This window comes from Treponema primitia ZAS-1 (assembly GCF_000297095.1).
Classification (GTDB): domain Bacteria; phylum Spirochaetota; class Spirochaetia; order Treponematales; family Breznakiellaceae; genus Termitinema; species Termitinema primitia_A.
Window position 1 is genome coordinate 1 of the sequence record NZ_AEEA01000036.1, and the last position, 57,671, is coordinate 57,671.

The following is a 57,671-nucleotide window of genomic DNA, read 5'->3' on the forward strand; positions in this document are numbered from 1 at the left end:
CCTTTTCTGTTTAGCGCATACTACCACGATAGAAGACCCGGACCTGCTTATACAGTCCTTCGCCTTCACTCTTGGTTTCCACATCAGCGATGTCGTTCAGGGTAGTGTGGATGAGCCGGCGGTCAAAGGGGTTCATGGGTTCCAGCAAAACCGAACCGCGGTTTTCCCGGACCCGATCCGCCACGGTATAGGCCAGGCGAACCAGCGATTCTTCCCGGCGGATCCGGTAGTTTTCGCTGTCCAGGATGACCCGCATATCCTCCCGGCCCTGGCGCCCGGCGTAGATGTTCACCAAAAGCTGGAGGGCGTCCAGGTTTTTTCCCTTTTTTCCAATAAGGATAGAGGAATACTCGGAATCGATCTTAAGACCAATCTTCCGCTCTTCCCTGAACAGTACCGTTACTTTTCCGCCATACCCCATACGTTCGATAAGCCCTTCTAAAAAATCAACCAGTTTTTGTTCAAACTCATTTTGAGATTCCGGGTCACCAAAAACTGCAGCTTCTCTGAATTGACTATTTTCGGGACTGGGTTTGGAAGGATTTAAGGTAACCGGCTTGTCGGTATGAACCTGGATTTTTACAAATCCCTTCTTAAATAAACCCGAACGCTGGGTTTCAAGGATTTCGACATCGAAACCATCCTTTTCAAGCCCCAGCTCTTCCGCCGCCCGATCGATTGCTTCTTTTTCGGTACGGCCTTCAAATTCATATACCATAACGCGCTCCTCGCGATAGAGATTACTTAAACGATTATCTTTTCTTCCTTTTTTTTGGCGGCACCAGGACCGGCGCAGGGGCCGGCGCTTCCGCCAATATCCCCTTTTTCTTGGCCAGATATTTGTTAATAGTAAGCTGTTGAACCAGGGTCAACACATTGGACATGATCCAGTACACCAACAAGCCCGAAGGAACATCGTAGAGGATGAAGAAAAACATAACGGGCATGAGATAGAGCATCATCTTCATCTGGGAATTGCCCTTCTGATCCGGGGTTTGGGTTACCTTTCCGTAGAGCAGCTGGGAGCCCACATAGATGAAGGGTAAAGCCCGTAGATTGCTCCACCCAAGAAGGGGCAATTGGAAAGGTGCGAAACTCCATATTGATTCGGGCAAGGATAGATCCGGTATCCATCCGGGAATGAACATAGCTCCGCGAAGATCAAAATGGGTATTGAAGAGATTGTACATGGCAAAGAAAATTGGAAATTGGACGAGCATGGGCAAACATCCCGAAAGAGGATTGTACCCTTCTTTTTTGTAGAGCGCCCCCATTTCGGCATTCATCTTCTGGGGATTGTCCTTGTATTTTTCCTGGAGTTCCTTGATCTTCGGCGAGAGGGTCTGCATACGCAGGGTTGACTCGGTACCTTTTTTGGTCAGGGGGAACATGACCACCTTAACCAAAAGGGTAAGGAGAATAATCGCCACCCCGTAATTGGGAATTATTTTATAGAATATTACGAGCAGCCATTTTAATAAGGTTTCCAGGGGTCCCAGAAAACCGCTGGTATTGGCAACCTTGATGAGCTGCAAATCCCGAAGCTTAAAGCTGTTGGCCGCCGTATCGTATACCCCCAGGGCGTTCTGGCTTTTGGGCCCCATGTAGAAACGGTATACATCGGCGGTGTGGGAACCGTTCACCGCAGGCCGGACCATGTACAACCGGGAACTGTCTGATATCCCCGGTTCGGAACGGGTGGAGAAAACCATTTCCGCCTGACTCGCCAAGGGTACTGCGATGAGGGTAAAATACTTACCCGCCACGGCGCCCCAGGTATACCCGGGACTGATAGTCATGGGGCTGTTTTTAGCTACCTTTGACTGGTCCCCTTCGTTCTTGAATTTGCCATTGCTAAAGGTATAATAGCGGCGATATTCATAGCGTTGGTCCAGTTTTGTGAAATGTGGGCCGAACTGGGGGGCTGAGCCCAGGGTATAGGCAACGCCGGAGGCGCCGCCCCCTGAAAAGTTGAGAGAAGACAGGGTTTGCCCCCCGTCCAGGGTAATCGTCAACTCAAACATATATTCATCGGGCCTGAAGTCGTACCGTTTTGTCAGCCGGACCCGGCTCCCGCTGGAATTTCCGCTCCCGGAAATTGCAAAATCCCGGGAAAATTCAATTATATAGTTGGAAATCCGGGTTACGTTGAAGAAGGAATTTATGGGCTGGGCGTTGATATTCCCCAGGGCAATAGTAAAAGCATGGGATTCTGTATTCCCCGGGAGGACCATTTCCACAAAATCATCCTGGTCACTGTGTTCCCGAAGCTTATAGGAAACCACATCACCCCCGACATTGGTCAGAACCACCGAGGCAAGGCCGGTATCGATAGTTACCCGCTGTTCCGTACTAGGACCGGCGCTGACGGGGGTTTCTTCAGGGAGAGCCTCCTCCGCAGAGATAATCCCGGGATCAACTGCCTGAGGTATTTCGGCGATTGCCGTAGGCGCCGCCTGCTGTTCCCCGCTTTGTTCTGTTACCGTATTTGGCTGTTTGGGAGGGAAAAATACCCCCTGGATAAAGTAGAATGCCGATATCACCACAATTGAAAGCACCACGGCCAGTAATGTTCTTTTTTCCATGTAAACTCCAAGGGGAAAGTCTATCTGCTTTCCCCATCGCTAAGGTACCGGATCGTAACCCCCGGGATGGAAAGGATGACAACGCAGGATCCGTCTAAGTCCCAGGAAGCCGCCCCGGAGGGCGCCGTATTTCCGCACCGCTTCATAGGTATAGACGGAACAACTGGGCGCATACCTGCAATGAGAGGGAAAATGGGGGGAAACCGCTTGCTGATAAAACCGGATCAAAAGCAACGCCGCTTTTTGTAAAAACGTCATTATTCAGTTCCTGTTAGTAAACCGGCCTTGGAAAACAACATTTTAAGCTGATCCAACCGGTCTGCCAGGAAATCCTTACCCGGATACACCAGTAAAACCAGGTCGTAACCTGTTTTCAGCCGGTTCTGCATAAGCCGGTACGCTTCCCGGCCAACTCGCCGACACCGGTTCCGTTCCACCGCATTTCCGAATTTCCGCGCAAACGTAAAAGCAATCCGGTTATGGGAAAGCCCGTTTTCCATCCGGAACAGCTTTGCGCCCGGACAGCTAACCGTCTTTCCATGGTTAAAAACCGCCCGTATCTCTTCCCTACTCTTTAACCGTTCATTTCGCTTAAACCGAAAGGCCCCGTACGCTACTTGCAACGAAGTTCCCCACGCAGGAAGCTCCGTAAGCACCGTCTAATAGGGCTTCTTTTCATCAGAAGCGGTCAGTTTAATCCGGCCCTTTGCCCGCCGGCGCTTTAAAACAAGCCTTCCGCCGCGGGTTTTCATCCGGGCCCGGAACCCGAATTTACGGTTCCGCTTTACTTTGCTGGGTTGATAAGTCCGTTTCATGGGAATTTCTCCTATCTATCTATATAATGGTCATGAAAGCAAATTAATAGAGATTTAGTATAGGAAAATGGGAGAGAAAGATCAATAGGTGGTCAACAAACCTTGTCCTTGTCAAAACCACCTATTTTTCTTGACAAATACCCGGCTTAAACCGTATATTTTAAATGTATATTTCAAAGGAAGAGGGGCCGGACCTTTGGTTCGGAGAATCCCCCGCTAACCCGTAACTGTGATTGGGAAGATCCATCATAGACGGTCACTGGGCGATATCGCCTGGGAAGACCGATGGAGAACAGCCCATAAGCCAGGAAACTTTGATATACAACAATTTTTCGGGCTTCGAGGATAGAGCCATGAGAAAAAAGCCGAATTGCTAATCCGGTATTTTTTCCGCAGGGCGGCGGACCAAAAGTTCGATTCCGCTCCCAGGCTCCTTTTCTTCGGAAAGGAGTAAAGCCATGTTTACACACAATTCTTCGGTTGGGAAACCCAGCGCCTTACGGCGGGCAGTTTCCCTGGTTCTTGTATTGGGTCTTGTTATGGGGGTACTGTCTTTTCTTGGATGTGATACTGGTGGGGGGACCACATTCTCATCCCAAAGCGAATCCTCCACTCTGAATGATGCAGCTACTCTGGGTTTGGTTGGAACATCTGTCTCTTCCAGTAACTCCGATGTGGCAATAGTGAACATTTCTGATGGCAAAATTGTTGTTACTTCAATCAGCGAAGGAACGGCGAATATTTCGGTATTCGATAGTGACTACAAGGAAGCTACGTTTACTGTGACGGTTCTCTCGGATGGCGCAATCACCATAGGGTCGATTACCAAATATGATCCGGATGTACCAGTTAATTTTGACATTACACCTAAAGACGGTCCCAAAAATACCGTAGCAACATTGGGTTTAATCGCAACAAGCGCCTCTTCCAGTGACGGTACAATAGCAACCGTAGATGTGGTCAGCGGTGTTATAAAAATTACTCCGGTTAAGGCCGGTGTAGCGGCCATTTCGGCAAAAGCCGATGGAAAAACGGCGATAATCAACATAACGGTATCGGCCACCGGTAAAATCATTATAGGGACCATCGAAAAGTATGTGTCCGGGGGTTCTACCCCTACAAAGTTAGCCGGTCATTGGAAACTTGTATACGGTTCCGGCAACGCTGAGTGGTATATTATTACCTCCACAACCATTGAATACGGCAGCAGCGATGGGGTTGGAAGTAACTACACCGCAAACTGGAAGGGAACTATCAGGGATGTTGAAAAATTTGACGACGCCTCCGGGGTTATTATAATTGAATATACCTCTCCAAAGCCAGAATACTATGATTATGATTACTCAAACTATCCGGATGTAACTATATTAGACGGTCCCTTTGATCCGCCCGGAAATTTCCAGTCCGTATGGTATAGCCAGCTTAGTGATACGACAGTTAAAATTTGCGGTCCCTATAATGCTTCAGAACCCCACGGTTCGGAAACCACTACCTTGGCTGCGGCTAAAGTAAAATTCAATATTGATACGGAAACTGATTATGTGTCGAGTTGGAGCGGTGTTACCGCCCAGACTAAAACAACGGATGTGCCCGTAGCTGGATCCGGTAATTCCCCTGCGCTTGATGCAAAGCTAGTCGGTAATTGGAGGCTTGTATACGGTACCGGCAACGCTGCTGAGTGGTATATTATTACCTCCACAACCATTGAATACGGTAGCAGCGATGAGACTGGAAATAACTATACCGCAAGCTGGAAGGGAACTATCAGGGATGTTGAAAAATTTGATAATGCCTCCGGGGTTATTATAATTGAATATACCTCTCCAAAGCCGGAATACTATGATTATGATTACTCAAACTATCCGGATGTAACTATATTAGACGGTCCTTTTGATCCGCCCGGAAATTTCCAGTCCGTATGGTATAGCCAGCTTAGCGATACGACAGCTAAAATTTGCGGCCCCTATAATGCTTCAGAACCCTACGGTTCGGAAACCACTACCTTGGCTGCGGCTAAAGAAAAATTTAATATTGACACGGAAACTGATTATGTGTTGAGTTGGAGCGGTGTTACTGTTCAGACTAAAACAACGGATGTGCCCGTAGCTGGCGCTCAGTAAAATGACCCTAAGAAGGTTTAAGGCCGGTAGTTTGCTACCGGCTTGTATTATCGGTTTATTGTTCCTCTTTCCCCTTTATTCCGATGAGGTGGATGAAGATTTTTTTGACGATGATATGCTTCTTATAGAAAATGAGGGGATTACCGTTACCGGAAGCCCGGAGACAACCCAGCAGATGGTTACGGTTACAAAAGAGGAAATTGATAGAATCCAGGCGCCGGATCTTGCAACCCTGCTGCAGGAAACGGCGGGCCTTGGATTTACCCGCTATGGTCCCTACGGCAATCAGACGGGTATTAATTTACGGGGTTTTGATTCGGAGCGGGTTGCCTTCCTTATAGATGGGGTGCCCGTCAATTCCCCCATGTCCGGAGATTTTGAAATTAACCAGCTCAATCTGGACGCCATTGATCGTATTGAAATAATCTATGGTGGATCGGATAGCAAATATAACGTGACTGGCGCCCTGGGCGGGGTTATTAATATTATCACCGTTAAAAAACAAAAACCCGGCTGGAGTATTGGGGCCAGTCTTTCGAATACCGGCTATAGGCCGAAAGAATATTATATCCGCGGGGGGGAAACCGGTGAACCTGAGATGAAGGATCTGCTGGACACCCAAAGTCTAAGTTTTTCTCTGGGGCATGGATCGGAAATTTTTTCCTGGAGGACCAATCTGTTTGGAAACCGCGCAGGGAACCACTATCCCTACAAGGATAATCATGATAGGGACCGCCGTAAAGAAAACAACGAAGTCCTGGACGGGGGAGCATCGACGTCCCTGATCTGGGCTCTCCCCGATTTAACAAAGGTGATTTTTTCGGGGGATATTTATTATGGGGATAAAAATATTCCCACCGGTGGATATTCGTTTACATATGGAACACAGGATGACTTTTCAACCCGGCAGAATATTCTGCTCGACATGCCCCGGGCTTTCAGGGACGATCTTTCCACTGAATTTTCCCTTAGCCATGGATGGACCACCATTTGGTTTGAACCTGCCGCGGGGGCGTCTTCCACACATGATCAACACGTCATTACCACGATCAACCGCTGGGCATGGTTTCCCTTATCATTCTTAACAGTCAGGGTGGGCGGCGACTACCGTTATGTCACGCTGGACTCTACAGAAATGTTAAACAAAGATAGGCATGATGGCGGTGTATATCTGACCCTGGAATACCAGCCCCATACAAAATTCCTCATCATCCCTTCGATAAAAGGAGTATTTGACCCTAATTCGGCAGTTCCGGTTCCAAAGCTCGGGTTTGTGTGGTATGCCACGGATGATCTTACCATCAAGAATAACTATTTCCGCAGCTTCAAATTTCCCGATTTCGAAGCCCTCTACTGGCCAAGGGATGCCTATACCCAGGGTAATCCCGACCTGAAGCCTGAAGACGGCTGGGGCACGGATCTTATTTTTGCATACCGGTTTAAAAAATGGGTCAACCTTGAAAGCACTCTTTTTGCGCAGATGACCGATGATTCAATCCATTGGTCCGCCGGCGGTGATGGCATTTGGAAGCCCTATAATGTGGGGAAGGCGGATTTCTTTGGATGGGATTCCAAAGCAGGTATTGACATTCCTCTGGCAAAGGGTCCTTTTAAAAAAATCGGGGTAAACCTTTCCTATCAATTCCTTCTTAGTTACATCTTAAGTTACGGTTATACCTGGTCTGATGAAAAGCGCATCCCCTATATGCCTATGCACACCATAGGTGTTTCCCTGGATATTCCATGGGAAATTGGTTCCGCCTCTTATGGCGGTTCAATCCTGATTACCGGACGCCACGAAAGTCTGCGGTATTCCGATACGCAAAATATTACCGAAGTAGATTTCCCTGTATTAATCGATATTATTATTAATCAAAAACTTGGCAATGTTTTTACCGCATTTGCATCGGCGCGGAATATCCTCGACATTTCATACGAGTCTTTTGACGAATACCCCATGCCCGGCATTACCGTAACCCTGGGACTGCGGTTTAATATAGAAGGAAAGCGCCATGACTAAACCCCTCGTCCTCTGCATTTTAGCAACATTATTACTATCCGGTTGCAGCCAAAAAACCGCACGGCTCCTGACCGACCGGGGGGGGAATACCGTATCCGTCTCCGGCCAAATCAACAAGATCATATCCACCGCCCCTTCCAGTACGGAAATAATTGTGGATCTGGGGCTGGCGGATAAGCTGGTTGCCATAGACAAGTACTCCCTGGATATAGAGGGGGTAAAGCAGGATCTGCCCCTGATAGATTTTTTCTTCCCCGACGCAGAGGCTATAATCGGCATCAACCCAGACATCATCATATCAAACGGTCATAATAACCTTGGCGCCGGGGATGATCCCTTTAAGCTGATACGGGAAGCGGGTATTCCCGTGGTGTATATACCCCTGAGTTCCGGTATAGACGGCATATGCAGGGATATAGAATTTGTGGCGGACATGCTGAACGTGAGCGAGCGGGGCAGGGAGTTATCATTATCCATGAAAACTCAGATTGCGGAAATAGCCGCCGTAGGAAGAACAATAGAAAACAAGAAGACCGTCTATTTTGAGATATCCCCCCCGCCGGAACTGGTGACTATTGGGCAGAATACGTATTTGCATGAAATGATAACCGTCATAGGGTGCGTTAATATATTCGCCGATCAGATAGGGGTGATCTTTCCCAGCGCCGAGGCTATACTGGAAAGGAACCCCGATGTTATAATTACCGGTCTTCCGGAGAGATACACCCCATCGGAAGAAATAAAAAACAGGGAGGGTTTTGAACATATCACCGCGGTAAGAAATAACGCAATTTATCGGGTGGATACCAATTCGGCGTCCCGGCCCTCGGCTCGGATACTGTTCGCGTTAAAACAGATGGCAAAGGCGGTGTATCCGGATAAATATGAAAAATTCTAGGAAGATACTCATCGGTTCCGTACTCGCCGCCGTAATAGTTTGCGCCGGATCTTCCATCGGGAGTTCCAATATCCGTATATACGACACCCTGAGAATTATCATCGAAAAAATTCTGCCCATATCCCTTACGGAAGGCATCGAACCCCGGGATGTATCTATCGTCTGGCTTCTGCGCCTGCCCCGGGTGTTGCTGGCCTTTATCGTGGGCGGTTCCTTGGCCATGAGCGGCGCCGTTATCCAGTCGGTTTTGAAAAACCATCTTGCCACACCGTATATTCTGGGGGTCTCCTCCGGCGCAACCCTGGGTTCGGCCCTGATTATGCTCACCGGGTTTGCAATACCCCTGGTAGGTGGATTAACCATGCCGGTGGCGGGTTTTTTATTCGGCCTGTTAACGGTGTATATCGTTGTTAGCTTTTCTTCAAAACTTGATAAAACCATGTCGAACAATACTATTATTCTCTTCGGTATGGTTTTTACTCTCTTTATTTCAGCTCTGCTCACCACCCTTATGGCTCTGTACCGGGAGGAGCTAAAGAGCCTGATCACCTGGCAGATGGGGAGCTTCGCACTCAAAGGCTGGTCTTATGTCAGGGTTATGCTTCCCTTCTTTATAATTGGAACCCTGGGGATTATCCGGTACACCAAAGAAATGGACATCCTTACCTTTGGGGAGGATCAGGCAAAATCCGTTGGGGTGGAAACAGAAAAGGTGCGGAAACATTTGTTTGTATTCTCCACCATTCTTACCGGAGCGGCAGTTTCGTTAAGCGGTACCATAGGTTTTGTGGATCTTATTGCCCCCCACATGGCGCGAAAAATTGTGGGATCAAACCACCGGTATGTGATACCCATGTCTTTTATTCTTGGCGGATCCCTGATGGTGGTAGCCGACCTTATCGCCCGGACTATCGTTTCTCCTTCGGAATTACCGGTGGGGGCTATAACCGCACTTGTCGGCGCACCCTTCTTTGCCTGGGTATATTTTGGGAAAAGGTAGGCGGCTCTTATGCTGGAAATAAAAAACCTGTATAGCGGATACGATGGGGTCGATGTTATTCATGATATCAGTCTCAGGGCGGAGAAGGGGGAATTTCTCTGTATCCTTGGACCTAACGGCTGTGGCAAGAGTACCCTGCTAAAGTCCATTGCCCGGATACTGAGCTACCGGGGAAACATCATTGTTGATAACCGGGAGGTATCTTCCTACAACAGAAGGGATCTGGCTAAAAAAATAGCCCTCATGGGTCAGAATTCGGAAATATATTTTCCCTACAGTGTTTATGATACGGTTTCTCTGGGACGTTATGCCCATACAGAGGGGTTTCTGAAAAGTCTTTCCGTAGAGGACAGGGAAATTATCACGGACATTCTCAAACAGCTGGGGATCTTCAATGAGAAGGATAGGATGATAAATGAGCTTTCCGGCGGCCAATTGCAGCGGGTATTTTTAGCCCGGACCCTGGCGCAGAACCCTGATATCATTCTGTTGGATGAACCGACCAATCATCTGGACCTGAAACATCAGGTAGAATTACTGCAATATTTGATAAGTTGGGCAAAGGCTAATAACAGAACGGTTATAGGTGTACTGCATGACCTTAATCTGGCGCGCAGTTTTGCGGACACCACTACGATTATGGCTGATGGAAAACTTATTTCCTATGGTGATCCTGAAACGGTTCTGAACGGAGAAACTCTAAAGGCGGTGTATGGTATGGACATCCGGAAGTTCATGCTGGAATCTCTGGAAAATTGGCGGAATACCCATGTCTGAAATAGCCATATACGGAAAAGGTGGGATCGGCAAATCGACCATATCCTCGAATATTTCCGCGGTTCTCGGGCGGCAGGGAAAGAAGATCCTGCAGATAGGCTGTGACCCAAAACACGATTCCACCAGATTTCTGCTCCACGGGGAACGGATTACCACGGTACTGGATTACCTTAAAGGAAAAAGTCCCGACCAATGTAACCTTTCCGATATTGTCCACACTGGAGCTTTCGGTGTGCACTGCGTGGAAGCCGGCGGGCCTGAACCGGGGGTGGGCTGTGCGGGCCGGGGTATATTAAGTACCTTTGAGCTTTTGGATCGGCTGGGTATAAAAGAGAATAACTACGATGATATCATCTATGATGTTTTGGGGGATGTGGTCTGCGGCGGCTTTGCGGTACCCATCAGGCGGGGTTACGCAGAAAAGGTGTATATCGTTACTTCCGGGGAATTCATGGCCATCTATGCGGCCAATAATATTCTGCGGGGGCTTGGTAATTACGATCTGAACAAAGACCGCGCCGGTGGGATCATCTTCAACTCCCGGGGCTTGGTGGAGGAAGAAGATCGGGTCAAGCGTTTCTGCGATGCCGTTGGTCTCCCCCTAATTGCCCGCTTCCCCAGAAGTGATCTCTTTTCCGATTGCGAGCGCGAGGGGAAGTGTCTCGTAGAAGCCTTCCTCGATTCGGACTTGGCGGAACAATTTGCAATCCTGGCGGATAAAATCCATTCCCAGAAGGAGTTCTATGCCCCGGCGCCGCTTTCCGATGAGGAACTGGAAGAGCGGATTCTTGGGAAAAAAGCAATACCGGTACAGAAACAGGCGCCGGTTCACCCGGTACTTAAAACCCTTCCTCAACAGCAGGCCTTTTTTTCCAAGAGCCTCGTATCACGGGAACCCCTGCACGGCTGCGCCTTCAGCGGGGCTATGAGTATCACTACCCAGATAGATGACAGTATTAGTATCGCCCATGGTCCCAGGAGCTGCGCTCATATTACGTATCAAAGTATCACCTCAATCCCACGGCGTTTCCTTCTGGAACGGGGGATTGTCCTCCCCTACGGATCCTCACCGCCGGTGGTTTCCTCTGAAATGAACGAGGGGGTAATGATATTCGGCGGCGCCGACGAACTCCGGCAAAAAATTCTTGAAGCTAAGGCCCGCTCCCCAAAGGTATTGTTTATTCTGACAACCTGTCCCAGTGGAATTATCGGCGATGATCTCCGGTTTGTTCAGGATCTGGCGGATGATGCAACAAGGATCGTCCCCGTATTGACCGATGGTAATATCCAAGGGGATTATCTTCAGGGTATACTGATGGCCTATAGGGAAACGGCCCGTGCGCTTATCGACAGAAACTGTATACCCGAAAATGATACGGTTAATATTGTTGCGGAAAAGTCGGAAACCAATGCCCGGGAGAAAAGTTTCCGGTATGTAAAGGATATCCTGGATCGCTTCGGTATACGCATTAACTGTCATTTTATCTGTGAAACCACGGTTGATGAGATCCGCCGCTTCAGGCGGGGAAAACTCAACCTCCTTGCCTATGGGGATTATATGGGACGGTCCATCAGGACTTTCCTCGAAACCGAATTCGGCGCGGAGTTTCTGGATAAGCCCTTCCCCATAGGCTTCCGGGAAAGCTGTGACTGGGTCCGCAGTATTGGTGAGTATTTTCATAAAGAAAAGGATAAAACCGATGCGATTGTGACGGACTATCGAAAACAGTATCAGGATGGGATTGACCGTATTAAACCATACCTTGAGGGGCGGCGGCTTATGGTTATTACCTACAATCAAAATATTGACTGGATGCTGCAAACCGCCCTTGACCTGGGAATGAAGATTTCTTTTGTAGGAATCCTAAATTTCTCCCAGGATAATAATTTTATGACGGATCTTAAAGAGTACATACAGGAATTGTACGTTCCTTATGATCACGGCAGACGGGAAGCTGACATTGCCCGCGTTAAGCCGGATCTGCTGCTTGCCAATTATGGATCAAATGAACAGGATCAATCCATTTTAACCGACACCATACCCCTGTGTCCCACCGCAGGATTTTTGAGCGGTCTTCTGTTCGCAAACCGGTGGGCGGAAATTTTTAAAATGAACTTAAAAGAAGGCTGGAGGCAGGATGAATTACTATTCAGAAAATATAGCTCCTGACAGCTTTACCGGCGCTATTTTTGCCCTGGAAGGCATAAGCGACGCCTGCGTCGTATTAAACGGTCCCACGGGCTGTAAATTCTATCATAGCGCCATCAGCGACAGCCAGTTTTTGCGTACCGCCTCCTATAATCCTCTGGAGTTTATTGAAGGCTTTTATTTTGGTCAGCCCAGGGTCCCATCCACTTATCTGGACGGTAATGATTATGTTTTCGGCGGCGGCGAGAAAATTGCAAACATCCTCAGGACGGTAGTAAAAAAGGGATACGCCCTTATTGCGGTGATCAATTCCCCCGGAGCAGCCCTCATCGGTGACGATCTGTCCCGGTTTCTGGAAGAGGAAGTGAAGGATATCCCTTGTTTTTCCATGGAGAATACCGGGTTTTCCGGCAGCTTTGGTTTGGGGTATCAAAATGCAATTATAGGCGCCATGAAAGCCATTGGGTTAAGGTCTACTGGGCTGACATCCGAAGGTGAAGCAAAGAAAAAAACAGTAAACCTCCTTGGCCTGTGTATTTATCAGAAATACTACGATCAAAATTACCTGACCCTGAAAAACCTGCTCGGTCTCTGCGATATTGAAGTGATCGCTGCGCCGGGAGCAGGGGATGACACAGCGGCGCTGCGCCGGATGGCCGAAGCCGCATTGAATGTGATTGTTTATCCGGAGTATGGCAGGATGATTGCTGAATTCCTGCATAAAGAATATGGGATGCCTTGCCTGTGTCCGGAGGAGGGGCCCCCCATGGGCTTCGACGCTGCATCCTCCTTTGTGCGGCAGGTCTGTGAAGCCCTGGGCGCCGATCCCGGAAAAGCATTGGAACTCATAGATCGTGCGCGGGCCCGGGCCTACCTGTACCTGTCCCGTTTTTCTTCCCTCCTGGGGCTGCCCAAGGGGACCTTGTTTTCCCTAAAGGCCGAAGCTTCCACGGCCTATGCCCTGACAAAATGGCTCTGCGGCTACCTGGGCATGATCCCCGCAGCAATTTCTGTTCTGCCTGAATCTGATACTGAATTCACAGAAAAACTGCGGATATTTCTTACCGGTATCCATTATCAGGAAACATTGCAAAAGTCCATCATCGAAACCACTACCCACATTTTACTAGGCGATGGGAACACCGTTGCGGAATTAAAGTTATACGGACAGCGATTCTGCGGTATAGAAATTATGCTTCCTGTTCTGGGGTATCTTGATATTACCGAAAAAACTATTTTTGGCGGGCAGGGTGCGCTGTTCCTTCTGGAACAGATTTTAAACGGTTTACGTTTTGTAATACCCTAGGGGAGGATAGGAACCATGATCATACTTATCACCGGCGGAATTAAATCGGGGAAGTCCCGGCGAGCCCTGGACATAGCCGTACAGGAATGGCAGGTTTCACCGGAGTCGCCGGTTTCCTTTATTGCCACCGCGGAAGCCCTGGACGATGAGATGAAACTCCGCATAAAGCGGCACCGGGAAGAGCGGGCCGTCCTTGGCGGTATAGCCGGCCGGGACAAAGCTCAAGGTTTCATCACCATTGAGGAGCCCCTGGAACTGGACCGGGCGATTGCCGCTGCTGGACAGCGTGTGTTGGTGGACTGCTTAGCACTGTGGGTAAACAACATCATGTACTATAAGCGGGAAGACGATTTTCCCCGGCTCCTGGAATCTTCGATTAGTGAAATGAAGGATTGTATCGTTGTTACCAACGAGACGGGGCTGGGAAATGTTCCCTTTGACGAGACCACTAGGCGCTACAATCTACTCCTGGCGGAGGCCAATCGAAGGATCGCCGCCGCTGCGGATCGGGTGGAGCTCATGGTTTCCGGTATACCCCTGAGGGTTAAATGATGGAACCATCACCTGTGGCAGGTATCTTCCCCAAAGCCCGGCTTTTGGTTCCGTCCTGGGTTATCCCCGGTACCTATCTGGAAAATTTGCGGTTCCTGGAAGACAAGAGCGAAGTTCAGGGTGTAGAATTACTGTTTTTTATATACGATGGTGAAATTCGAGATCAGCTGGATGCCGAATGGGAGGGGATAGGGCAATTTGCGGACCGCTTTGTTTTTACCGCCCATCTGCCGGATCCTCTTTTACCGGAACACGAGGAACTGGTGAACAGACTTAATCCCCTGGTACGTAGTTTTATTGTTCACCCAGGCCCGCCGGAAGATGCCCCAGCCCAGGGAGCCCTGGTCAATGGCTGGGCCAAAAAATATCCATCGAAGGCCGGAGCGGCGGGCTCTCCCTATCGTTTCCTCGCGGAGAACACCAACGCCGGGAGACTTGATGCGCTGCTGCCCTATTTGGAATGTCTGGGGATATGTATGGACACGGGGCATCTGCTCATGGATGGGAAAAGCCCAGCGGAGTTTTTTAAGGAACATTCGGATCGTATTGGGGAGATACACCTCCACGGCGTTGATCGGGAAAAGGCGGCCGTTGATGGGCGCTTAGCGGATCACCGGCCAGTCCGGGCTGAAGAAAAATGGTTTGGGGAGCTGCTCCCTCTGCTCCGGCAGTTTGCTGGAAATATAAACATGGAAGTTTTTTCCTGGGAAGAAGTGGCTGCCGGGATAAACTCAATTAGGAGGCATATATATGGAAAACATTAAAGCTGCGATTGAAGCGCATCTGGACGATCTTACCAAACCCCGGGGAAGCCTGGGGAAGCTGGAGACCTATTGCATTAAGATGGCGGAGATACAGGGAAAGGTTCCCCCCAAGCTTGAGAAAAAGGGAATCTACGTATTTGCGGGTGATCATGGTATCGCCACAGAAGGGGTGTCCCTGTACCCCCAGGAGGTTTCCCGGCAGATGGTGTTCAACATCCTTGCTGGCGGGGCGGGGATAAACGCCCTGGCGGGGGGAACCGGATGGGATGTCACCCTGGTGGACGCGGGGGTGATCGGTGAAGATTTTCCCCCGGATAATGAAATAAAGCCGGTGTGTTCCTTTGTACGTGCGCGGATTGGCAGCGGCTGCAGGAATAGTTTTAAGGAAGATGCCCTTACCCCGGAGGAAACCGAAAAGGCCCTGGCCCGGGGAAAAGCCCTGGCTCAGGATGCGGCGGACCGGGGGCTGGATATGACCGCCATCGGCGACCTGGGTATCGGAAACACCAGTACTGCGGCGGCCATGCTTGTCGCCGCGGGTTTTAATATCGACGACATGGTAGACCGGGGAACCGGTATTGACGATACCATGCTGAAGCATAAGCGGCAGGTCATACAGGACGCCGTGAAAAACAGAAATCCTCCCAAGGATGGGAAGGCTATACTTCAAAAGCTCGGTTCCTTCGATTTTGCCATGATGGCCGGTTTCATCCTAGGACTTGAGGGCAGGGGTATTGCCTGTGTCCTCGATGGATTCCCCGTAAGCGCCGCAGCCTATATGGCGTATATGATAAACCCCAAGGTTCGTGGCTGGCTTTTTGCGGGGCATCTTTCCAAGGTCGCCGGTCACAAGCCGCTGCTGGAACACATGGGGCTGGACCCCATCGTGAACCTTGATATGCGTCTGGGGGAAGGTACCGGTGCGGTCATAGGCGGGCATATCGTTGAGCTGGGAGTTAGGGCGGCCCGGGAGATGGCGTCCTTCTCCCAAGCCCATGTTTCGGACAGTGAAAAGACGGAAGAAAAGTACTGATGTTCGACCGCTTTCTTTCAACCTTCAGTGTGGTTTCGCGTATCCCGGTTAAGCTCAAGTTTACCTTTGATCCTTCCCGGATAGATTTCTATCTTCCCGTTACGGGAATTTGCCCAGCCCTGGTAGGATTTCTGATATTCGGAGGATTATCCCTTCTCTGGGATAATCCCCTGCTTACCGGTATCATCGTTCTTATAACCCAGTATCTTTGTTTTAACCTTTTCCATCTGGACGGGCTTATGGATACTGCGGATGCTTTTTTAGGAACCGTGGACCGGGAAAAGCGGCAGGCCATCTTAAAGGATTCCCGTACCGGCGTGTACGGATTTTTTGCGGGATTTTCTGTCCTTTCCCTAAAAATTGTCCTCCTCTCCGCCCTTTCGCCGTTCATCTTCCGGTATCCCGCAGTAATACTGGCCTATCCTCTCTGCGGCAGATTCGCCGCGTCCCTGGTCCCCTGCATGACTAAACCTGCAAACTCCGGCGGTCTTGGTGCGTTGACCAGGGATTCAAAACCGATCCGCTGTGTCTTGGGCATTGTTACCGGATTACTGCTCTGGATACTCCTTGTCTGGGGCCTGCTAAATCTGGCCGGGTTATTTATTTCTTTAAGATTTGATACAGGTTTTTTAGGCTCAGGTGCTTCTCCGGCGTTTTTTCCGATGATATTCATTGGCCCCCTTACGGCGTTATTTTATGCACGGCTCTACGGAAAATCCCTGGGGGGTTATACCGGGGATGCCCTGGGCGCGGCGGTGGAAACCGGGGAAATTCTGTATTTGCTGGCGGTCTATATCATAAAAAATTAATTCGATGTAATACAATCGGTATTACACTCCACCAGAGTGAGTATTTATCGGAGTAGGCGCAAAGACATCCCGATGAATTATTTGAGTTGAGCAGTCGCATTGGCGAAAAATACGTACTCTTCGGCTTTGACATATTTGAGGATGAGTGTCGCCTGGCCGTTAGGTAGTGGACGGGAAAATTTGTCCCCGATTTCATAATAATCGTTGACAATAGTCATCCAATGGCTTATCATTAAGAAGTTAGGATTATAAAGCTGATTATCGTAAAACCGAAGGAGTAAGAGTGAACGGAAGCCGAATTGTTGAAAGTATGAAAAAGGCGGTTGAAATCTCTCGCGGTGAATTATCGAAAGACGCATACCGGATTCATATTCCGGAAAAGATTGACGTAAAGGCGATACGGCAACAAATGGGGCTTTCACAACCTGCTTTTGCAAACCGTTTCGGCCTTTCTCTTTATACCCTCCGTAATTGGGAACAGGGAAAACGTTGTCCTGACCCGGCAGCACGGGCTTACTTGAAGGTTATTGAGAAGGCTCCTGATATGGTTTCTAAGGTACTAGCAGGTTGAATATTATATTTTGAGTTGATTATGGATAATAAGACAAAAGTACAGCGAAGTTTGAATATGGCGGCTGTTAAATCCAAAAATACCAAGCCGGAATTAATTGTGAGGAAGGAGTTGTTTCGGCAGGGATTTAGATATCGGCTTAATGTTAAGAAGTTACCGGGAACGCCGGATATTGTTTTACCAAAATATAAGACTATAATTTTCATAAATGGTTGCTTCTGGCATGGACATAAAGAATGTAAAAAATCAAAATTGCCTAGTACAAATACCATATTTTGGGAAAATAAAATAAGTGATACAGTACAACGCGATAAGCTAAAGTCTGAAAGGCTTGAAAGTTTGGGGTGGTTTGTGATAGTTTGTTGGGAATGTGATATCCTGCATAAGCATATTACATTTTCAGTTAGAAAGAACCATTTGGCTCTAAAATATAAATTAAAGGAGTAGGATGTGCCTGATAGTCGCAGTATGAAAAATAATCTAACCGCCATTGATTTTTTCTGTTGCGGAGGCGGCATGACCGAAGGCTTTGAATCTACGGGGATTCGGGTATTAGCCGGAATAGATATCGATCCGGCCTGTAAAGAGACATATGAAAAGAATCATCCTAATTCTAAATTTATTTTAAAAGATATAAAAAAACTTCCCAGCAATCATTTTAAAAATAAATTTGACGTTGAAAAAAATGATGACGGACTTATAATGATTGGTTGTAGCCCCTGTCAGCATTGGTCAAAAATAAATACCGAACGAGGAAAATCGGAAAAATCAAAAAATTTATTATTGGATTTTACACGTTTTGTCAGATATTACAAACCAGGCTATATAGTAATTGAGAATGTCCCCGGCATTGAATCAAAGCCGGAAGAAAGCGGTTTAAAACGTTTCTTGAATTTCCTTGATAAGCACGGATATAAATATAAAAAACAAAAAATTGATATGTCAAAATACGGAGTGCCTCAAAAAAGAGTTCGTTTTGTTCTCATAGCTACCAGAAATGGAAGCGATCCGCTTTTTCCTGAAAATTTAAAAAAATGTAAAACCCTTAAGGATTATATAAAGAAATTACCTCAAATAAATGCGGGTGAAAAATCGAATGATTTACCTCTGCATCGATCCGCAAGTATTTCAGAGAATAATTTAAAAAGATTACAGAAAACTCCTCATAATGGTGGCACACGGTTAGCGTGGAAGGATGATCCTGATTTACAAATAAATGCTTATAAAGATAAGGATAATATTTTCAAGGATGTTTACGGGCGTATGAAATGGGAGGAGCCGGCCCCTACTATAACAACAAGATTTAATAGCATATCAAATGGTCGGTTTGGTCATCCGGAACAGGACAGAGCCCTTTCTCTTCTTGAAGGCGCTTTGTTGCAAACATTTTCCGAAAAATATTATTTCTCAGGAAACACAGATTCTGTTGTTGCCAGGCAAATAGGTAATGCTGTCCCCCCCATATTTGCTTCACAGATTGCAGTTAAAATAGCCGAACACTATCAAATGGTAAAATAGTTTCTGCATTTATTGAGAAGGTTCCGGTTCTATAAAACATTTTTTCTTTATATCTTCTTCCCATGACTTAAAATCCCGATTTGGTAAACCAGGGCGTCCATTAATATGCAAGAATGCCCAAGATAATGATTCTCGAAAAGGACTGTCTATTGATACAACTTTTTCAAATTCTTTATCGGCTTCCTGACCTATTTTATTAAAATTAATTATCTCTAATGATTTTAAATCACAAGCCATATGCGGAAATTCCCCAAAAAGTTCATGAAATATCATAAACCTATTAGGAGATGATGTACTTAGTATGCCTTGTTTAATTTTATCTTTTTTATTATAAGCCTCTCTGATTTGCTTAAAAGTAGCGACTATTACTTTCTCTACCGGGTCTTGACCTTGTTGTAAATCACATGAAGGCGACAGAATAATTTTATAAGATGCGGGATTATTTTTATCTTCACCTTTTTTCCTAATTATATCACCCATCAACAAGTTGTTAGAATCAAGAGGGGGATACAGGTAAATTTCCCATGCTTTTATTGATCCGGTATCTAAACCATAATCAAAAGATGCCGCTAATCTTCTGCGCATTAAATTTGTAAATAGGTCAGTTCTTGATCCAATATCTGTAGATTTCGCTTTACTAAATTTTTGGTAAGTATCACGAAAAACATTACTAATATTTTTATTAATGGAACTTGTTATTGAGATTTTCTTTTCAACAAACAACTTGAATTCATTTATAGCAGATTTCAATTGCTTTATATCACTCGAACCTTTTTGTATTTTTTTTATAAAAATATTATCTTCATGTGGGTTATCATAATTATCAGAATATCCTGAATATATAATCAATGGTAAAAAATATTTTTCATAAACCGTATTATATATTTTACTACCGGTTTCTGTTTCACCTGTTATACCACCATCATTATTCAAGTCAAGTATCATTATATCTATTTTATATAAGCTCAAATATCGTTCAAAATGGTGAAAATTTTTGCAATGCGTGATTATTATATCATCTTGATCTTTAAAGGTACGTTTAAGTCTATCAAAAACGCGGTCTTCATCATCAATTAATAAAATATTCATTATTTGCTCCTTATTGGTAAATCAAATTTAAATGTTGCCCCATCAAATTTTCCTGGCTTTATGAGCGTCATTTTGCCATTATATTGAGAAACAAGTTCGGACGCAACAGTTAAACCCATACCAAAACCATCCGTCCGATTTGTAATACCGGGCCAAAATATTTTTTCTTCCATTCCATCTTCTATCCCTGGGCCTGAATCGTGAAAACGAATATTTAATCTGGTCTTATCAGAACTCAGGTTAAATTGTATTTCTATAACCTTATTATTTTTATCAGCATTATTCAACCAATATATGGCATTTGAAAAAAGATTAAAAAAAATAGAACTCATTTCTCCTGGAAATACTGATAAAATTGCAGAAATATTATTATGTTTGACCATTATACCATTTTTCCCTAAATCCTGTTTAAATAATTTTATGATAGTTTCTAATTCATTAACCGGATCGCAAATATTTTTTGCTTTATTGATTCGTTTAATTGCCAAGGGAGAAAATCTATCTGCCAATGATTCTAACGATGTTACTGCATTTTCAGCAGGAGGCAGGGAATCTTTAATGATACTCCATTTTATTATTTCATTTTTTTCCTGTTTGCGTAAATCATTATGCAAGTCGGTAATATCTCCTGTTCTGCCCCGTATTTCATGTATAAGAAAAGATGACAAAGTACCGATTGTTGCCATTCGGCTATAGTAATAAGCACGCTTACTAAGGTCTTCCTTTGCCTTATCTACATCAGTTTCATATTCTCTAATAGCATTTAGAATATCATCGTAATTCCCCTTGTTTTTTATTATTGCTTCAACCTTATCTTTCAAATCTCCGGGAAATATCCTATTCAAGATATCTGAAAACGGAGGTTCTGTATGGCCGCCTTCGGTTCGGCTATCAGATCGATAGTCTTCCATTTTTTTTACAATCTTGTTTAAATATTTTTTAAATACACGTAATTCTTTATTATCTTTAAAGCCCTCCCGGTTGCTTGAATCAATTATTGCGGGGTTATTTTCATTAGTGATTGATACATATCCGATTATTTGCCTGTTGCTAATACGTTCACCGACACGGCTGATTCTCCTAAGATCAAGGCCAAGCCAATCACGGGCAGTATCCGTTTTTGGCAATACAAGAATACCATCACGATATACAGATATACCCTTGTGATAAGAAATAGTATTACGAAGATCTTTCTTCTTTATATCAAATCTATTGGTAAATAATTCCGTGCTTTCAGAATCCACATCCCATACGCGAAATTCAAATTCAAAGGAACCACAAAAAACGACTTCTTTCGCTTTCGATGAGACATTTTTATCATCTTGAGATTTGGCAGAGGATTCCGGTATAATTTCGGGTTTAGCAATAATTCCCTTTTTTGTTTTTCTTTTTGTTCCATCATTATATTTATACTCATATTTTACAGTACCGTCATTTTCCACATGACCTTTTATCAAATATATCGGGGAATTAAGATATTCAGGGCTTTTGATTTTAATATCAGTTTCTGATAACGGAGTTTTTAATGAAATTTTAAAAGCACCGGTTTTTTCGATTTTATTGAAAGGGGATACAAATCTTGATAAATTATTTTTTAATTCTTCAATCATTTCTGTCAGGGTATCTTCATCATTCCAATCTTTATATAGATTCTTTATCCTAAGAATTGTTCCTGATTCATATTTTTTGAAAGGAAATACCGATTTTTCTATACTGCCGCCCATTGTAGATTCATCTTGGGAATCAGCAATTTTATTCCAGTCTAAGGTTACTTTCCAACAAGTTTCGTCGTCTGATTTTGTATACATCTCTAATATACTACCAAGCCGGGCAGTGGACAATCTGCCTAGTCCTTTTTCTCCGCTAACCTTACGTTCCATAGTTTTTATTTTTATACTGTTATTTTTTTCCTTATACGGTGTCGCAATGGTGAACCAGACTGTTTCAATAATTGACTTAGTCATTCCTTTACCATTATCCATAATTTCCAGATAAATTTCTCCTGTCTTCTCTTTGACAAAGGATATAATGACTTCAGCAGCCCCGGCATCATAGGAATTTTTAACGAGTTCAATAATCGCAACAATATCATCGGTTACCAAATCGGCGCCTAATGAGTTGAATACACGGGGGTGGAATTTAAACTGTATTTGCTCGGTTTTCATAGTTTATTCCTTGCAATATTAGGCTGTGTCTTTAATAAATATTCTAAGAATTCTTTTGATTTTACGATTTTGTCCGGTGAAATATCTATTGTCTTTGAATTATATGTTTTTATTTTTTTGATAATAATTTTTGCCGCCTTTTCTAATTCTTCTGTAGAAATAGGATTATTTTTTATTTTATCAATATCATTGACATTATAATCAGTAGAAAGAAGATTAAATAGAAATTGCAAGGCTATATGAAACTTAGCATTGGACAAGTCTTGCCAAGGCACATTCATTTTCTTTGATTTTATGAATTTATCAATTTCCTTCATAAGCCTTGCACAAAAAAGAAATATTGAATAATCAAGATTTTTGTTAAATATTTTTTGGTAATCTTCGTCTCTTTTTAGCAATGTCGTTGGCCTGCCCCTGGCATTATTTGGTTCTTTTAATATTATAGTCAAGACAGATTGAGCTAAATAAGAAATGCTTATTATTTTTTCAAAGGGTTTATGAGCATTTCTATAAAAGTTTTTCCTTCTTTCATAATACCATCCATTTTGGTAAAAATATTTTTCAATATCTCTTTGAATATTATTTGTAGCCTTAAATGATGTATCTTTGATCCTTGTTTGAAAATTTGTTGCTTTTATTATTTTATCCATCCTAGCGGCATCATTTGTTACAATGATTTTAATAAGAATAGATCGCTTTTCATCGTTCTTATCCTGTCTTGAACTAAGATATTTAAAAATAATATGTGTTGACTGTAGACCATTGACTATTTGCACGTCATCCATAGAAATTGTTTTTCCGACTATAGTTGCTTTAGAACAAATAATAGTTATACCATTATTTAGATTCCAAAAATCAATATCCTTATTTTCGATAAGACTATTTTCAATGTCTTTATTTACCTCAACATTACCTTCATAATCCCTGACATTAAATTCAAAAATATAGTTACGCAAATTGTCATTATCAGAAACAAATAAATAATATTCGTATAAATTTGATAAAACAATATAATTATCTTCCCTTGATATATAATTTTCCTCAAATTTGAGCTGTAGAGTATATTTTTTTTCAACTCTTTCAAGGTCTAATAATTCTCTTGCTCCAAAATATTTTACTTCGACATCTGAACCTGATAAGGTGTTCATTAATTCTTTACGAAGTTGATCTCCCTTGCTTTTTACCTTATGATGAATAGTAGTTTTATCACCCTTAGTAGCATAAATATATTTAATATTTAATACAGGATGCTTTGTTGAAAGACTTATATATGCATTTCTGAATAAAAATACTTTATTAAGTATCTTTGAATTGTATTTATCTTTAAGGTCTTTTTCTTTTTTGGATAAATCAAATAGTTCCAATAAACTTGAAATTGTAGTAGCGATTTGAATTTCAGAAAAACTTGAAGATGTTTTTGATTGCAATAAAAATATACTGATATTAGGAGATTTTTTTACAGTTTCAATTTCAAAATCAGTTGTTAATAATTCATGATCAATAAAAATGAAAATCGCATCAATGCCTCCATCATCACCACCATCTACAATCCCATCTTCAATCTCTTCATAAGTTAAATCATAATCTTTAATAATCTGTTCTGCTACAAATAAACCAAAAAAATCTGATTCTGTCATAGAATTAGCCATTTGTGAGTGTAGTTGATTCAATGTGCTGTTCAACAAAATTATATCATTAGACATGACATTTACCTCCTATAAAAAGTATTTTCATTTTATCACCACCTGTCCGTTCATAAGCATAGGTAAAAGCCAATCGCGAAGGGAAATAAGTTGCTGATTTTCAAAAACGTTTTGCTTTATTTTTGTATAAAAATTATTTGCTAAATTATTAAATTCATGTCCGATTCTTTCATCAGGCAAAATAACTTTATAGTCTTTCAAATATTTAAAATGCCTTGCATACCCATAATTTGAGAGATCTATATTTTTGACAATATAATATAGTAAAAATTGAGGCATTCTACAATTATTTGAAATCAATACCTGTGTTCCATCTGCCCCCCTTGCAAAATCAAAATTAATAATCTTGATAATTCGAGTATGATCGCCAAATATAATATAAGGTATATTATACATATACACAGATGCCTTGTTATTAGTAAACCCAGCTATAAAATTCTCGCTCTGATCAATAACCGGATACAATCCTATTTTAAGTATTTCTGAATTTTGTATTCGCTCTCTTTTTGGAACTTTCTGAAGGATATTATTTATTTGTATAGAATTCCATCCTTCCGGTATTTCTTTTTTTAATTCCTCATTCCGAACCATTTTTCCGCCGGATGATTTATATGGTTTTCCTTTCTTATCAGGAAAGTCAAATTGGATAAACCAATAGTCGTAAATATTTTTTAGTATTGACTCCAGTTCGGCATTGATTTTATTATTAAATTCTATCTTTTTATCTATCGATAACAACAAATGCACAATTTTATCCTGATATTTTTTTTGAGGTATTTTAAATTCAAGCAATGATAGATAATCTATATTAATATTATCTTGTATACTACCCTGTACTGAATTCTGTATTGAATTTCTAATATATTTAAAAACATAGTGCATAAAATATTCGGATGATTCATTTTTATCAGCATTAAATCCGACAACACTATCAGGAAAACACATAGGGTAAGTAAGAATCCCGGTTTCAGCAATATTTGCAGCAATTGTTATACACAAAGTCCCCGTATCCCATAATTTACTTTGTTTTAATCCGTATTCATTATAGTTTTGGCTATGCTTAGAAATAAAGAGATTTGCAGACTTGACATCACCTGTTTGAATTAATGGGTATCTACCGTTAGAAAACAATATTTTGTCATTTCTTGGCCTATGCTTTGATTTTCCTCTTGAGAATATTCCCAATTGATTCAATTTTTTTGTATCCCAATGCGCATTAAACTTGGTTTCATTATATATCATATTTTAAATTCTCCAATTCTTTTAATATCTCATTTTCAAGTTTTTTCCCTTCCTTAAAATATACCACTAAATTATTTTTATAATTTGATAATTTTTGTTCAAATTCTTTTACAGAAATATCAATATATCCAGAATTTACTTCAAAATACTGTCCTGCACCAAAAGAATAATTTTTTTGTTTGATTTCTTCTGAGGAAACTGAAATAGAAAAACCATCCGTAGATTTTTTATTACTAAAATTTTCTATAATTTTTTCAACTTCTTCATAAGATAATACCGTCTTTTGATTTTTATTATCGATCTTTTCTTTAGTCCCTAAATTTGAAGCATCCATAAAAACAACGGATTTGTCATTTCTTTTTCCGGATAGCGTTTTGCCAATGAATAGTATAGAAACGTTTGTTCCTGTAGTAGCAAAAATATTAGAAGGCATAGAGATAACACCTCGAAGCATATTATGATCTACCAAAAATTGACGAACGTTCAATTCTATCCCTGATTTAGCGGTTAAAAAACCTGTAGGAACTATAATAGCCGCCTTCCCTTTTTCACTCATAGAATAGAGAATATGTTGAATGAACATAAGATAAATTGACATTTTATCTTTTTCTTTAGGCGGAACTTTCGGGACACCGGCAAAGAACCGCTCTTTATAATTCTCGCTTGCAAGTGTATCCCGATTATCGCTAAAATCCACGCCAAAGGGCGGATTGCAGACAATATAATCAAATTGCCGGAGGCCGTCTTTCTTTTCATTAAGATGCCGGGGATTGAGCAGGGTATCATCATGGACCACATGACCTAAAGAATGTACCAGATTATTTAAAATCAGGTTAAGCCTTAAAAATTCATTTGACTTTTGGGAAATATCCTGAGAATAAAGGGTACATTTATTCTCACCTATCTGATGTGCCAAGGCCAAAAGCAGGGTGCCGGAACCGGCGGCAGGGTCATAGAGGGTAACATTTTTAACATTTTCAGGAACCATGATACGGGCAATAATTGAGGCTATCGTATGGGGTGTATAATATTCCGCATATTTACCAAAATCTTTATTGTAGTCCTTTACAAGATATTCAAAAACTTGGGCGAAAAAATCATATTTTTGGTTAAATACTTCTTCAAAGCTGAATTGAATAAGTTTATCAATAACCGCCCTACAAAAGGGGGTTTTTTTATCGGATTGTATGATATATTGGGAAATTGATTCAAAAAGACGTATTTTCTGGCCGCCACCGGCACTAACCGAAAAAATCTTTATATTTGTATCGGCCAGGTCATTTAAAGTATCATCAAACAGGCGGTAAAAATCTTCTTTGTTTCGATTATTATAGAGATACGTCAATGTTTGTTTTTTTGAGAAACGGGCGGTTCCGGGATTAAGTTCCATAAGCAGTATTTCGTAGTCATCTTTATTCAGTTTTTCATAATCAGAATTTATCTCCTTTGCTTCATGGATAAATTTATCGTTTAGAAATTTATACAAAAAAACTTCGGTAATGATTTTATATTCACTGGAAGCATTACCCAGCCCATAATTTGCACAGATGGTCTTAATATCATCTATCATCTTTTTGGTATTTACTGTAATTTCACGCATGTCCATTTAAGAAGCCCACCTTCGTTCTGATAAATACTCATTGCTTATTAGCAAACTGATATTTTTTATAATTTCAAGATTAACTTTTACCGCTTCCTCTTTACAGGATTTGATTATCAGCGGTTGTAAATTTTGCATAAAATAATCCTCATTGTTCAGAATATTTTGATTATTAAGGATAATGGTATCCGCTTCATGCTTGATAAAGAGAAGAAGTTTATTCAAAGATATATCATCAGCCGGGGGAGGGGGAGTTTCTTTAAGCCTTTTATGAACTCGCATGAATTTAGGATCGTTTTCGTATTTACTACATAATACTGAATCTTTTGCGTTTTTGGCTATAGCCTTCTTTCGTATTTGTTCCAATTCCTCAATGGCAGTATTCATTTCCGACGCAGTGAATTCTTCAATATTTTTCTTGGCTAAAACCCGTTTAAGCTCCTCAAACAGGGTAATATATTCATGGTCTTTGGGGTCCAAACTGCGGTGTAGTTCAAACCGGGCACGTTCCATTGACGAACGGAATTTATCGGCAATGATAAGTTCTTCCTCTGATATTTTCTTAAATTGAAATTCTATCGTATCCAGTGCCAGGTTAAGAATTGCAGAATTATCCTCGCCGTTTGAAAGATTCTCTTTAAGGGTTAATAACTGTATGTGCCGGTCAACTTCGGAATACAATTTTGCAATTTGGTCAAGGTCGAACTTTCCTGTCAACTCCTCAAAGCCTTGAAGTTTAGCAATATTAAAAAGTTCCTTATAGGTTGATAGAACCTGCCGTAAATCTATTAATTCTTGTTTACTATCAATTTCAGAAATAGTTTGAGAAAACTGTTCTAAATTATCAGTCGGATAAGAAAATAGTTTGTTTTTAATAGCTATTAAGGCATTTTCTATTTCTTCCTGATTAAGGAACATCTGCTGATAATTCTTAAATTCATCTCCCAATTCTTCCTGCAGTTCATTGAAGTATGCCTTGTTGGTTTTATCAAATTCTTCCCGAATGTCCGCAAAATCCACCACATAACCGTAATGAAAATTTTTATACGGACGGTTTACCCTGGTTAAAGCTTGCAAAAGATTATGCTCTCTAACAATTCTGACCATGTAAAGTTTTTTTAAACGAGGGGCATCGAACCCGGTAAGAAGCATATTGAATACTACTAATATATCCAGCTTGTTCTTCTTGAAATCGTCCTGTTCAGCATGGCGGGTATCCTTATCATCTTCATCATGAAGAATTAATGCCTTTGTTAATTTGGGGAACTTCTGCAATTCACTAAAAATCCTGCGGGCTTGCTCCGAAGAATCACAAACGATCATAGCACCGATTGTATCATCTAAAAGACGAGTTCGGGTTTTATTAAAATCTTCAACAATATATTCAGTGAGGGTTTTTACATATTTGGGATGGGCATAAACCTCTTTCTTGTTAAGGGAACCTTTTTCGGTATCCAGGGAATCCAATACTTCCCGTAATTTGGTCCGGTAGGATGTCTCTATTCCCTCCCGGAGTAATTTAAGGGTATAACCATCTGCTATAGAAAGATTATAATAATATTTGTGTATATAATCTCCAAAAACATTTTTGGTATTGTAAGAAACCGATGGTTTACCGGGCTTTTCCTCGGTTTTGCCGATTAGAGGTGTACCGGTAAGGGCAATAATGATTGCATTACGATCAGATGCCATGAGGTTGGAAAGAAATGAGCCTTTTGGGTTATAACTTCGATGAGCTTCATCAAGAAAATAGACTCGTTGTATTTGTACATTATAGTCAGCTTGCCGGGCGATTGATTCTTCTGAAAATTTCTGTATGTTAACCACCGTAATAGTATCTTCCCCGGTATTATCAGCAGAACCAATGGTTTTAATATTTTTAATAAAATCATCTTTTGAGTTTACTTGTTCAACATGAAGGCGGCGGGCGGCAAATTCATTGGAAGCCTGGGTTAATAGGTCAAGGCGGTCTACAATAAAATAAAATCGGGCTATCTTCTCATGTTGTTGAAAGAAATCCTTAAGGTATTTTACTGAATAATATGCCAAGGCGGTCTTGCCTGAACCCTGGGTATGCCAGATTACCCCTTTTGCCGGTGCAGCGTTAGTTTTTAATGTTTTATCTATGGTTCTCTCAATTGCTTTGGATGCAAAAAACTGAGGGTATCGCATGATATGTTTTTCCAAAGTTGAAAGACCGTCCTTGTCTCTTTTTTCCACATAAGCAATTCCATACTGCAATAGAAATAGAAAGCGGGAATGAGTAAACAGCGATGTCAACATTCTATGGGTAGGGGTATCCGGTTTACTGTTGGTAATAAATTCAGGAGTATCTTTAATACTGACCAGATTGGCATCTTTAAGAATAAATTCTATTGCCTCAGCGTTTTTCGGTAATTCTTTTTTCAAAAATTCCGTATCATCTTCCCGGAAATGGTTAAAAAATATTTTATGATAATTACATGAAGCATAATAGGCACCCTGAATCGGTTCTGTATCATTATCATCGTATTCCATATTATTGGAAAATACCATAATTTGGGTAATATTAATAAATTTTCTGAATTTTTTATTGGTAGAACGAGCTTCCATACGCCTGTGTTCTGCAATGATGCCCTCGGTATTATTCGGCTTTTTGACTTCGATAAAGACAAGGGGCATACCGTTTATGAGTAAGGTAATATCAGGACGGAATTCATCTTCGCCGTTCTTGTAGGTAAGTTCGGTAACCACATGGAAACTGTTGTTTTGAGGATTTTTAAAGTCGATGAGCTTTATCTTGTCGGGAATCCCCTCAACCGGAATGCCTTCCTGAAGATAACGATAAAAAGTTTCACCCAAATTATCCGGTTCAAGGGATTCTTTTATTTCTGAAATGAGCTTACCGGACAGGAGGGATTGGGAAAGAAATTCCATGATAAGTATGGCTGAATCACGGTTATAGTAGGTTTCATTTATTTTATTTAAGGATTGATGGAAGATGTCTATAAAAATATTGGTTGTTGGGTCGATCTTTTGACCTTTTAGGGAAATATAGGTATATCCCTGGCGGGTAAGATGAATAAGGGCAGGTATTTTTACACGGGAGTTCTCATTAAAAGGCAAAGAAATCTCCCTTTAGGGCCTGATCCGACACGAGAAGCTCCCAGATTAAGTCTTTAGGCAAGAATAACACGATATAGGAGGCTCGGCAAGTGAACATAAACTGAAATATCAATCAAAAAATGACATTATTATACATTTTGTCATTTTCAATAGTGAATTTCTCTCTAAATTTCCTCACAACCATGATAGTTTATACATTCTTTCTATATCTATTAACCCTTTCTCTATAGCGCCGGGAAATAACCCGGATGCATATCCGGGTTATTTGGCTTTTAAAGACCGGAACCATTGATGTAAACTCCGGAGGAAATTTTGGAAACACCGATAGGAGAACATGATTACTAAGTCGGTAAATATTGCCTACAGCCCTGGGCGCAGCGGTGGAAACCGGGGAAATTCTGTATTTGCTGGCGGCTTATATCATCCTGGGATGCTTGTGGGCTTGATTAGCTTTCGAAAATATAACATAATTGGATAAATTATCAAGAAATTTGATTTTTAAAGGAGTATAAAATGAAAAAAGTATTATCTCTGGTCTTATTTGTTCTATTGCTGGGTTCTATTTCGCTTTTTGCGGATGATGCTAAGGTAATGCCTGCCCGTCTGGGCCGGTTTTATATAGCCCCTACCTATGTCTTCGGTCCCGGTTATTATGATGATGACGGGGATTATGAGAGCTTTGACGATGGTCAGGGCGCCCTGAAATCGGCTTTCAACCTCGGTTTTGCCCTGGAGTACGGGATTATTGACTGGATAACCGGCGCAATTCAGTGGGCGCCGGGCGTGACCATAGCCTCCGATGTGGATAGTGCGCAACTGAGTGCTGGGGGGTCCGATGTCAATGCCAACGGCGTGGCGGATCTTTTTGTAGGGGGCAAGATACAGATTATTGGCGAAAATGCACCGGTAAAATCCTCCCAACTCCGTTTCGCCGTAGGGCCGGGGGTTAAAATTCCCCTACCCGGAGTGGACTTTAAGGAGCAGGCTAAAAACGCCGCCAAGGGGGATGATGTAACCGCCTCCAATGGGGATTATCATGTCCTCGGCGCCGGCGCCCGGCTTTATTTTGATTATCTCATCAACAAGAACTTCTTTATCGATCTGTACAGTGAATTGTTGTTCTATCCTATAGAGCAAAAACTGGAAGATAGCAGTATTGGGGGATACATGGCTAAGCAGCCAGGTGTCGATGTGAAGATGGGGCACGGTTATGATTTAACCTTTGAACTGGAACCGACATTCACTACCACCCTCTCCCCGAGCAAACCGATCATTTTTGGCGCCGGACTTCCAATAAATTATAAATTTACCCCCGAAAAAAGCTTTTCCATTTCCGGCGCCGGCTTGGCTGAAAGCGCCATTAAGACTGGGCTTGAGGATGGTTTAGGGAGCTCCACGCAGATACTTACCCTAAAGCCCAATGTTTCATTTTTCTTTGTCTCCTGGCCGCTGCCTACGGAATTTAAGCTGTCATATTCCGCGCCGATTTGGGGAGAGAGCATAATGGCCAAACATTCCATTACCCTGCAGGTCAAAGCTTATTTCAGGACCGGGTCTGCAAAGTAAAACCGGCATACTAAGCTAATCAGCGGCGTTTTCAGATAAAAATTCTGAAAACGCCTTTTTTTACCCTATTTTTTCAAGATTCTCTTTTCCGGACAAAAATGCTTGACATTTTCTGCCCCACGGCTTATTAATATAGTAATAAACAAACCGATGGAAATATAATGACCGACGGTCAGTATAAAAAGGGGATTCCGTGGGGATATTTGAACGGAAGGGGCGGGAAAAGGCTGAACGCCGGAACTTAATCATGGGCTGCGCCAAGAAGCTTATCCTTGAATACGGGGTGGAAAAGGTAAGCATGGAGGACATAGCCAAGCAGGCGGAGCTGAGCAAGGGTACACTGTACCTCTATTTTTCCGGCAAGGACGAGCTCTTTAGTGAGATCTGCGAAGAGTCGGCCGCCAAGTTCAGCGAATACGTGCAGTCCCGGCTGGAGGGGGGTATCTCGGGTCTGGAGGCGCTCAAGCGGTACTGGTTAAGTTACCTGGAGATGTATGGAGAATCGGAGGACCTTTTCATCCTCTTTAATATGCGGCATTTTTTGGCCCCCGCAGATTCTTTTATTTCCCTTGAGGAGAATGCAGGGACTGCTTCCTATGTGTTTTATTACCTGATAAAAAAGATGATCGAACAGGGGATACGCGAGGGGACTTTTGAACAGGATACCGAAAGCGGCTTGGTGGTAAAGACCATCATTGCGCTTTTTTCTCAGGCGGTGGAAAACGCCGCCAAGCTGCCCAGGACAGCCCGGAAATCCGCCCTTATTATTGATGAGCTAAAAACGGTTTTTCAAATTATGCTCCGGGGAATAGCCCGGGAAGAAATCGACCGTTCTTGTCTGGTCCTGCCGGACTTGAATACTTTTACTAACAACAAGGATTAGAAAATGAAATTTTTACCGAAATTGTTTAAACACCCCTGGCTTATCGTTGTTGTTATCGGAATTATTACGGTTTTTTTTGCGCTCCAGCTCCCCCGGGTAGAACTGGATAATAATAATATGCGCTTTGTCCCCGAAGACGATGAAGCCCGGGTAACTGCCAATTATATTGACGATACCTTTGGAAGTTCCCTTTTTGTACTGATAGGGCTGGAACGGAACTACGGTACCGTTTTTGACGGAGAATTTATCCAACGCATCCGGGACTATATCGATCAAATAGAAAAGAATGTTGAAATTATCGGAACCATTAATTCCATGGTGTCATCGGATTACATCGCCGGTGAAGGTGACGCCATCGTGGTAGAAAAACTGATTCCCGGGGATTTTTCCGGGACCCCTGAAGAGACGGCGGAACTCAAGCGGCGGCTCCTCTCCTGGGATATGTATCGCCGGGCTCTGATCTCCGACGATTTTACCGCTACCCAGATCCTGGTTACCCTGGATATTAGCAGCGAAAAAGCGGGAAAACCCGAGGTGATGGACAGCTTTATCCGGATCCGGGACATAGCCACGGACATGTTTGACGGCATGGCGAATGTTTATATCACCGGGCTTCCGGTAATTAGCTCCACCATCAACGAGGCGGTACGGGCGGATCTGGTACTGATGGTTCCTCTGGTGATTGTGGTGGTACTCCTGGTACTTTTCTTTTCCTTCCGCCGTATTTCCGCAGTGGTTCTGCCCCTGCTTACGGTACTCGTCGCCGTGATCTGGTCCATGGGGGCAATGCCTCTTTTGGGGGTACAGCTTTCGGTGATCTCCACGGTGCTGCCGGTTATCCTGGTGGCGGTGGGCAGCGCCTACGGCATCCATGTGGTAACCCACTATATTGAGGAGATGAACCTTAAGGATGAAATCACCAAGGATGAGCACCGGGAATTGGTCTTTGCCCTGCTGCGGAAGATAGGCAAGGCGGTATTTCTGGCGGCGCTGACCACCTTTGCGGGATTCGGTTCTTTCATCTTTACTTCGGTGCTCCCCATTCGGGAGTTCGGCTGCTTTTCCGCCTTCGGTGTCTTCGCCTCCTTTATTGTTGCGGTCACCCTGATCCCTGCGCTGCTCCTTATCCGGGGTCCCAAGCCCATGAGGGCCCTGGTCAATCCGCGGCTGGGAGACGCGCCGGAACTGGCGGACCCCTTAAGCAATGCTATCGCTGATGCCTTTATGGGCATTGCGCAGAGAAAACGCTCTGTCATGATAATTACTTCTCTAGTAGTATTACTCTCGATTTATGGCGTGTCCAAGGTGATTATTGATAATATTTTTGTGGAGTACTTTAAAAGCACCACCGACATATCCCGGTCGGACCGGTTTATCCGGGAAAAATTCGGCGGTTCTAAGGTGGTAAGCGTCGTCATGGAAGCGGATAACGCAGAAACACTGCTGAACCCTGCCAGTCTGTCTGCCATGGATGGCCTGAACGAATATCTGCAAACCAGGGTAGTCCTGGTGGGCAAGGCCATGGGTTTCACGGACCTGATCAAGCGGGTCAACCAGGTCTTTAACGCCGATGAAAGTCCCGGCGGTATTAAGCCCCGTACTGCGGCTGCGGTGGATGCCGGGGATGGTTTTGGTTTTGGCGCGGCTGTAGGAAACGATGATGATTTTGGTTTTGGCGGAAGTGGTGGTGATGAGGCTGATGGCAATGCCTGGGCAGCCGCAGCTTCGGGGATAACTGACCGGGTCTACACCATGGGCGAAGTTCTGGCCCTGCTGGAAGGGGCCGCAAGTTCCGGTGTTAACCGGTCTCTGGACGCCAACGATCTTATTTGGGAACTGCAAAAGCAGCTTAATTATAACGGAGCTTCCTATTACGAAATCCCGGTTATCCCCGAACGGTACGGGAAAACCCGGCCCGAAGAACTCCAGCAACTGGTGTCCAATTATCTCATCCTCCTTTCGGGCAACCTCGATTCTTACGCCAACGATGCCCTGGAACCGACGGCGATTAAAACCACCATACAGCTCCGCGCCATGGGGGAAGAGGATACGGGCCGGGTAATCCGGGAGATTAGACAATACGTCAGTGCTAATTTCCCCAAGGACATTAAGGTTACCGTGGGGGGGAGCGCCCTGGTGGAGGCTTCCCTTAACCGGCTGGTGGTCCAGTCCCAGCTTATATCGGTGGTAACATCACTCTTTCTGGTGCTCCTCATCATTGCAGTGTTCAACCGTTCCTTGGCGGCGGGGCTTATCGGTATAGTCCCCCTGACCATTTCCATCCTGATAAATTTTGCGGTGATGGGCTTTTTGGGAATCAAACTCAATATCGGTACCTCCATGGTGGCCAGCGTGTCCGTGGGCATAGGGATCGATTATACTATCCACTACATCGAAGCCTATAAACGGGAATACCGGGCAAGCGGCGGCAAGGGTGATTTTTTAAAGCGGACCTTTGCCTCCTCCGGCAAGGCGATTATGATAAACGCCGTTTCGGTGGGCCTGGGCTTTGCGGTGCTCCTCCTCTCCCAGTTCGTCATGCTGGAAGATCTGGGGCTTCTTATCGCCCTGACCATGGGTACCAGCGCCTTTGTGAGCCTTACGGTTATCCCCGTATTGCTGCTCGTCTTTAAACCAAAATTTGTACAGGGAAACCTTTAACAAAGTTTTAAGGAGTTATACAAAATGAACAGAAGGAATAACATTATTTTTGCAGTGATGCTGCTCGGAACCGCAGCCGCGGTTTTCGCCCAGTCAGGTGATGCCGCCGCCATCGTGGACAAATCCCGGAACCGCATCAGTGCAGCGACGATTTCCACCCGGTCCCGAATGGTGGTCAGCGCCAAGGACGGTTCCACCAGTAACCGTATCATCGACCAGTATTCCAAGGATGGATCCAAGGGAGAAAAGCGGGTGGTGGTGGAATTTAAACATTCCAGCAACCCTGCCAATATCATTAATACCCGGTTCCTTACTATTGAAAACACCGGTGGTAACGATGATCAGTGGATCTTCCTCCCTTCTCTGGGCAAGGTACGACGTATCGCTTCCTCGGAAGGTTCCGGAAGCTTTGTGGGAACCGATCTTTCCTATAGCGATATTTCTTCTGCTAATCGCGGCCCCGACCTTGATATCCATCGGGTTTTGAGGGAGGAAGAATACCAGGGTAAGCCCTGCTATGTGATCGAGTCCACCCCCAAAGATAGTTCTTACCAGTATTCAAAAATGATTCAGTGGATAGACAAGGCTAATTCGGTGGATTATAAAATTGAGCTTTACGATAAAAGGGGGACCCATGTTAAGACCCTGGAAATTTTGGAACTCAAGGATGTTCAGGGAAGGCTCAGCCCCATGGTCACCAAAATGAGCACCCTGACCGAGGGAAGTTCCACCACGGTTAATGTGGATCGCCTGGAATACGACAGCGCTATCCCCGAATCGGTTTTTACCCCAAGGTATCTGGAGACCGGGAGGCCCTAATGAAACGTTTCCTTTTTTCGCTTTTGGTTTTAAGCCTTGTTCTCCTTCCGGGGAAGTGGTACCTCCGCTCTGACGACGATTTTGGTTTTGGCGGTGATACCGGTTCCGGCAGCGATACTTTTTCCAATGACGGTGATGGCTTTGGCTTTGGCGGCGGGGTATCCTCCGCGCCTTCTCCCCAGGCATCTGCCCTTTCCAGTGTAAAGATAGGAGGTGAAGTATCGGCGGCACTCCTGGGCTTTACCGATGATTTTGAAACGGCGGATAAAATAAAGCAGGGCCAATTAGGGGATGTTTTTTCCGGGGCCCTTAATTTTTCTGTCTCCGGTTCCGCCGCCGATGCGGTGATCAACCTGAACCTGACCCCGTCCGCTTCCCCGTTGACCATAGACGAAGCCTATGTGCGGGCCTACTTCGGTCCGGTGAACATTGAGGGCGGTATCAGGAAGCTTAGCTGGGGTAGAGCCGACAGCTTCGGCCCCCTGGACGTGGTTAATCCCCTGGATTATACGGACCTTACCAAAATATCCGACCCCATGAGCCTAAAAATTGGGCTGCCCCTGGCACATGTTTCATGGGGTATCGGTAATTTCTCCAAACTGGAAGGGGTGTTTATCCCCGGTTTCCAAGGCCACCGCTTTGCCATGGAAGGACGTTGGGTTCCGTCGCAGATTACCGATTTGCAAGAACAGGGTATTGATCTAGAAAATCACTATCAGACAGACACCGCCTCTTTGCAGTACGCCCAAGCTGGTCTCCGGTTTACTACCACCGTAGGTTCATCGGATTTTGGGGTGCAGTATTACTACGGTAGACTTCCACGTCCCGCTCTGGATATAAAGCTTGACAGATATTTCATCAACCATGATCCCAATGATGTTTTATCCATTGACTATAACGATTACCATCAAATCGGCATTGATTTTGCCCGGGTTATCGCGGATTTTAATGTCCGGGCTGAGGCGGCGGCCAATATTACCGGGGACCTTGATGGAGACCGGGGGGATGTTTACAATCCTTCCGTTGCATGGTCCCTGGGCTTTGACCGGGATATCGGGGGGGTCAATGTGAACCTGCAAGTTACCGAGAATATACTCCTCTTCCAGGATAAAATAGGGAAGGACCCAATGGTCATTGATACTGAGGATGGAAAGGATGTGACCGCCACCAGGCTTACCCTGATCCTTTCCAAAAAGCTTTTTCGGGATAAACTTGAAATCAAGGCCGTAGGACTTTGGGACATGGAGGATAAGGCTTGTCTTATTATGCCAACCATAGCCTGGACCCAAAACGATGTGTCCATTGCATTAAGCGGCGGCATTTTTGGCGGTATCTTCGGCTTCTCTGATGATGGTGAACTGGGTCAGTACCGCGATAACCATTTTGTTAAAGCGGTACTGACGTACAGTTTCTAAAGAATTATTTTACGGTGATCAGCTCGTAAGTCCCGCTGCCCAGGCCGATTTTCTCCGCATGGGCAATCTGGACCCGCCAGTCCGTGGTAGGATGGATGTTCGTAAAGTGATCTTCGTTTTTGTTGCTGTCCTTGTGCGTGTGTTCCCGCTCAGAAAGAATACTGGTGGGAATCGCCGGGGCGGCATTGACCGCATCAATACAGGCATGGTCCAGGGCAACGGGGTCAAAGCTGGCAAAGATCCCGATATCCGGAACAACCGCAGCATCGCTTTCCCCGTGGCAGTCGCAGTAGGGTGACACCTGGTTTACCACACTGACGTGGAAATTGGGCCGCCCATGCAGTACCGCCTGGGTGAATTCGGCGATTTTGCTGTTGAGGGTATCATTACTGGTACCGCTTTCGTTTGAAATGGCATGGAAGTTACAGACCCCGATACAGCGTCCGCAGCCAACGCAAAGATTATGATCGATCTTGGCTTTTTTGTTGCTGTCAAAGGTAATGGCGTTCTGGTTACAGTATTTAGTACAGGTCTTACAGCCGGTACACGCATTCTGGTCAACCTCGGGCTTGCCATCGTTGTGCATGAGCATCTTGCCCGCCCGGCTCCCGCTTCCCATACCGATATTCTTAAGAGCCCCGCCGAAACCAGCGCCTTCGTGCCCCTTAAAGTGATTCAGGGAGACAACAATATCCGCATCCATAATTGCCCGGCCTATCTTGGCGGTCTTACAGTAGATTCCTCCGGGGATCGGAACTTCCACATCATCGGTACCCTTGAGCCCGTCGGCAATGATGTTCTGTACCCCCGTGGACAGGGGAGAATAGCCGTTCTCAAAGGCTGCGTCCATGTGGACCAGGGCATTGTTGCGCCGTCCCACATAGAGGGTATTGCAGTCTGTCAGGAACGGCTTGCCCCCCAGGGCTTTAATTCTGTCCGCCACCACCTTGGCAAAGTTGGGCCTGAGGAAGGCCAAATTTCCCGGTTCTCCAAAGTGGATCTTAATAGCCACATACTTCTGATTAAAATCAATTTGCTCAATACCGGCCTTCCGGATCAACCGATCCAATTTGTTCAGCAAACTGTCTCCGACTTTACAACGCATATCGGCAAAGTACACCTTTGATGTTCCCATTCCGATACCCCCTTTTCATGGTTTATGAAATTTTCTTCCCGCTATAATACAGGGTTCCGACGGAACCCAAAACATACCAGATATATCCGGTATGTCATGTATGCCATACTTGGAGTGATTTTTTTAAGGCGTCGTTAAAGAACTGCCAGTCGTGGGCTCCTTCCCACTCTTCATAGGTATAATCTAAATTCAATTTTTCTATCTGCTCCTTAAAGCGTAAGTTCTCTTTCCGGAGATTATCCTCAGCGCCGCATGCTGCGTATATCTTAGGCCTGACGGAGTTGGACGCAAGCTTTTCTGCAAGCTTGATAATTTCGTCACCATCGGTATAGGCCAGCTCCTCCCCAAAGGCGGTTTGGAAATCCCGGAGTATGGCCTCCGCTTCCGGGCCTCCGGTTTTTAACCAGTAGTCGGTATTTTTCCGCAGCCCATTAAGGTGTTCATCGATAAACAAACAGGCCGGGGAGATGGCCCCGCAGAATCCGTACTGTTCAGGCTTGGTAAGAGCGCATTTCAGGGCGCCGTAGCCCCCCATGGAACAGCCGATTACTGCGGTATCCTCCCGCTTGGCAGATATGTTAAACACCTTTTTGCTTATTTTGGGAAGTTCCTCGCTGACATAGGTAAAGTAATTATACCCATGCTTCATATCCGCGTAGAAGCTTCTTCCCACTGCGGGCAAGACGAATAGTACATTGTATTCCCTGGCAAAAATCTGCAATAAGGTACTATCAATCCAGGAATTCTGATCATTGTGAAGACCGTGGAGGAGATAACATACCCTATAGGCGCCTTCTTCCTGGTACTGGTCGGGGGCTAAAACACTTATCCCCGTATAGAGGTGTAAAACTTCCGAATAAACATTTCCGCGTAGTATCATTGTTTTCTCCTATTGGGCTGTTTTTCGCCCGATTTTTGCCCAAGTATCCCGGAGCCCCACCGTTTTGTTGAAAACCGGCGCTCCGCCTTTGGATACATCAGGGTCCCTCGCAAAATATCCCAGCCTTTCAAACTGGAACCGGTCCCCGGGAACCGCCTTTGCCAGGCTTTTTTCGCCATAGGCATGGGAAACAAGTTCCAGGGAATTGGGGTTGAGGTTATCCAGGAAGGTCTTTCCCGGCGCCGTTTCCATGGGCCGCTCCACAGCAAAAAGGTGGTCATAGATCCGTACCTCAATGGGAATGGCGTCCGCCGCAGAAAGCCAGTGGATGGTCCCCTTAACCTTGCGGTTGTCCGGGGCATTGCCTCCCTTGGTTTCCGGGTCGTAGGTGCAGCGCACCGCGGTGATATTCCCCGCAGCATCCTTATCAAAGCCCGTACAGGTAACGATATACCCGTAGCGCAGCCGTACCGAATTACCCGGAAAGAGCCGGAAATACTTGGGAGGCGGAACCTCCGCAAAATCGTCCTGTTCTATCCAGAGCTCCCGGGTAAAGCACAATTTCCGGGTCCCCGCTTCGGGATCCTCGGGGTTGTTCACCGCCTCAAGCTCTTCGGCCCCGGTGTCCCAGTTTTCGATAATAAGCTTGAGCGGTTTGAGTACCGCCATCACCCGGGGGGATCGCTTGTTTAGATCCTCCCTAAGACAATATTCCAAAAAGGCAATATCTACCATGCTATCGGTCTTGGCAATCCCGATTTGGGAGACAAAGCTCCGTATAGCCTCCGGAGTATAGCCCCGCCGGCGTAGTCCCGCGATGGTGGGCATCCGGGGATCGTCCCAGCCGGAAACATGGTTATCCTGGACCAGCTTGAGGAGCCAGCGTTTGGACAGCACCGTATGGGTCATATTGAGCCGGGCAAATTCGATCTGGCGGCTGGGGAACACCTCCGCTTCACTGATAAACCATTCGTAGAGGGGCCGGTGGATTTCGTATTCCAGGGAGCACAAAGAATGGGTAATCCCTTCCTTGGCGTCCGAAAGGGGGTGCTGGAAATCGTACATGGGGTAGATGCACCACTTGTTCCCGGTACGGTAATGGGTTTCCCGGCGTATCCGGTACATCACCGGGTCCCGCAGGAGCAGGTTGGGGTGGGCCATGTCGATCTTTGCACGCAGAGTCCGGGCCCCATCGGGGAATTCCCCCGCCCGCATCCGGGCAAGGAGCTCGAGGTTTTCCTCCACCGAACGATCCCGATAGGGGCTGTTCCGGCCCGGGGGGGTATTGGTGATATTGTTTTTATCCTCCACCGCCGTACCCCGGTATTCGCTCATCTCCTCGTCGGTAAGGTCGTCCACATAGGCGTGGCCCTTCTTGACGATAGTCACCGCCAGATCGTAGAGGTATTCGTAGTAGTCTGACGCGTAGTACTCCCGGTCTTCCCAGTCGTAGCCCATCCAGGAAACATCCCGCTTGATGGCCTCCACATATGAGATATCCTCTTTTTCCGGATTGGTATCGTCAAAACGGAGGTTGCATTTCCCTTTGAACCGTTCTGCCATGGAAAAGTCGATATAGAAGGCCTTACAGTGACCAATATGGAGCCAGCCGTTGGGTTCCGGGGGAAATCGAGTATGGACATAGTCAAACCGGCCGTTTTGCAGGTCTTCTTTAATGAAATCGCTGATGAAGTCCGCAGACTCTTCCGCCATAGTGAAAAACTCCTCATGAAGGCTGTGAGCTCAGAATAGTATAAAAACGATTTTATAACAATAAGTGGCCTAAAAATTTGTAAGGTAGCAGATACCTAACAGCAAAACCGCCCAAAGGCTTTCATTACAGGGGGTCCTGGCCACCGGTCCGCTGCCGGCTCCTTTTCCCTGGTTTCCGTCACATGCTGGCTTGAGGCATCCAATCCGCCCCCCGTACCACCAGAAAAGCCCCATCTGGGTATCGATCCTGAAGGCATACTCGGCAAAATCGTCCTTCTGGCTCTGGGCGCCGAAAAGCAGGTGCGCCAGCTCTTCCAGGATGACGCTGAATTCTTTCAGGGCCTTCCGGTAATCTCCCCGCTCAATTTCGGCAATAAAGCCGGGAATCCGGTCCTGAAGCTTCTCTTTCCGGGCTTCATCGGACTTATCAACCCAGGTTTTTTGAATTAAGAGGTCCAGATTATTCTGAAAATGCCCCAAAAACTGCTCCAGATCCCTGCCTGCATGCTGGGTACCAAGCAGCCGCTTATAATCGACCCCGATTCCCAGAATCTCCGCATAATTCTCCGCAGCCTTCACCGTAGGCCCCTGTACCGCCGGATTAGGCCCGGATGGAAATAGTTCCTCCGCGGTCTTCCGGTATTCCTGAGGTATGGCTTCATAGGCATGGGGGGAACAACTGTACATATCTTTCAACAATGCTGATAAATGCGAAATATGTCAAGCCAAGCTCTTTGCTCCTTTTGCGCCTGTTGAGGTAAAATTGGCCAGGATATTTGTATCGATACAGTAGGATATACCCGCATTCTCACGTTCCCTCTTGAAAGTAAGATTAATTAACCTAGTTAGCAATTCCGTATAGGATATTCCTATGGGCTCCCAAAGATAAAATGATAATGAGCCGGGGATGGTGTTGATTTCATTTACAAATATTTTATTGCTTTGCAAATCTATAAAAAAGTCTATCCTGGCTACTCCGTTGCATCCCAGGGCTTGAAATGTCTTTATGGCTAAATTCCGGATTTCCTCCCGCGTTTCCGGGGCAATATCCGCGGGGAGCCTTCTTTTAGCGCCGCTCATTCCCTTTGAGCCGTTTTTACCGCCGGAAATATATTTATCGTTATAACTTAATATATCATCGGTATTTATCGGTTCTTCACATTCCGAAGCAATCGCTAAATCCTGATCCCCCAACACGGCGCAGTTAATCTCCTTAAGATTAGTTACGGCCCGCTCAACCAGGGCAATATTGGCATACTGAAAGGTATACTCAAAGGCGCCCTTTAGTTCGTCCCTGTTAAGGGCTTTTTTTATGCCTATGCTTGACCCTAAATTAGAGGGTTTTACAATCAGGGGATATGATATGGAACCTTCAATTTGGTTAATAATAGTGTCCATGTCCTTGAAATATGCAGCGGAAAAAACACGGACGCAATCCAATACCGGGATGTCATTATATTTTAGGATCGCCTTTTGGGTATATTTTTCCATACCCGCTGCGGATGCTGCGACATCGCATCCAACGAATGGAACGGAAAGGGTTTTTAGATAACCCTGCAATGCCCCGTCTTCAACATTTGTTCCGTGAACAATCGGAAAAACAATATCAACCGAGGCATACATGCGCTTACCAAATCCCTTGGCCGGATATTTCATTAAAAGAAATTTACCATTGTCGTTAACAAATATCACCCGGTGGCTTTTTTTTAACAGCCCCGGAATATTCCGGTATTCTTCTATCTTGCCGGTGGAATCGCCGGCATACAGGGCCCCTTCTTTTGTCATATATAGGGGAATTATTTCGTACTTGGTTTTATCAAACCCATTGATTGCCTGTATCGCGGAAATAATAGAAACCTCATGTTCCACACTCTTACCACCGAATAGAACACCAACCCTTATCAACATAGTAATTACCCTCCAAATTAGTAGTTGTCAGGGAGATCGTTTTCCAGCAAAACTACTTTTTGAAATCCCTTGCTATTTATACTTTCTATTTTTCTAAAAGCCTCTTCTATGGTCCCGGCAATAAAAACCTTTTCTTCCGGATAATTCCCGGATTTAAGTCCTTCTAAAATACTACCCGTTTGTTTTGCGCCAACCAGAATAACGTAGTCACAACTTTCTGCGGCCTTTGCTCCGAATTCACGGTTACAGCTGTCCTGTAAATTCCCAAGTTCAACCATGCCGGGAGTTACCAGGATCTTAAAGCCCTCAAAGGTATTCAGCACATCAATGGCCATTTTTGCGCCGTTAATGTTTGAATTAAAGGCGTCGTCAATAATAGCCATCCCCCCCCGGTTTAGCAGCTGCAGCCTGTGGGGAACGCTTTCGAGCCGGCGGACACTCATCGCGACGGTATCGGCGTCTACTCCAAGATAATCCGCAGCCGCGATGGAACCAAGAATGTTTTCCACATTATGAACGCCGATGAGTTTTGTTTCAAAATGACATTCCCTGCCGCCGCTTAATATTACATCAAAGGCGGATCCATTATTTGATACATGAATATTTTTTGCTTCATAGTTGCATCCCCGCGGGGATATGGCGTAGGATACCCTTTTCTTGTTTGTGGCGGCATTTCGAATATAGTCACTTTCATGGTTCAGAAAAATTACGCCGTCATCAGGAAGGGCATCAGCTAATTCAAATTTAGTTTTAATAATATTTTCTATGGACTTAAATGTTTCCAGGTGCTGCGGCCCAATTGAGGTGATGATACCGTATTTTGGGTTTACAATATCGCATATTTCCTTAATTTCTCCGGTATACTTTGCCCCCATTTCACAGATGAATATTTCATGGAAGGACTTAAGGCTAGTACGTATGGTTTTAACAACCCCCATGGGGGTATTATAACTTTCGGGAGTCATGAGTACATTGTATTTCGACGATAAAATTTTATTCAAAAAATATTTTGTACTTGTTTTCCCGTAACTGCCGGTAATACCGATAACAACTAACTTGTCCATGCTTTTTAAAATTTTTTTGGCGTCATTGATATACCAGCGGTTTATGCCCTTCTCAATGGGCATATTAATGATATTTGAAAGCAAGACAATAAGGGGCGTACAGAGGACCCCCAGGGCCAAAATAATAATCTGATACGGGGCTTGCAGCGAAAAAGAAAGCAGGACCGGGATGGCTAGTATCAGAATATTTGTTACCAACATTCTCTTGACACGGCTGGTATAAACCAGGGGCTTTTTCGCTTTCCGGGGCCTGTTGAAGAAGCATTGTATTAAAAAAAGAAGGGACGATAAAATTGCGGCGGTATAAAAATCAAAGAAGGCAATACCGATAATAGGTAAAGCCAGTATATGCCGTACTATATAACCCCTGCTAAAATTTGCCTTAAGCCATTTAAGCTGGGTCCATAGTGAATAGGAATTCAACTGAAACATATGGTAATCGTAAAGGGCTGTAATGGCATAGCAAAGAATAAAAGATAGTATTACTAAGTAGTTTAGAATTACTATCATGCGGTCCTCTTAATGTTCAGAAAAGAATCAAGTACCCTTAAAAAGGTAAAACCCTGATCCAGAAAAGAATAATGGCCGGCGTTTTTAAGCGTCACAAGCCCTGCGTCCGGAATGAGCCGTTCCATTATTTTCCCATCCTTCAGGGGGGTTTCGTAATCCTGTTCGCCCCATATTAGCAGGGTAGAACAGGGTATTTCAGAGAGACGGGGGGTTAAATCCTCGTTAATCACCTTTACGAAACATTCGCGCATCCTCGGCGTGGCGTTTAGGTAGTCGGGTGAACCATGCTTTTTTCGCCATTTTTCCAAAAGCTCCGGGCAGCGCCGCCGGATGAATTCGATGGAGATACAATGCTTTATGCCCTTGTAGAAAAACAATCTGATAGTTTGTTTTACGGTTCTTTTAGGGCGTATACCCGCACTGTCCACAAGAACGATTTTGTCAATCAAGACAGGCAGGTTTTTCCTTGCCGCAAGCTTGATACTGATCCTTCCGCCAAAGGAGTGGCCAATCAGTATCACCCGGTCAATTTTAAATTCCCCCATAAAGGTAAGGACAAAATCCGCATAATCATCCAAGGACCAGGCTGCCGGAGGTTCGGCGCTTTGCCCAAACCCGGGCAAATCCAGGGCAAAAACACGGTAATACGCGGAAATACTGTCCAGAAAATACTTAAAGGATAAAAAATCGGACCCCCACCCATGCAGGAAAAGCACCGCTTCACCCTGACCGGCGCTGAAATAGTTTATCTTAATACCGTTTAAATACATATAAGTGAAGGAATTGTACTTCTTTGGCGGCGGGGGTGTCAAGAAAACGGGGAAGCTTTTAGCCTCCCCGCCCTCTTTCTTGCCACTATTCGGCTTACCAGCCGATCCCGATGGCAATGGCGATAAGCACCGCCTGGGTAAGGAGGATCAGGAGGAAAAGCGGTACCAGCCACTTCCACCAGGTGGTTACCTTGATGCCCGCGATACCTGCCATTACTACCGCGAATGCGGTGGGAAACAGGATATTGGAGAACCCATCCCCGAACTGGAAGGCGAGTACCGCCACCTGCCGGGATATGCCGAGCAGGTCAGCCAGGGGCGCCATGATGGGCATACTGGTTGCCGCCTGTCCGGAACCGGAGGGGATCAGGAAGTTGAGCAGGGTTTGAACCACCAGCATGGCTTCCCCGGCAAGCCACTTGGGCAGATAGGTAAGGGGGATGGACATGCCGTACACGATGGTGTCGATGATATGGCCCTGTTCCAAAGTAACCTTAATACCCCGGGCAAGGCCGATCATCATACAGGCCACGCAGATATCGCCGAGTCCGTTCGCGATTTTGCCGGCAAACTCATTGGGGCTCCAGCCCATGATGATGGAAATGGCGACGGCCATCAACAGGAATGTGGTGGCAATTTCCCCAAAGTACCAGCCCTGCACCTTGACCCCCCAGATAAAGATCCCGAGGGTTACAAAGAAGGCCACCAGGGACAGTTTCTGCCGTATCCCGAAGGGATGATCGGCGATGGCCTTTTCGTCCATGGTAAACTTGCTGAAGTCTTCCCCGTACACGAGGCTTTTGGTGGGGTCCTTCTGTACCTTAATGGCGTAGCGTATAATATAGATTGAGGCAACCACGAACATCGCCAGATGACAGATAACCCGGTACAAGCCGCCGGAAAGAGGCGGGAGTTCGGCGATGCTCTGGGCGACGCCAACGGTAAAGGGGTTCATCGCCGCGCCGGAAAAGCCCATGCCCACACCAACCGCAACAATCGCTAAACCCACCAGTGCGTCATAGCCCATACCGATGGCAATGCCCACGAAGATAGGGATAAAAGGCAGCGCTTCCTCAAACACCCCGATGGTGGATGACGCAAGTCCCAGCACGGCCAGGAAAATCGGGATAATCGCCAGCCGGGCATTTCCCTTGAGGACATGGAGGAGTCCTCCGATGAGGCCGTGGAAGGCCCCTGAGGCGATCAAGATGCCGACCGATGCGAAGGCGATGAACACAAAGAATACAATGTCCGCCGCATTTACGAGACCGTTGAAAATACCCATCACCGCCGCGAAGGGCCCAACCGGCGTCCGGTCAATATAGTGATAGGTACCTGGAACAACAACGGTACGCCCCGCCGCATTTTGTATGCGGTCAAATTCACCCGCCGGCAAAATCCACGAGAGAATTGCCGCAACAATAATTATCCCCGTAAGCAGGACAAAAATGTGGGGCAGCTTAAACCGCTTTTTTTCTAACTCATTTCCCATGACACTACTCCTCCTTAACTTTTATACGCCGAGCTTTAGATCCCGGCATTTAACGAACTCGTTATGAACCTTACCGCGAAAATCTGCATCATTCAGAACCTTTAAGGCAAGGGTAACCAGGGCTTCCGCGCCCCGGGTCATGGCTTCGTGGGCCGGGGGCTTCAAGGTCGCGGCGGCCAACTCTACCGTATGGAGCGCGAAAGGCTCCTTGGTGATGGCTATTAAAGGCTGAATTGCCGGACAGCGGTAACTGACATTGCCCACGTCGGTGGACCCCAGGGGCGGTGTCACCTCCGAGACGGTTTCACCCAGGTTCTTCAGGATTGCGGTCATTTCGTCTTCCAGGGAGCGTATCCGGACCATATCGGCAAAATCCGAAGACCCATGATGCCAGCTTACCTCGCAGTCCAGGGCCATGGCCGCCGCCTTGGCGCACTTTACGAACATATCGTCTACGTTTTTCAGTTTTGCCATGGAAGCGGTACGAAATTCGACCCGTATCTTTGCATAGGACGGTATTATATTGGGCGCCTTTCCCCCCTCCGAAATAATCCCATTAAAGCGGATATCCGGGGTAAAGCACTCCCGGCGGGCGTCAACCAAATCGAGGAACTTCCGCGCCGCAGCCAGGGCGGACCGTCCTTCCCAGGGCGCCGCCGCCGCATGGGCGCTGCGGCCTGAAAACTCCACATCGTAACAGCGGAGGCTCAGGGCGTCCATATCCGGCTGGGAAACCCCGCCGCCCACACTGTGCATCATCATCGCCACCGCCATATCGTCAAAAGCACCCTTCTCGGACATCCCGACCTTCGCCCCGTCCACTTCCTCGCCAGGGGTACCAATCACGTAGATCTTCCCCTTGAAGCAGTTCTTAAGCTCCAGCAGGGCCAATCCGGTCAGCACAGACAGGGAGCCGTGCAGGTTGTGGCCGCACCCATGCCCTATATCCGGCAGCGCATCGTATTCGACCATGATGGCGATATTGGGCCCCTCACCGTTATCAAGCAGGGCGCGGAAGGCCGTGGCATATCCCAGATAGGGGTATTCGACCTGATAACCGGACTTTTTTAGTATATCCACGATTTTTTTGCTGGATTCAAACTCCTGGTCCGACAACTCCGGATGGGCGGCAAGATCGTCGCTTAAGGCTTTTGCTTCGGGGAAATGCTTTTTCACTGCATCTTTCACAAGACCCGTAATTTCCTGACCCATATTATGGCTCCTGATGAAGAATATTTATGCAAAAGCGCATTCTTTTTCCATAAAAATTCTTATGATTAAGGTAATATAGACGAGTAATTTCAATCGGTCAAGCTAAATAGTATATTTATACGAAACCAGCCGGCAAAAAAACGGGCGGGACCTCCCAGCCCCGCCCGCAATGCTCTGCTTAACCTTATCTACACAACCCACTTATACTCGCCGTTGTTCTCTACCCCAAAGAAGTCTGCGTAGCTTAGCTTCCAGGGCGATTTTCCCAGCTTGTCGATCCGTATCTTGTTCTTGATCAAATGCTGCCAGAAGCCGCTGCCGCCGATCTCCCCTTGAAGGATAACCCCCGCCACCGCACCGTCACGGAGGATGAGCTTCCGGTAGTTATCCCGGTCTTCCTTAACAAGGACCTCGTCTCCCTCCTGGGGATTGATTGCCCCAACCGACAGAGTTAGAAGGTCGAAGAAGTTGACCGTATTTTTGATGGCGAACCGATCATCATAAGCCCATTTGGTACCGGTCATGTTGTAGGCGGCGTACTCCCCCTGCTTCTGGGCGTTGGGCCAGATGCCGGAAAGACCTGCGGCGTCCCCGGCGGCGTAGATACCCGGAACGCTGGTGGCAAGGTAGTCGTCCACCACCACCGCCCGTTCAGTCTTGACGCCGCTTCCTTCGAGGAAAGCTATGGCGGGGCGCACCCCAACGGCCATGACCACCATGTCGCAGGGAACGCTGTCCCCGCCCTCAAGCTCAACCGCAGTAATACTGCCCTTACCATCGCCCTTGGTACCTACTACTTTCCGGGCCAGGAGGAATTTCACCCCCTTCTCTTCAAACTTTTTCTGATAGGCACCGGCGGCGTGGGCGTCTACGTTGATGGCAAGCGCCGTGGGGGCCATTTCTATGAACGTAATCTTTTTGCCCAGCTCCAGCAGGGCATACCCTGCGTCCAGGCCCACCAAGCCCGCGCCGATGATGGCGATCTTGTCCGCCTTCTTTGCATAATCCGCTATTGCCCGGGCGTCGGAAAGGTGACGGAGGCCGAAGGCGTTCTTTGCGGTCCGCAGTTCCCCGATGGGCGGGGTCACGCTGTTTGAGCCGGTGGCGATGAGGATAGTGTCCCCGGAAGCAATTTTTTCATCCCCCGCATAGACCGTTTTACTGTCCGCATCAAGGCGGGTAAGGGTTTTCCCTTTTATCCAAGTAACATTTTTACGTTCTAAAAGATCGTCGTTAATAAAGTTGATGCTCGCCGCATCCCGCTCACCGGAGATGAACTTGTGGAGCATACACCGGGAGTAGACTTCCTCATCCTGGGAAACGATGATAATTTCATCCTGGGGCTTTTCCTTCAGAATCCTGTGGGCGGCGCTGATGCCCGCAGCGCCGGCGCCTAATATGAGATGTTTCATGCGCTTACCTCCTCAACATGGATAGCCTTCTTGGGGCAGACCCGTACGCAGTTCGGCCCCTCCGTATCATCCTTACAGAAATCACACTTGAGGATCCTCTTATGGGTGACCTTGTCGGGCTTGACGTTCCCGTAGGGACAGCTCATGACACACATAAAACAGGTTCCGCAGCGGCTTTCGTCGTACTGTACGTGACCGCTCACCGGATCCTTGCAGAGGGCCCCGGACATACAGGCGCCCACACAGTCCGGAACGGAACAGTGGCGGCAGAATATCGGAAAGTACCCGCCCTTACCGTTTGCAACAATGGTGTGCCGGGCCTCGTTTTTAGGGTCAAGAAGGTCAAGATCGTAGACGGTCCCCGGCGTTGCCCGATGGGCCTGCATACAGGCGACCGTACAGTTCTTACAGCCGTCGCATTTTTCCTGATCGATAATAATTCGTTTCATGCTCCGCCCCCTTAAATCTTTAAGGCCCTGCGTTTTTCCTGAATGATCTTCTCAAGCAGGTCCGCAGATTCTTTGGCGTCCGCATTGATGATTACCTGGCCGCCGGTGAGGGACTTCATGTCCTCTGTCAGTACCTGGGTAGCAACTTTACTGCCGGTGATGAAGGGCGGCAGTCCCAGGTGGAGGGGCAGGCCGAGGGCAAGGCCGAAGCAGCCGTCCGCCAGGGCCTGTTCTTCCAGCCACTGGGCTGCGGAAAGGACCAGGGGAAGCTGGGGTATGTCAATACCGATAGTTTCCGCAAGTTCGGTGGCCACAATCTCAAGCCGGCCTATGGCAAGGCAGGGACCAAAGTTGAGCACCGGCGGGATGCCGAGCTTTTTACAGACCGCCTTGAGTTTCGGGCCCGCAAGCTCCGCCGCTTCCGGAACCATGAGACCGCAGTTTTCGATGCCCCCGGAGGAACAGCCCGCGGTAAGAACAATAATGTCCCGGGCGATCAGTTCCTTTACCAGGGCAACGGTCAGCACATCGTGACCGCCGGCAACCAGGCTGGAACAGCCCACCACACCGGCAACACCTTTTATGTCGCCGGAAACGATCAGATCAACCAAGGGCTTCCAGTTGCCGCCGAGGAATTTCTTGAGGGATACTTCGCTTACCCCGGTAAGGTTGTTTTCGTAACCATGTTCCGGGAGCAGGTTCAGTTTTACTTTGGGCCGCCGTTCCTTGTAGGAAGCGATAATCGCGTCGATGATCTCCTCGCTGTGCTTGCCCCGTTCGGCAAACACAAACTGTTTGAGCTCCGCGTTGGCTTTTTTTGCCACATCGTCAATACAGATCTGCTTGATACTCAGGGTATCGCACACCGTTTCAATCCCCGGCAGGGTACAGTTAAATTCCGAAAGCACCGCGTCGATGGCGCCGGTGGCAAGGATAGCCTCGGAGGTATAGTTATTCCCCGCATGGCCGTTGAAGATCTCCGTGTAGTGGGCGCCCCGGAGCTGCAGGTCCTGGCCTACGCAGGTGCAGCCCACCAGCTTAAAGCCCTTGGCCCCAACGGCCTTCGCCTTGGCAACCACATCCGGGGCGATGAGCCGTTCCTGGAGATGCACAAACATGGTGTGCTGGTGGCCGGTGATCATAATATTGATGTAATCCGGATCGATAACCCGAAGGCCCACCGGGGCCATGCGGATCTCCGGCTCGCCGAGAAGCACATCGTTCAATAAGTTGGTAAGAGTAAGCCCGTAGATACCCGTGGAGATACCCAGGCGCAGGCAGTCGATCAGCATATTTACCGGGTCGGAGTTCAGGTTGGTGGAGCACTTGACCACCCCCTTAAAGACCTCGGACTTGGCGCCCCCGGGGAGTATCCCCAGTTCCTTCCATACCTTGAACCGGGGCGGGTAGGCCATCTTTTCCACCAGGTCCATCTTGACGTATTCCGGCTTGTAGAGATCCTCCAGAACCGCGTTAGCAACGTTGAGGGCCTTCTCGTGGTCATCCTTACCGCTGACGCCGAAGGTTTTGCAGAGCCGTTCCAGGGCGCCTAATCCCTTGAGCTTCCCCTTTTCCAGGGCGGTGTTTTTCAGGTTAAGGGCGGTGTTTTCCACCACATGGATATAACAGCCGGACCCCGCGGCTACCGCCCGCAGCAGGTTCCGGGTTACCATAACATCCGCAGTGGCCCCGCAGATACCCCGGGGGGATTCCGGCGTTATCCGGCAGGGACCGTTGGCGCAGAGCCTACAGCACACCCCCTGCAGGCCGAAACCGCATTTGGTTTCCTGGCTTTCCACCCGGTGGTGGGAAGTCTCCATCGGCAGCTTGGCGATAAAACCTTCCAGGGGTTTATCCGCGCTGGCACAGGTTGAGCACCCGTAGCAACTCTCATTCATAGCACACTCTCCTCAAAATGGTTTAATAAAAATCACTATGCCCCGCCGCGAACGGGGTATCATACAATTTCAGCTGGACTTTTTTCCTATAATTTGGTGATAAACACTATTATAAGTATAATGATACCGGATAAAATTGCCAAGATAAATTCTTATTTTATCGATAAATTTTAATCGAATCCGAACCAGTGACAGATAAAAGATTCCCAAAGAGCATAAAACAAAAAAGGCCGCCCTTTCGGACGGCCTTCATCTCCCTAGGTTTTATACCCAAGTCTTTTCTTAATAATCCATTCCACCCATGCCGCCCATTCCTCCGGGGGGCATCGCGGGGGCTTCCTTCTTCTCGGGAAGGTCCGTGATGGCGCACTCGGTAGTGAGGAGCAGGCTGGCGATGGAGGCAGCATTCTGCAGGGCAGAGCGGGTAACCTTGGCGGGGTCGATGATTCCGGCCTTGACCATGTCTACCCATTCCATCTTGGCGGCGTCAAAGCCGATACCCTTCTTTTCGGTCTTGGCTTTGTCGGCGATTACTGCGCCGTCTAAGCCGGCATTTTCGGCGATTTGGCGAATCGGTTCCTCCAGGGCGCGCTTTACAATCTTAAAGCCCACCTTCTCGTCGTCGGTAAGACCCGTGGTGTCCGCCTTGTCCAGGGCAATAGCGGCCTGGATCAATGCCAGCTCGCCGCCGGGGACGATGCCTTCCTCAATGGCCGCACGGGTGGCGCTCAGAGCGTCCTCTACCCGGTGCTTTTTCTCTTTCAGCTCCACCTCGGTGGCGGCGCCTACGTTGATTACCGCCACACCACCGGCGAGCTTGGCCAGCCGTTCCTGGAGCTTTTCCCGGTCGTAGTCGGAGGTGGTATCTTCGATCTGGGCCTTGATCTGGGCGATCCGGTCCTGGATTTCCTTGGCTTTTCCGGCACCGTTGATCACCGTGGTGTTGTCCTTGTCGATCTTTACGGTTTTAGCCTTACCAAGCTGAGAAATATCAGTGTTTTCAAGCTTGAGCCCCAGTTCTTCGGAAATAACTTCGCCGCCCGTGAGGATGGCAATGTCTTCCAGCATGGCCTTGCGGCGATCCCCGAAACCGGGGGCCTTGACCGCACAGGTCCGGAGGGTGCCCCGGAGGCTGTTCACTACCAGGGTGGAGAGGGCTTCGCCATCCACATCTTCCGCAATGATGAGCAGAGGCTTGCCGCTCTGGGCTATCTTCTCTAGCAGGGGAAGGAGGTCCTTCATGGAAGAGATTTTCTTGTCGTGGATGAGGATATACACATCTTCGTATACGCTGGTCATGGTGTCCCGGTCGGTAACGAAGTAGGCGGAGATATAACCCCGATCAAACTGCATACCTTCCACAAACTCGATGGTGGTGTCCATGGTCTTGGATTCCTCCACGGTAATGACCCCGTCTTTCCCGACCTTTTCCATGGCGTCGGCGATGGTATTGCCGATTTCACTGTCGTTGTTGGCGGAAACCGAAGCGACATGGGAAATTTCTTCCTTGTCCTTGATCTCCTTGGAATTCTTCCTGATTTCGTCTACGGCAATCTCAACCGCCTTGTCGATGCCCCGTTTCAGTTCGATGGGGGTCATCCCGGCGGCTACGGACTTAAGGCCTTCCTTTACCAGGGAGTAGGCCAGGACCGTGGCGGTGGTGGTACCGTCGCCGGCCACATCGTTGGTCTTTGTGGCCACTTCTTTGAGGAGCTGGGCTCCCATGTTTTCGTAGGGGTCCGCAAGCTCCACTTCCTTTGCCACGGAAACGCCGTCCTTGGTGACCGTGGGGGCGCCGAATTTCTTGTCCAGGAGGACATTCCGTCCCTTGGGACCAAGGGTGACCTTAACGGCCTTTGAAATCTGCTCAACCCCGGCAAGCAGTCTGCGCCGGGCTTCTTCGTTGAACAACAACTGTTTCGCCATGATTCTTTTCTCCTCTTTAATTACCGGACAAAAAACCGGTATAATCTGAAATGGATTAATGGTCTACATAAAGATGAGACCTGTGTTTAAAATACTAAAAATAGGGATTAACGGCAATAGAAAAAATGGAATTTGGTAAAAAGAGGGGATTTTTAATACTGAAAAAAGATAAAATTTTATAAAAATGGCATTTAATGAAAAAGACTGGTAAATAATTTGACAGAGGGGAGAAACGAGAGTAGAATTGGGGCGCGAATTATTTTCATACGAGATAACTGGAGGAGTTTATAAAAATGAGTGGAACCATGAAAGTGGCTATAATGACCGGCATCGGCAAAATGGATTTTGTACAAAGACCTATTCCTGTGCAGAAAAGCCATGAGGTGCTGGTGAAGGTAGAATATGTCGGGATTTGCGGCAGCGATTTGCACTATTATGAGGCGGGGGGGATAGGTAAAAACAGAGTTAAGCCTCCTTTTGTCCTTGGACACGAATCCGGCGGCGTGGTGGTGGAAGTCGGCGCCGATGTAAAAACCTTGAAGCCCGGGGATCGGGTCGCCCTTGAGCCGGGTATTGGCTGCGGGCATTGCGAATTCTGTACCACCGGCCGGTATCACCTTTGTCCGGATGTCATATTCTTTGCCACCCCACCGATTGACGGCGTTTTCCAGGAATACGTGGCCCATCCGGCCTCTTTGTGTTTTAAGATCCCCGAAAATATGGACACCATGGAAGCGGCCCTGATTGAGCCTCTGGCGGTGGGGTTTCATGCGGCAAACCGGGGGGAGGCCCATATCGGGCAGACCGCGGTGGTTTTCGGCTCCGGTTGTATCGGGCTTGTGTCCATGATGGCCCTGCGGGCTGAAGGCGTTTCCCGTGTTTATGTGGTGGATATAATGGAAAAAAGGCTCGAAAAAGCCCTGGAACTTGGCGCCACGGGGGTTATTAACGCAAAAAAGGAAGATGTTCTCGAGGCGGCGCGTAAATTGACCGGCGGCGCAGGTTTTGATTTGGCGGTGGAGACGGCGGGAACGGAAATAACCACACGGCAGGCCATTGAGGTGGCCAAAAAGGGTTCCAATGTCGTATTGGTGGGGTATTCTGCCACGGGCGAAGTAACCCTGCCCATCAGCCTTGCCCTGGACAAGGAATTAACCTTTAAAACTATCTTCCGGTATCATCATGTGTATCCCATGGCCATTGACGCTGTTTCTTCGGGAAAGGTCAACCTTAAGGGGGTGGTGACCAATGTGTTTGAATTTGATGATATTCAAAACGCCATGGATAGCAGCGTCCATGATAAAGCCAACATTGTTAAAGGTGTAATAAGAGTCAGTAAGTAGGATTGTCATTAAAGGAGTTAAAATTATGGAAAAATTACGGTTCGGGGTGCTTGGGACATCCGGTCATTATGAGCTTCGGGTGGCAACCCCGCTTAAGTCGTCTTTGTTGGTGGAGCCCTATGCCATAGCATCCAGAAATAAGGAAAAAGCCAAGGCCTATGCAAAAAAATGGGATTTTTCCGAGGTCTATGGGTCCTACGAAGACCTGTTGGCGGATCCTAAGGTAGATTTTGTCTATATACCCCTGCCGAATCATCTTCACGTGCAATATATCAAGAAAGCCGCCGATGCTGGAAAGCCCATTCTCTGTGAAAAGCCCCTGGGACTCAACGCCAAAGAAGCTGTTGAAGCGGCCGAATATTGTAAGAAAAAAGGGGTTCCCCTAATGGAAGCCTTTATGTACCGTTTCCACCCCCAATGGCAGCGGGCTGCGGAACTGGTGAAATGCGGCGAAATAGGAACGGTTATAGCCACCAACGGGTTGTTTTCGTATGACCTTAAGGATGGCAGTAACATCCGTAATATTGCCGCAGCGGGAGGGGGCGCCATTCTTGATATAGGCTGCTATACCGTATCCAGCGCCAGGCTGCTTATGGGCGCCGAACCGGAACGGGTCGTTGGGACCTTTGTATGGGACCCGGTGTTTAAGACCGATATTTTAGGTTCCGCCATTCTTGATTTTGGTAATGGACGCAGCTCCACCTTTACCGTGGGAACCCAGTTATATCCCTATCAGCGGGTTACCGCCGTAGGTGCAGGCGGTGCTCTTTCCATAAAGGTACCCTTTAATATGTTTGGGGATGTTCCCGGAGAGATAACTGTTATCAATGGTGTAGGTGAACGGATCATTGAAACTGAAATAATCGATCAGTATCTTTTGGAATTCGATGGATTCGCCGAATCGATTATCAATAAAACCGATGTACCCACTCCTGTTTGTGATGCAATTGCCAATATGGCTGTTTTGGATGCCCTCTTTGCCTCGGCGAAATCGGGTAAATGGGAACCGGTGACAAAATATTAGACGGGAGATGATAGTTTATGCATCTTTGTATTTACACCGATGGTGGTTGTTCCGGTAATCCCGGGCCCGGAGGATGGGCTTATGTGATTATCGGATCCGAAGAAAAGGGAAAGAAAAAGCCTAAGGTATCGCGGATGATACCGGGAGAACTATTCCCCCGGGAGGGTTCCGGGGAGCTGATCCGTGAAAAATGGGGAGCTGAGCGGAATACCACTAATAACCGGATGGAGCTTTACGCCGCCGTGGCTGCCCTGGAAGCCCTGACTAAGCTGGACCTTTCCCCGGAGACGGTAACGGTTTATACCGATTCCCAGTATGTTCAGAAGGGTATGACCGAGTGGATCAAAAGCTGGAAACAGAACGGCTGGCGAACCAGCGATAGAAAACCCGTTAAAAACCAGGAGCTTTGGCTCCGCTTGGATGAACTGGCCCCGAACTTCGCCGTTAAATGGCAATGGGTCCGGGGCCACGCGGGTAACGAGTTCAACGAACGCTGCGACCAAATGACCCAGGAAGCAATAGCGAGCCTGAAGAAGAGGCGGTAAGGGGATAGGGTTTCCCCCTCTATTCCCTTTTATCTTCTTCTAAAGCGGCGGTTAAAAGTTCCAGGAGTTTAGCCGCCTCTTCCTTAGAAAGGGTGATTCCTTTTCCCATTTTCTCGTGGTCCGGGGCCCAATCCCGTATATCCAGTTTGGGACTCCTTCCGTTCCATGACACCAGATTCAGCTCCTTTTTCCATCCGTTCCTTTCTTCCGAAAGGGTACCGTAATTTTTATGAATATCGTGGGTAATATCCGGCATAAAAAACGCATCCTTTTAATTATTTTTGGTAATATCAATATATAAGCGTTTTCCCCTTAAGGCAAAGGTTTTTAATGGGAGAAATGACAAAAGTAATGGAATATCTTGCTGTTAATTCTAAAACGACTTACACTTAATGAATGAAAATGAATACTGTTTTTGCGGGATTTTTTGTTTCCCTGTTGGTCATATCCTGTGGGAGTCAGCCGACTGTTGTAGACCCCCCCCAGGATCAGAGGGAGCCTTTAAAGGGCGTTGAAATTGATTACGACCGGGAACCCCCGGATCAGGCGGCGCTTGAGGCTCTCCGGAGTGCCCTAAGCCGGGTGGAGTTGTCCAGAAAACAGGCTCTGGATATTGACGCTCCCGGTTACTTCCCTCCGGAATGGGAAGCTGCGGAGGGGCAATACGCCTCCGCTAAGGGAAATGCAAAAGATGGGACCCTGGGGGATGTGAAAAATACGATAGCCCTCTACGAAGCTGCGGCGGAGAGCTACGATACTGCAGCCCGCCGGTGCCTGCCCCTTTATTACCAGGATCTGTCGGAGGAGATACTCCAGGCCAGAAGCGAGGCGATTGACGCCGGAATCAGGGGCCTTTCCCCCGACCGGCTTGAAGCTGCGGATCTGCTTATCGATGAAGCCCTGGCGTTCTACGAAGCAGGGGAGTCGGCAAATGCCGGTGCGGAAAATTACTATGCCGCGGCGGAATTGGCCTTTGGCGCCCTGGACAGGTACTATGCCTTGAGTATGGGTATCCGCGCCTATAGGATTAGGGAAGAAATTGAGGAACGGGACTTTGCGCAGTACGATTCGGGCAATTACGATCGGGCTGATGGGTCCATGCGCAATGGTCTCGCCGCCTATGACAGCGGGGATACGGAAAAGGCGGTGGGCGAGGCGGAAGAGGCCTTCCTCCGGTATACGCTGGTAATTAACAAAGGGTGGCTTAGCTTTGCCGGAGACCTGC

Annotated in this window: 48 protein-coding genes and 1 riboswitch (1 of these 49 running past the window's edge); of the genes, 23 read left to right on the forward strand and 25 right to left on the reverse strand. The window is 46.6% G+C overall.

Going from position 1 to position 57,671, the window contains the following annotated elements; all coding sequences use genetic code 11:
* Positions 1-10: 10 nt before the first annotated feature.
* The 5 genes from jag to rpmH are packed head-to-tail and all read right to left on the reverse strand — an operon-like array spanning position 11 to position 3,400.
* Positions 11-718, reverse strand: coding sequence for an RNA-binding cell elongation regulator Jag/EloR (gene jag, locus TPRIMZ1_RS0105055; RefSeq protein WP_010255942.1), 708 nt, complete (start codon positions 716-718; stop codon positions 11-13).
* Between the two features lie 34 nt (positions 719-752).
* Positions 753-2,585 (reverse strand): membrane protein insertase YidC, encoded by a 1,833-nt coding sequence (gene yidC, locus TPRIMZ1_RS0105060; protein WP_010255945.1) that lies wholly within the window; start codon positions 2,583-2,585, stop codon positions 753-755.
* Positions 2,586-2,624: 39 nt separating this feature from the next.
* Positions 2,625-2,843: a membrane protein insertion efficiency factor YidD gene (yidD, locus tag TPRIMZ1_RS0105065; RefSeq protein ID WP_010255947.1), complete on the reverse strand. Its 219-nt coding sequence runs from the start codon at positions 2,841-2,843 to the stop codon at positions 2,625-2,627.
* Positions 2,843-3,208 (reverse strand): ribonuclease P protein component, encoded by a 366-nt coding sequence (rnpA, locus tag TPRIMZ1_RS0105070; RefSeq protein ID WP_010255949.1) that lies wholly within the window; start codon positions 3,206-3,208, stop codon positions 2,843-2,845. Before rnpA ends, yidD begins: the two co-directional genes overlap by 1 nt.
* Positions 3,209-3,244: 36 nt before the next feature.
* Positions 3,245-3,400, reverse strand: coding sequence for a 50S ribosomal protein L34 (rpmH, locus tag TPRIMZ1_RS0105075; protein WP_010255950.1), 156 nt, complete (start codon positions 3,398-3,400; stop codon positions 3,245-3,247).
* A 139-nt stretch (positions 3,401-3,539) separates the two neighbouring features.
* Positions 3,540-3,737: riboswitch (cobalamin riboswitch) on the forward strand.
* Positions 3,738-3,858: 121 nt separating this feature from the next.
* On the opposite strand from rpmH, the gene TPRIMZ1_RS0105085 reads away from it, so the two are divergent.
* From TPRIMZ1_RS0105085 to TPRIMZ1_RS0105155, 14 genes are all read left to right on the forward strand, one after another.
* The gene (locus tag TPRIMZ1_RS0105085; RefSeq protein ID WP_010255951.1) at positions 3,859-5,520 is read left to right on the forward strand and encodes a hypothetical protein; all 1,662 of its coding nucleotides are present in this window, start codon (positions 3,859-3,861) and stop codon (positions 5,518-5,520) included.
* Between the two features lies 1 nt (position 5,521).
* The gene (locus tag TPRIMZ1_RS0105090; protein WP_010255952.1) at positions 5,522-7,540 is read left to right on the forward strand and encodes a TonB-dependent receptor plug domain-containing protein; all 2,019 of its coding nucleotides are present in this window, start codon (positions 5,522-5,524) and stop codon (positions 7,538-7,540) included.
* Complete coding sequence (locus TPRIMZ1_RS0105095; protein WP_010255953.1) at positions 7,533-8,438, forward strand: ABC transporter substrate-binding protein; 906 nt, start codon at positions 7,533-7,535, stop codon at positions 8,436-8,438. The genes TPRIMZ1_RS0105090 and TPRIMZ1_RS0105095 overlap by 8 nt, the downstream gene beginning before the upstream one ends.
* Complete coding sequence (locus TPRIMZ1_RS0105100; RefSeq protein ID WP_010255954.1) at positions 8,425-9,438, forward strand: FecCD family ABC transporter permease; 1,014 nt, start codon at positions 8,425-8,427, stop codon at positions 9,436-9,438. The genes TPRIMZ1_RS0105095 and TPRIMZ1_RS0105100 overlap by 14 nt, the downstream gene beginning before the upstream one ends.
* Before the next feature lie 9 nt (positions 9,439-9,447).
* The gene (locus TPRIMZ1_RS0105105; RefSeq protein ID WP_010255955.1) at positions 9,448-10,215 is read left to right on the forward strand and encodes an ABC transporter ATP-binding protein; all 768 of its coding nucleotides are present in this window, start codon (positions 9,448-9,450) and stop codon (positions 10,213-10,215) included.
* Positions 10,208-12,385 carry a nitrogenase component 1 gene (locus TPRIMZ1_RS0105110; RefSeq protein ID WP_010255956.1) on the forward strand — a complete coding sequence of 726 codons (2,178 nt, stop codon included), beginning with the start codon at positions 10,208-10,210 and terminating at the stop codon, positions 12,383-12,385. The genes TPRIMZ1_RS0105105 and TPRIMZ1_RS0105110 overlap by 8 nt, the downstream gene beginning before the upstream one ends.
* Positions 12,354-13,670 (forward strand): nitrogenase component 1, encoded by a 1,317-nt coding sequence (locus TPRIMZ1_RS0105115; protein ID WP_010255957.1) that lies wholly within the window; start codon positions 12,354-12,356, stop codon positions 13,668-13,670. Before TPRIMZ1_RS0105110 ends, TPRIMZ1_RS0105115 begins: the two co-directional genes overlap by 32 nt.
* Before the next feature lie 15 nt (positions 13,671-13,685).
* On the forward strand, positions 13,686-14,222 hold the full coding sequence (locus TPRIMZ1_RS0105120) for a bifunctional adenosylcobinamide kinase/adenosylcobinamide-phosphate guanylyltransferase (RefSeq protein ID WP_010255958.1): 537 nt from the start codon (positions 13,686-13,688) through the stop codon (positions 14,220-14,222).
* Complete coding sequence (gene cbiR, locus TPRIMZ1_RS0105125) at positions 14,219-14,986, forward strand: cobamide remodeling phosphodiesterase CbiR (protein ID WP_010255959.1); 768 nt, start codon at positions 14,219-14,221, stop codon at positions 14,984-14,986. Before TPRIMZ1_RS0105120 ends, cbiR begins: the two co-directional genes overlap by 4 nt.
* Positions 14,973-16,019, forward strand: a complete 1,047-nt coding sequence (cobT, locus tag TPRIMZ1_RS0105130) for a nicotinate-nucleotide--dimethylbenzimidazole phosphoribosyltransferase (RefSeq protein ID WP_010255960.1) — start codon at positions 14,973-14,975, stop codon at positions 16,017-16,019. Before cbiR ends, cobT begins: the two co-directional genes overlap by 14 nt.
* Positions 16,019-16,828: an adenosylcobinamide-GDP ribazoletransferase gene (locus tag TPRIMZ1_RS0105135; protein WP_010255962.1), complete on the forward strand. Its 810-nt coding sequence runs from the start codon at positions 16,019-16,021 to the stop codon at positions 16,826-16,828. The genes cobT and TPRIMZ1_RS0105135 overlap by 1 nt, the downstream gene beginning before the upstream one ends.
* Positions 16,829-17,111: 283 nt before the next feature.
* Positions 17,112-17,399 carry a helix-turn-helix domain-containing protein gene (locus TPRIMZ1_RS19995; protein ID WP_010255964.1) on the forward strand — a complete coding sequence of 96 codons (288 nt, stop codon included), beginning with the start codon at positions 17,112-17,114 and terminating at the stop codon, positions 17,397-17,399.
* Between the two features lie 21 nt (positions 17,400-17,420).
* Positions 17,421-17,846, forward strand: coding sequence for a very short patch repair endonuclease (locus TPRIMZ1_RS18500; RefSeq protein ID WP_010255966.1), 426 nt, complete (start codon positions 17,421-17,423; stop codon positions 17,844-17,846).
* A 3-nt stretch (positions 17,847-17,849) separates the two neighbouring features.
* A complete protein-coding gene (locus TPRIMZ1_RS0105155) occupies positions 17,850-18,917 on the forward strand; it encodes a DNA cytosine methyltransferase (RefSeq protein ID WP_232616744.1) in 1,068 nt (355 codons plus the stop codon).
* A 9-nt stretch (positions 18,918-18,926) separates the two neighbouring features.
* Here TPRIMZ1_RS0105155 and TPRIMZ1_RS0105160 read toward each other — a convergent pair whose 3' ends face one another.
* From TPRIMZ1_RS0105160 to TPRIMZ1_RS0105185, 6 genes are read right to left on the reverse strand one after another with little or no spacing between them, the layout of a single operon-like run.
* Positions 18,927-20,006 (reverse strand): response regulator, encoded by a 1,080-nt coding sequence (locus TPRIMZ1_RS0105160; protein WP_010255970.1) that lies wholly within the window; start codon positions 20,004-20,006, stop codon positions 18,927-18,929.
* A complete protein-coding gene (locus tag TPRIMZ1_RS18505) occupies positions 20,006-22,171 on the reverse strand; it encodes a sensor histidine kinase (RefSeq protein WP_010255972.1) in 2,166 nt (721 codons plus the stop codon). The genes TPRIMZ1_RS0105160 and TPRIMZ1_RS18505 overlap by 1 nt, the downstream gene beginning before the upstream one ends.
* The gene (locus TPRIMZ1_RS18510) at positions 22,168-23,874 is read right to left on the reverse strand and encodes an AIPR family protein (RefSeq protein WP_010255973.1); all 1,707 of its coding nucleotides are present in this window, start codon (positions 23,872-23,874) and stop codon (positions 22,168-22,170) included. The genes TPRIMZ1_RS18505 and TPRIMZ1_RS18510 overlap by 4 nt, the downstream gene beginning before the upstream one ends.
* Before the next feature lie 27 nt (positions 23,875-23,901).
* Positions 23,902-25,116, reverse strand: a complete 1,215-nt coding sequence (locus TPRIMZ1_RS0105175) for a restriction endonuclease subunit S (protein WP_010255974.1) — start codon at positions 25,114-25,116, stop codon at positions 23,902-23,904.
* Positions 25,106-26,722 carry an HsdM family class I SAM-dependent methyltransferase gene (locus TPRIMZ1_RS0105180; protein WP_010255975.1) on the reverse strand — a complete coding sequence of 539 codons (1,617 nt, stop codon included), beginning with the start codon at positions 26,720-26,722 and terminating at the stop codon, positions 25,106-25,108. The genes TPRIMZ1_RS0105175 and TPRIMZ1_RS0105180 overlap by 11 nt, the downstream gene beginning before the upstream one ends.
* Positions 26,723-29,821, reverse strand: a complete 3,099-nt coding sequence (locus TPRIMZ1_RS0105185) for a type I restriction endonuclease subunit R (RefSeq protein WP_010255976.1) — start codon at positions 29,819-29,821, stop codon at positions 26,723-26,725. It abuts the gene before it with no gap.
* A gap of 513 nt (positions 29,822-30,334) precedes the next feature.
* On the opposite strand from TPRIMZ1_RS0105185, the gene TPRIMZ1_RS0105195 reads away from it, so the two are divergent.
* The 5 genes from TPRIMZ1_RS0105195 (at position 30,335) to TPRIMZ1_RS0105215 (ending at position 37,165) form a co-directional block, all read left to right on the forward strand.
* Entirely contained in the window at positions 30,335-31,387 is a 1,053-nt protein-coding gene (locus TPRIMZ1_RS0105195; protein ID WP_010255977.1) for a hypothetical protein, read from the forward strand.
* 193 nt (positions 31,388-31,580) lie between these two features.
* Positions 31,581-32,270 carry a TetR/AcrR family transcriptional regulator gene (locus tag TPRIMZ1_RS0105200; RefSeq protein ID WP_010255979.1) on the forward strand — a complete coding sequence of 230 codons (690 nt, stop codon included), beginning with the start codon at positions 31,581-31,583 and terminating at the stop codon, positions 32,268-32,270.
* A 3-nt stretch (positions 32,271-32,273) separates the two neighbouring features.
* Positions 32,274-34,931, forward strand: coding sequence for an efflux RND transporter permease subunit (locus tag TPRIMZ1_RS0105205; RefSeq protein ID WP_010255981.1), 2,658 nt, complete (start codon positions 32,274-32,276; stop codon positions 34,929-34,931).
* Between the two features lie 24 nt (positions 34,932-34,955).
* The gene (locus TPRIMZ1_RS0105210) at positions 34,956-35,750 is read left to right on the forward strand and encodes an outer membrane lipoprotein-sorting protein (protein WP_010255983.1); all 795 of its coding nucleotides are present in this window, start codon (positions 34,956-34,958) and stop codon (positions 35,748-35,750) included.
* Positions 35,750-37,165 (forward strand): DUF1302 family protein, encoded by a 1,416-nt coding sequence (locus tag TPRIMZ1_RS0105215; protein ID WP_010255986.1) that lies wholly within the window; start codon positions 35,750-35,752, stop codon positions 37,163-37,165. Before TPRIMZ1_RS0105210 ends, TPRIMZ1_RS0105215 begins: the two co-directional genes overlap by 1 nt.
* 4 nt (positions 37,166-37,169) lie before the next feature.
* Here the strand turns inward: TPRIMZ1_RS0105215 and TPRIMZ1_RS0105220 are convergent, their stop codons facing one another.
* From TPRIMZ1_RS0105220 to groL, 13 genes are all read right to left on the reverse strand, one after another.
* Positions 37,170-38,300 carry a DUF362 domain-containing protein gene (locus TPRIMZ1_RS0105220; RefSeq protein WP_010255988.1) on the reverse strand — a complete coding sequence of 377 codons (1,131 nt, stop codon included), beginning with the start codon at positions 38,298-38,300 and terminating at the stop codon, positions 37,170-37,172.
* A gap of 94 nt (positions 38,301-38,394) precedes the next feature.
* Positions 38,395-39,180 carry an alpha/beta hydrolase gene (locus TPRIMZ1_RS0105225; RefSeq protein ID WP_010255990.1) on the reverse strand — a complete coding sequence of 262 codons (786 nt, stop codon included), beginning with the start codon at positions 39,178-39,180 and terminating at the stop codon, positions 38,395-38,397.
* A gap of 9 nt (positions 39,181-39,189) precedes the next feature.
* Positions 39,190-40,893 carry a glutamine--tRNA ligase/YqeY domain fusion protein gene (locus tag TPRIMZ1_RS0105230; RefSeq protein WP_010255992.1) on the reverse strand — a complete coding sequence of 568 codons (1,704 nt, stop codon included), beginning with the start codon at positions 40,891-40,893 and terminating at the stop codon, positions 39,190-39,192.
* 69 nt (positions 40,894-40,962) lie between these two features.
* Entirely contained in the window at positions 40,963-41,580 is a 618-nt protein-coding gene (locus TPRIMZ1_RS0105235) for a hypothetical protein (RefSeq protein WP_010255994.1), read from the reverse strand.
* A gap of 33 nt (positions 41,581-41,613) precedes the next feature.
* Positions 41,614-42,801, reverse strand: coding sequence for a D-alanine--D-alanine ligase family protein (locus TPRIMZ1_RS0105240; protein WP_010255996.1), 1,188 nt, complete (start codon positions 42,799-42,801; stop codon positions 41,614-41,616).
* Positions 42,802-42,818: 17 nt separating this feature from the next.
* Positions 42,819-44,375 carry a Mur ligase family protein gene (locus TPRIMZ1_RS0105245; RefSeq protein WP_010255998.1) on the reverse strand — a complete coding sequence of 519 codons (1,557 nt, stop codon included), beginning with the start codon at positions 44,373-44,375 and terminating at the stop codon, positions 42,819-42,821.
* Positions 44,372-45,262, reverse strand: coding sequence for an alpha/beta fold hydrolase (locus TPRIMZ1_RS0105250; protein ID WP_232616745.1), 891 nt, complete (start codon positions 45,260-45,262; stop codon positions 44,372-44,374). The genes TPRIMZ1_RS0105245 and TPRIMZ1_RS0105250 overlap by 4 nt, the downstream gene beginning before the upstream one ends.
* Complete coding sequence (locus tag TPRIMZ1_RS0105255) at positions 45,240-46,637, reverse strand: YfcC family protein (RefSeq protein WP_010256002.1); 1,398 nt, start codon at positions 46,635-46,637, stop codon at positions 45,240-45,242. Before TPRIMZ1_RS0105255 ends, TPRIMZ1_RS0105250 begins: the two co-directional genes overlap by 23 nt.
* A gap of 21 nt (positions 46,638-46,658) precedes the next feature.
* Positions 46,659-47,849, reverse strand: a complete 1,191-nt coding sequence (locus tag TPRIMZ1_RS0105260) for a M20 family metallopeptidase (protein WP_010256004.1) — start codon at positions 47,847-47,849, stop codon at positions 46,659-46,661.
* 188 nt (positions 47,850-48,037) lie between these two features.
* A complete protein-coding gene (locus TPRIMZ1_RS0105265) occupies positions 48,038-49,261 on the reverse strand; it encodes an NAD(P)/FAD-dependent oxidoreductase (RefSeq protein WP_010256006.1) in 1,224 nt (407 codons plus the stop codon).
* Entirely contained in the window at positions 49,258-49,710 is a 453-nt protein-coding gene (locus TPRIMZ1_RS0105270) for a 4Fe-4S dicluster domain-containing protein (protein WP_010256008.1), read from the reverse strand. Before TPRIMZ1_RS0105270 ends, TPRIMZ1_RS0105265 begins: the two co-directional genes overlap by 4 nt.
* Before the next feature lie 11 nt (positions 49,711-49,721).
* A complete protein-coding gene (gene cooS, locus TPRIMZ1_RS0105275; protein WP_010256010.1) occupies positions 49,722-51,608 on the reverse strand; it encodes an anaerobic carbon-monoxide dehydrogenase catalytic subunit in 1,887 nt (628 codons plus the stop codon).
* A gap of 282 nt (positions 51,609-51,890) precedes the next feature.
* The gene (gene groL / locus TPRIMZ1_RS0105280) at positions 51,891-53,534 is read right to left on the reverse strand and encodes a chaperonin GroEL (RefSeq protein ID WP_010256012.1); all 1,644 of its coding nucleotides are present in this window, start codon (positions 53,532-53,534) and stop codon (positions 51,891-51,893) included.
* Positions 53,535-53,839: 305 nt separating this feature from the next.
* On the opposite strand from groL, the gene TPRIMZ1_RS0105285 reads away from it, so the two are divergent.
* The 3 genes from TPRIMZ1_RS0105285 to TPRIMZ1_RS0105295 are packed head-to-tail and all read left to right on the forward strand — an operon-like array spanning position 53,840 to position 56,446.
* Positions 53,840-54,877, forward strand: coding sequence for an NAD(P)-dependent alcohol dehydrogenase (locus TPRIMZ1_RS0105285; RefSeq protein ID WP_232616746.1), 1,038 nt, complete (start codon positions 53,840-53,842; stop codon positions 54,875-54,877).
* A gap of 25 nt (positions 54,878-54,902) precedes the next feature.
* The gene (locus TPRIMZ1_RS0105290) at positions 54,903-55,901 is read left to right on the forward strand and encodes a Gfo/Idh/MocA family protein (RefSeq protein ID WP_010256018.1); all 999 of its coding nucleotides are present in this window, start codon (positions 54,903-54,905) and stop codon (positions 55,899-55,901) included.
* Between the two features lie 17 nt (positions 55,902-55,918).
* Positions 55,919-56,446, forward strand: coding sequence for a ribonuclease H family protein (locus tag TPRIMZ1_RS0105295; RefSeq protein WP_010256021.1), 528 nt, complete (start codon positions 55,919-55,921; stop codon positions 56,444-56,446).
* A 19-nt stretch (positions 56,447-56,465) separates the two neighbouring features.
* Here the strand turns inward: TPRIMZ1_RS0105295 and TPRIMZ1_RS0105300 are convergent, their stop codons facing one another.
* Positions 56,466-56,702, reverse strand: a complete 237-nt coding sequence (locus TPRIMZ1_RS0105300) for a YdbC family protein (RefSeq protein WP_010256023.1) — start codon at positions 56,700-56,702, stop codon at positions 56,466-56,468.
* A 146-nt stretch (positions 56,703-56,848) separates the two neighbouring features.
* Between TPRIMZ1_RS0105300 and TPRIMZ1_RS0105305 the strand changes: the two genes are divergently transcribed.
* A protein-coding gene (locus TPRIMZ1_RS0105305; RefSeq protein WP_010256025.1) for a hypothetical protein crosses the window boundary here: on the forward strand, positions 56,849-57,671 show its 5' portion. The gene runs 305 nt beyond the window's last position; only the first 823 of its 1,128 coding nucleotides appear in the window; the start codon lies at positions 56,849-56,851; its stop codon lies off the right edge, out of view.

Excerpts from the sequence above, each read along its gene's own strand:
- TPRIMZ1_RS0105160 (WP_010255970.1), bottom strand. The coding sequence starts at position 20,006 with ATGAATATTTTATTAATTGATGATGAAGACCGCGTTTTTGATAGACTT.
- rpmH (WP_010255950.1), bottom strand. The coding sequence starts at position 3,400 with ATGAAACGGACTTATCAACCCAGCAAAGTAAAGCGGAACCGTAAATTC.
- cobT (WP_010255960.1), top strand. The coding sequence starts at position 14,973 with ATGGAAAACATTAAAGCTGCGATTGAAGCGCATCTGGACGATCTTACC.
- TPRIMZ1_RS18500 (WP_010255966.1), top strand. The coding sequence starts at position 17,421 with ATGGATAATAAGACAAAAGTACAGCGAAGTTTGAATATGGCGGCTGTT.
- TPRIMZ1_RS0105255 (WP_010256002.1), bottom strand. The coding sequence starts at position 46,637 with ATGGGAAATGAGTTAGAAAAAAAGCGGTTTAAGCTGCCCCACATTTTT.
- TPRIMZ1_RS0105240 (WP_010255996.1), bottom strand. The coding sequence starts at position 42,801 with ATGTTGATAAGGGTTGGTGTTCTATTCGGTGGTAAGAGTGTGGAACAT.
- cooS (WP_010256010.1), bottom strand. The coding sequence starts at position 51,608 with ATGAATGAGAGTTGCTACGGGTGCTCAACCTGTGCCAGCGCGGATAAA.
- TPRIMZ1_RS0105180 (WP_010255975.1), bottom strand. The coding sequence starts at position 26,722 with ATGGACATGCGTGAAATTACAGTAAATACCAAAAAGATGATAGATGAT.
- TPRIMZ1_RS0105115 (WP_010255957.1), top strand. The coding sequence starts at position 12,354 with ATGAATTACTATTCAGAAAATATAGCTCCTGACAGCTTTACCGGCGCT.
- TPRIMZ1_RS0105295 (WP_010256021.1), top strand. The coding sequence starts at position 55,919 with ATGCATCTTTGTATTTACACCGATGGTGGTTGTTCCGGTAATCCCGGG.
- TPRIMZ1_RS18505 (WP_010255972.1), bottom strand. The coding sequence starts at position 22,171 with ATGAAAACCGAGCAAATACAGTTTAAATTCCACCCCCGTGTATTCAAC.
- TPRIMZ1_RS0105100 (WP_010255954.1), top strand. The coding sequence starts at position 8,425 with ATGAAAAATTCTAGGAAGATACTCATCGGTTCCGTACTCGCCGCCGTA.
- groL (WP_010256012.1), bottom strand. The coding sequence starts at position 53,534 with ATGGCGAAACAGTTGTTGTTCAACGAAGAAGCCCGGCGCAGACTGCTT.
- TPRIMZ1_RS0105210 (WP_010255983.1), top strand. The coding sequence starts at position 34,956 with ATGAACAGAAGGAATAACATTATTTTTGCAGTGATGCTGCTCGGAACC.
- TPRIMZ1_RS0105120 (WP_010255958.1), top strand. The coding sequence starts at position 13,686 with ATGATCATACTTATCACCGGCGGAATTAAATCGGGGAAGTCCCGGCGA.
- TPRIMZ1_RS0105230 (WP_010255992.1), bottom strand. The coding sequence starts at position 40,893 with ATGGCGGAAGAGTCTGCGGACTTCATCAGCGATTTCATTAAAGAAGAC.
- jag (WP_010255942.1), bottom strand. The coding sequence starts at position 718 with ATGGTATATGAATTTGAAGGCCGTACCGAAAAAGAAGCAATCGATCGG.
- TPRIMZ1_RS0105260 (WP_010256004.1), bottom strand. The coding sequence starts at position 47,849 with ATGGGTCAGGAAATTACGGGTCTTGTGAAAGATGCAGTGAAAAAGCAT.
- TPRIMZ1_RS0105235 (WP_010255994.1), bottom strand. The coding sequence starts at position 41,580 with ATGTACAGTTGTTCCCCCCATGCCTATGAAGCCATACCTCAGGAATAC.
- TPRIMZ1_RS0105215 (WP_010255986.1), top strand. The coding sequence starts at position 35,750 with ATGAAACGTTTCCTTTTTTCGCTTTTGGTTTTAAGCCTTGTTCTCCTT.
- TPRIMZ1_RS0105135 (WP_010255962.1), top strand. The coding sequence starts at position 16,019 with ATGTTCGACCGCTTTCTTTCAACCTTCAGTGTGGTTTCGCGTATCCCG.
- TPRIMZ1_RS0105175 (WP_010255974.1), bottom strand. The coding sequence starts at position 25,116 with ATGATATATAATGAAACCAAGTTTAATGCGCATTGGGATACAAAAAAA.
- TPRIMZ1_RS0105285 (WP_232616746.1), top strand. The coding sequence starts at position 53,840 with ATGAAAGTGGCTATAATGACCGGCATCGGCAAAATGGATTTTGTACAA.
- TPRIMZ1_RS0105265 (WP_010256006.1), bottom strand. The coding sequence starts at position 49,261 with ATGAAACATCTCATATTAGGCGCCGGCGCTGCGGGCATCAGCGCCGCC.
- TPRIMZ1_RS0105110 (WP_010255956.1), top strand. The coding sequence starts at position 10,208 with ATGTCTGAAATAGCCATATACGGAAAAGGTGGGATCGGCAAATCGACC.
- TPRIMZ1_RS18510 (WP_010255973.1), bottom strand. The coding sequence starts at position 23,874 with ATGTCTAATGATATAATTTTGTTGAACAGCACATTGAATCAACTACAC.
- TPRIMZ1_RS0105300 (WP_010256023.1), bottom strand. The coding sequence starts at position 56,702 with ATGCCGGATATTACCCACGATATTCATAAAAATTACGGTACCCTTTCG.
- yidD (WP_010255947.1), bottom strand. The coding sequence starts at position 2,843 with ATGACGTTTTTACAAAAAGCGGCGTTGCTTTTGATCCGGTTTTATCAG.
- TPRIMZ1_RS0105225 (WP_010255990.1), bottom strand. The coding sequence starts at position 39,180 with ATGATACTACGCGGAAATGTTTATTCGGAAGTTTTACACCTCTATACG.
- TPRIMZ1_RS0105205 (WP_010255981.1), top strand. The coding sequence starts at position 32,274 with ATGAAATTTTTACCGAAATTGTTTAAACACCCCTGGCTTATCGTTGTT.
- TPRIMZ1_RS0105090 (WP_010255952.1), top strand. The coding sequence starts at position 5,522 with ATGACCCTAAGAAGGTTTAAGGCCGGTAGTTTGCTACCGGCTTGTATT.
- TPRIMZ1_RS0105270 (WP_010256008.1), bottom strand. The coding sequence starts at position 49,710 with ATGAAACGAATTATTATCGATCAGGAAAAATGCGACGGCTGTAAGAAC.
- TPRIMZ1_RS0105095 (WP_010255953.1), top strand. The coding sequence starts at position 7,533 with ATGACTAAACCCCTCGTCCTCTGCATTTTAGCAACATTATTACTATCC.
- TPRIMZ1_RS0105245 (WP_010255998.1), bottom strand. The coding sequence starts at position 44,375 with ATGATAGTAATTCTAAACTACTTAGTAATACTATCTTTTATTCTTTGC.
- yidC (WP_010255945.1), bottom strand. The coding sequence starts at position 2,585 with ATGGAAAAAAGAACATTACTGGCCGTGGTGCTTTCAATTGTGGTGATA.
- TPRIMZ1_RS0105290 (WP_010256018.1), top strand. The coding sequence starts at position 54,903 with ATGGAAAAATTACGGTTCGGGGTGCTTGGGACATCCGGTCATTATGAG.
- TPRIMZ1_RS0105085 (WP_010255951.1), top strand. The coding sequence starts at position 3,859 with ATGTTTACACACAATTCTTCGGTTGGGAAACCCAGCGCCTTACGGCGG.
- TPRIMZ1_RS0105220 (WP_010255988.1), bottom strand. The coding sequence starts at position 38,300 with ATGGGAACATCAAAGGTGTACTTTGCCGATATGCGTTGTAAAGTCGGA.
- cbiR (WP_010255959.1), top strand. The coding sequence starts at position 14,219 with ATGATGGAACCATCACCTGTGGCAGGTATCTTCCCCAAAGCCCGGCTT.
- TPRIMZ1_RS0105195 (WP_010255977.1), top strand. The coding sequence starts at position 30,335 with ATGAAAAAAGTATTATCTCTGGTCTTATTTGTTCTATTGCTGGGTTCT.
- TPRIMZ1_RS0105105 (WP_010255955.1), top strand. The coding sequence starts at position 9,448 with ATGCTGGAAATAAAAAACCTGTATAGCGGATACGATGGGGTCGATGTT.